The organism is Pseudomonas sp. H9 (assembly GCF_004353925.1).
Taxonomy (GTDB): Bacteria; Pseudomonadota; Gammaproteobacteria; order Pseudomonadales; family Pseudomonadaceae; genus Aquipseudomonas.
Genome location: NZ_SMOK01000015.1, coordinates 1 through 55938, shown reverse-complemented (window position 1 = coordinate 55938; position 55938 = coordinate 1). Strand labels below are relative to the sequence as shown.

General features: G+C 59.3%; 52 protein-coding genes, 1 rRNA gene and 1 pseudogene. 28 read left to right on the top strand and 26 right to left on the bottom strand.

What is annotated here, in order from left to right; translation table 11 throughout:
- The first annotated feature begins 221 nt into the window (after positions 1 to 221).
- Positions 222 to 788 (top strand): dCTP deaminase, encoded by a 567-nt coding sequence (dcd, locus tag E1573_RS13400; protein ID WP_133214396.1) that lies wholly within the window; start codon positions 222 to 224, stop codon positions 786 to 788.
- Between the two features lie 99 nt (positions 789 to 887).
- The gene (locus E1573_RS13395; protein WP_133214395.1) at positions 888 to 1118 is read left to right on the top strand and encodes a hypothetical protein; all 231 of its coding nucleotides are present in this window, start codon (positions 888 to 890) and stop codon (positions 1116 to 1118) included.
- A gap of 10 nt (positions 1119 to 1128) precedes the next feature.
- Here the strand turns inward: E1573_RS13395 and E1573_RS13390 are convergent, their stop codons facing one another.
- From E1573_RS13390 to E1573_RS13360, 7 genes are all read right to left on the bottom strand, one after another.
- Positions 1129 to 2244 carry a succinylglutamate desuccinylase/aspartoacylase family protein gene (locus tag E1573_RS13390; RefSeq protein WP_133214394.1) on the bottom strand — a complete coding sequence of 372 codons (1116 nt, stop codon included), beginning with the start codon at positions 2242 to 2244 and terminating at the stop codon, positions 1129 to 1131.
- Between the two features lie 145 nt (positions 2245 to 2389).
- Positions 2390 to 4438, bottom strand: coding sequence for a c-type cytochrome (locus tag E1573_RS13385; RefSeq protein WP_133214392.1), 2049 nt, complete (start codon positions 4436 to 4438; stop codon positions 2390 to 2392).
- Positions 4439 to 4625: 187 nt separating this feature from the next.
- Complete coding sequence (locus tag E1573_RS13380) at positions 4626 to 7067, bottom strand: penicillin acylase family protein (RefSeq protein WP_133214390.1); 2442 nt, start codon at positions 7065 to 7067, stop codon at positions 4626 to 4628.
- 181 nt (positions 7068 to 7248) lie between these two features.
- Entirely contained in the window at positions 7249 to 7449 is a 201-nt protein-coding gene (locus E1573_RS13375; RefSeq protein WP_133214388.1) for an SEC-C metal-binding domain-containing protein, read from the bottom strand.
- 6 nt (positions 7450 to 7455) lie between these two features.
- Positions 7456 to 7959 carry an LEA type 2 family protein gene (locus tag E1573_RS13370; protein WP_133214386.1) on the bottom strand — a complete coding sequence of 168 codons (504 nt, stop codon included), beginning with the start codon at positions 7957 to 7959 and terminating at the stop codon, positions 7456 to 7458.
- Positions 7932 to 8408, bottom strand: coding sequence for a YchJ family protein (locus E1573_RS13365; protein WP_133214384.1), 477 nt, complete (start codon positions 8406 to 8408; stop codon positions 7932 to 7934). Before E1573_RS13365 ends, E1573_RS13370 begins: the two co-directional genes overlap by 28 nt.
- Before the next feature lie 4 nt (positions 8409 to 8412).
- Entirely contained in the window at positions 8413 to 8907 is a 495-nt protein-coding gene (locus E1573_RS13360) for a DUF6231 family protein (protein WP_133214382.1), read from the bottom strand.
- Positions 8908 to 9067: 160 nt separating this feature from the next.
- Here E1573_RS13360 and E1573_RS13355 point away from each other — a divergent pair, with 160 nt between their 5' ends.
- From E1573_RS13355 to E1573_RS13340, 4 genes are all read left to right on the top strand, one after another.
- Positions 9068 to 9757 carry an OmpA family protein gene (locus tag E1573_RS13355; RefSeq protein WP_133214380.1) on the top strand — a complete coding sequence of 230 codons (690 nt, stop codon included), beginning with the start codon at positions 9068 to 9070 and terminating at the stop codon, positions 9755 to 9757.
- A 92-nt stretch (positions 9758 to 9849) separates the two neighbouring features.
- Positions 9850 to 10560, top strand: a complete 711-nt coding sequence (locus tag E1573_RS13350) for an OmpA family protein (RefSeq protein WP_133214378.1) — start codon at positions 9850 to 9852, stop codon at positions 10558 to 10560.
- A 95-nt stretch (positions 10561 to 10655) separates the two neighbouring features.
- Positions 10656 to 10931, top strand: a complete 276-nt coding sequence (locus E1573_RS13345; protein WP_133214376.1) for a DUF1145 domain-containing protein — start codon at positions 10656 to 10658, stop codon at positions 10929 to 10931.
- Positions 10924 to 11682 carry a collagen-like protein gene (locus tag E1573_RS13340; RefSeq protein WP_133214374.1) on the top strand — a complete coding sequence of 253 codons (759 nt, stop codon included), beginning with the start codon at positions 10924 to 10926 and terminating at the stop codon, positions 11680 to 11682. Before E1573_RS13345 ends, E1573_RS13340 begins: the two co-directional genes overlap by 8 nt.
- A gap of 77 nt (positions 11683 to 11759) precedes the next feature.
- On the opposite strand, the gene E1573_RS13335 is transcribed toward E1573_RS13340, so the two are convergent.
- The gene (locus E1573_RS13335; protein WP_133214372.1) at positions 11760 to 12224 is read right to left on the bottom strand and encodes a CopD family protein; all 465 of its coding nucleotides are present in this window, start codon (positions 12222 to 12224) and stop codon (positions 11760 to 11762) included.
- Between the two features lie 97 nt (positions 12225 to 12321).
- On the opposite strand from E1573_RS13335, the gene dinG reads away from it, so the two are divergent.
- The 5 genes from dinG (at position 12322) to pdxH (ending at position 19814) form a co-directional block, all read left to right on the top strand.
- Positions 12322 to 14466 carry an ATP-dependent DNA helicase DinG gene (gene dinG, locus E1573_RS13330; protein WP_133214370.1) on the top strand — a complete coding sequence of 715 codons (2145 nt, stop codon included), beginning with the start codon at positions 12322 to 12324 and terminating at the stop codon, positions 14464 to 14466.
- A gap of 81 nt (positions 14467 to 14547) precedes the next feature.
- Positions 14548 to 16803, top strand: a complete 2256-nt coding sequence (locus tag E1573_RS13325) for a beta-galactosidase (protein WP_133214368.1) — start codon at positions 14548 to 14550, stop codon at positions 16801 to 16803.
- 128 nt (positions 16804 to 16931) lie between these two features.
- The gene (locus E1573_RS13320; protein WP_133214366.1) at positions 16932 to 18077 is read left to right on the top strand and encodes a serine hydrolase domain-containing protein; all 1146 of its coding nucleotides are present in this window, start codon (positions 16932 to 16934) and stop codon (positions 18075 to 18077) included.
- Between the two features lie 99 nt (positions 18078 to 18176).
- On the top strand, positions 18177 to 19148 hold the full coding sequence (locus E1573_RS13315) for an OmpA family protein (RefSeq protein ID WP_133214364.1): 972 nt from the start codon (positions 18177 to 18179) through the stop codon (positions 19146 to 19148).
- 18 nt (positions 19149 to 19166) lie between these two features.
- Positions 19167 to 19814 (top strand): pyridoxamine 5'-phosphate oxidase, encoded by a 648-nt coding sequence (gene pdxH, locus E1573_RS13310; RefSeq protein ID WP_133214362.1) that lies wholly within the window; start codon positions 19167 to 19169, stop codon positions 19812 to 19814.
- Here pdxH and E1573_RS13305 read toward each other — a convergent pair.
- Positions 19811 to 20047 carry a hypothetical protein gene (locus tag E1573_RS13305; RefSeq protein WP_133214360.1) on the bottom strand — a complete coding sequence of 79 codons (237 nt, stop codon included), beginning with the start codon at positions 20045 to 20047 and terminating at the stop codon, positions 19811 to 19813. The two genes, pdxH and E1573_RS13305, sit on opposite strands and share 4 nt — an antisense overlap.
- 146 nt (positions 20048 to 20193) lie before the next feature.
- Here E1573_RS13305 and E1573_RS13300 point away from each other — a divergent pair, with 146 nt between their 5' ends.
- Complete coding sequence (locus E1573_RS13300; protein ID WP_133214357.1) at positions 20194 to 20658, top strand: glycine zipper 2TM domain-containing protein; 465 nt, start codon at positions 20194 to 20196, stop codon at positions 20656 to 20658.
- Positions 20659 to 20727: 69 nt separating this feature from the next.
- Here E1573_RS13300 and nhaA read toward each other — a convergent pair whose 3' ends face one another.
- Positions 20728 to 21906, bottom strand: a complete 1179-nt coding sequence (gene nhaA, locus E1573_RS13295; RefSeq protein WP_133214355.1) for a Na+/H+ antiporter NhaA — start codon at positions 21904 to 21906, stop codon at positions 20728 to 20730.
- Between the two features lie 220 nt (positions 21907 to 22126).
- On the opposite strand from nhaA, the gene E1573_RS13290 reads away from it, so the two are divergent.
- Positions 22127 to 23221 (top strand): PLP-dependent cysteine synthase family protein, encoded by a 1095-nt coding sequence (locus tag E1573_RS13290; protein WP_133214353.1) that lies wholly within the window; start codon positions 22127 to 22129, stop codon positions 23219 to 23221.
- Between the two features lie 68 nt (positions 23222 to 23289).
- On the opposite strand, the gene E1573_RS13285 is transcribed toward E1573_RS13290, so the two are convergent.
- From E1573_RS13285 to E1573_RS13275, 3 genes are all read right to left on the bottom strand, one after another.
- The gene (locus tag E1573_RS13285) at positions 23290 to 24903 is read right to left on the bottom strand and encodes an NAD(P)/FAD-dependent oxidoreductase (protein ID WP_133214351.1); all 1614 of its coding nucleotides are present in this window, start codon (positions 24901 to 24903) and stop codon (positions 23290 to 23292) included.
- Positions 24904 to 25009: 106 nt separating this feature from the next.
- Positions 25010 to 25684 carry a COG3650 family protein gene (locus tag E1573_RS13280; protein ID WP_133214349.1) on the bottom strand — a complete coding sequence of 225 codons (675 nt, stop codon included), beginning with the start codon at positions 25682 to 25684 and terminating at the stop codon, positions 25010 to 25012.
- Between the two features lie 70 nt (positions 25685 to 25754).
- Positions 25755 to 26354: a short chain dehydrogenase gene (locus E1573_RS13275; protein WP_133214347.1), complete on the bottom strand. Its 600-nt coding sequence runs from the start codon at positions 26352 to 26354 to the stop codon at positions 25755 to 25757.
- Between the two features lie 107 nt (positions 26355 to 26461).
- Between E1573_RS13275 and E1573_RS13270 the strand changes: the two genes are divergently transcribed.
- Positions 26462 to 27355, top strand: coding sequence for a LysR family transcriptional regulator (locus E1573_RS13270; protein WP_133214345.1), 894 nt, complete (start codon positions 26462 to 26464; stop codon positions 27353 to 27355).
- A gap of 144 nt (positions 27356 to 27499) precedes the next feature.
- Here E1573_RS13270 and E1573_RS13265 read toward each other — a convergent pair whose 3' ends face one another.
- The 5 genes from E1573_RS13265 to E1573_RS13245 all read right to left on the bottom strand — a co-directional run bounded on the left by E1573_RS13265 (position 27500) and on the right by E1573_RS13245 (position 32495).
- Positions 27500 to 28201, bottom strand: a complete 702-nt coding sequence (locus E1573_RS13265) for an ABC transporter ATP-binding protein (RefSeq protein WP_133214343.1) — start codon at positions 28199 to 28201, stop codon at positions 27500 to 27502.
- The gene (gene livG, locus E1573_RS13260) at positions 28202 to 28969 is read right to left on the bottom strand and encodes a high-affinity branched-chain amino acid ABC transporter ATP-binding protein LivG (RefSeq protein WP_133214341.1); all 768 of its coding nucleotides are present in this window, start codon (positions 28967 to 28969) and stop codon (positions 28202 to 28204) included.
- Complete coding sequence (locus tag E1573_RS13255) at positions 28966 to 30222, bottom strand: high-affinity branched-chain amino acid ABC transporter permease LivM (protein WP_133214339.1); 1257 nt, start codon at positions 30220 to 30222, stop codon at positions 28966 to 28968. The genes livG and E1573_RS13255 overlap by 4 nt, the downstream gene beginning before the upstream one ends.
- Positions 30219 to 31142 carry a high-affinity branched-chain amino acid ABC transporter permease LivH gene (livH, locus tag E1573_RS13250; protein ID WP_128324136.1) on the bottom strand — a complete coding sequence of 308 codons (924 nt, stop codon included), beginning with the start codon at positions 31140 to 31142 and terminating at the stop codon, positions 30219 to 30221. Before livH ends, E1573_RS13255 begins: the two co-directional genes overlap by 4 nt.
- A gap of 225 nt (positions 31143 to 31367) precedes the next feature.
- Positions 31368 to 32495, bottom strand: coding sequence for a branched-chain amino acid ABC transporter substrate-binding protein (locus tag E1573_RS13245; RefSeq protein ID WP_133214337.1), 1128 nt, complete (start codon positions 32493 to 32495; stop codon positions 31368 to 31370).
- Between the two features lie 320 nt (positions 32496 to 32815).
- On the opposite strand from E1573_RS13245, the gene E1573_RS13240 reads away from it, so the two are divergent.
- Complete coding sequence (locus E1573_RS13240; RefSeq protein ID WP_133214335.1) at positions 32816 to 33121, top strand: DUF2288 domain-containing protein; 306 nt, start codon at positions 32816 to 32818, stop codon at positions 33119 to 33121.
- A 181-nt stretch (positions 33122 to 33302) separates the two neighbouring features.
- On the opposite strand, the gene E1573_RS13235 is transcribed toward E1573_RS13240, so the two are convergent.
- The gene (locus E1573_RS13235; protein ID WP_133214333.1) at positions 33303 to 35486 is read right to left on the bottom strand and encodes a hypothetical protein; all 2184 of its coding nucleotides are present in this window, start codon (positions 35484 to 35486) and stop codon (positions 33303 to 33305) included.
- Between the two features lie 199 nt (positions 35487 to 35685).
- On the opposite strand from E1573_RS13235, the gene E1573_RS13230 reads away from it, so the two are divergent.
- On the top strand, positions 35686 to 36573 hold the full coding sequence (locus tag E1573_RS13230) for an NAD(P)-dependent oxidoreductase (RefSeq protein WP_133214331.1): 888 nt from the start codon (positions 35686 to 35688) through the stop codon (positions 36571 to 36573).
- Here E1573_RS13230 and E1573_RS13225 read toward each other — a convergent pair.
- Positions 36494 to 38749, bottom strand: a pseudogene (locus tag E1573_RS13225) (putative bifunctional diguanylate cyclase/phosphodiesterase); the annotation flags it as partial. The gene E1573_RS13230 and the pseudogene E1573_RS13225 sit on opposite strands and share 80 nt — an antisense overlap.
- Before the next feature lie 231 nt (positions 38750 to 38980).
- Positions 38981 to 41827 (bottom strand): RNA polymerase-associated protein RapA, encoded by a 2847-nt coding sequence (gene rapA / locus E1573_RS13220; RefSeq protein ID WP_133214329.1) that lies wholly within the window; start codon positions 41825 to 41827, stop codon positions 38981 to 38983.
- A 117-nt stretch (positions 41828 to 41944) separates the two neighbouring features.
- Here rapA and E1573_RS13215 point away from each other — a divergent pair, with 117 nt between their 5' ends.
- The 7 genes from E1573_RS13215 to E1573_RS13195 all read left to right on the top strand — a co-directional run bounded on the left by E1573_RS13215 (position 41945) and on the right by E1573_RS13195 (position 46900).
- Positions 41945 to 42631, top strand: a complete 687-nt coding sequence (locus E1573_RS13215) for a M949_RS01915 family surface polysaccharide biosynthesis protein (protein ID WP_133214327.1) — start codon at positions 41945 to 41947, stop codon at positions 42629 to 42631.
- Positions 42632 to 42743: 112 nt separating this feature from the next.
- On the top strand, positions 42744 to 43073 hold the full coding sequence (locus E1573_RS13210; protein WP_133214325.1) for an aspartate-semialdehyde dehydrogenase: 330 nt from the start codon (positions 42744 to 42746) through the stop codon (positions 43071 to 43073).
- Between the two features lie 77 nt (positions 43074 to 43150).
- On the top strand, positions 43151 to 43312 hold the full coding sequence (locus tag E1573_RS26725; RefSeq protein WP_165957326.1) for a hypothetical protein: 162 nt from the start codon (positions 43151 to 43153) through the stop codon (positions 43310 to 43312).
- Between the two features lie 134 nt (positions 43313 to 43446).
- A complete protein-coding gene (gene ccoM / locus E1573_RS27120) occupies positions 43447 to 43563 on the top strand; it encodes a cytochrome c oxidase subunit CcoM (protein WP_305955358.1) in 117 nt (38 codons plus the stop codon).
- Between the two features lie 274 nt (positions 43564 to 43837).
- Complete coding sequence (locus E1573_RS13205; protein ID WP_133214323.1) at positions 43838 to 45826, top strand: FUSC family protein; 1989 nt, start codon at positions 43838 to 43840, stop codon at positions 45824 to 45826.
- On the top strand, positions 45813 to 46019 hold the full coding sequence (locus E1573_RS13200) for a DUF1656 domain-containing protein (RefSeq protein ID WP_133214321.1): 207 nt from the start codon (positions 45813 to 45815) through the stop codon (positions 46017 to 46019). The genes E1573_RS13205 and E1573_RS13200 overlap by 14 nt, the downstream gene beginning before the upstream one ends.
- 11 nt (positions 46020 to 46030) lie before the next feature.
- Positions 46031 to 46900: an HlyD family secretion protein gene (locus tag E1573_RS13195; RefSeq protein ID WP_133214319.1), complete on the top strand. Its 870-nt coding sequence runs from the start codon at positions 46031 to 46033 to the stop codon at positions 46898 to 46900.
- Here the strand turns inward: E1573_RS13195 and E1573_RS13190 are convergent, their stop codons facing one another.
- Positions 46901 to 47626, bottom strand: a complete 726-nt coding sequence (locus tag E1573_RS13190; protein ID WP_133214317.1) for an SDR family oxidoreductase — start codon at positions 47624 to 47626, stop codon at positions 46901 to 46903.
- Between the two features lie 100 nt (positions 47627 to 47726).
- Here E1573_RS13190 and E1573_RS13185 point away from each other — a divergent pair, with 100 nt between their 5' ends.
- Positions 47727 to 48515 carry a LysR family transcriptional regulator gene (locus tag E1573_RS13185; RefSeq protein WP_133214315.1) on the top strand — a complete coding sequence of 263 codons (789 nt, stop codon included), beginning with the start codon at positions 47727 to 47729 and terminating at the stop codon, positions 48513 to 48515.
- On the opposite strand, the gene E1573_RS13180 is transcribed toward E1573_RS13185, so the two are convergent.
- The gene (locus tag E1573_RS13180; RefSeq protein ID WP_133214313.1) at positions 48512 to 49270 is read right to left on the bottom strand and encodes an SDR family NAD(P)-dependent oxidoreductase; all 759 of its coding nucleotides are present in this window, start codon (positions 49268 to 49270) and stop codon (positions 48512 to 48514) included. The two genes, E1573_RS13185 and E1573_RS13180, sit on opposite strands and share 4 nt — an antisense overlap.
- A gap of 117 nt (positions 49271 to 49387) precedes the next feature.
- On the opposite strand from E1573_RS13180, the gene E1573_RS13175 reads away from it, so the two are divergent.
- Positions 49388 to 50305, top strand: a complete 918-nt coding sequence (locus E1573_RS13175) for a LysR family transcriptional regulator (protein WP_133214311.1) — start codon at positions 49388 to 49390, stop codon at positions 50303 to 50305.
- On the opposite strand, the gene E1573_RS13170 is transcribed toward E1573_RS13175, so the two are convergent.
- Complete coding sequence (locus tag E1573_RS13170; RefSeq protein ID WP_133214309.1) at positions 50244 to 51458, bottom strand: HAMP domain-containing sensor histidine kinase; 1215 nt, start codon at positions 51456 to 51458, stop codon at positions 50244 to 50246. The genes E1573_RS13175 and E1573_RS13170 overlap by 62 nt on opposite strands.
- A gap of 213 nt (positions 51459 to 51671) precedes the next feature.
- On the opposite strand from E1573_RS13170, the gene E1573_RS13165 reads away from it, so the two are divergent.
- Entirely contained in the window at positions 51672 to 51995 is a 324-nt protein-coding gene (locus E1573_RS13165) for a DUF2025 family protein (protein ID WP_133214307.1), read from the top strand.
- Between the two features lie 23 nt (positions 51996 to 52018).
- Here the strand turns inward: E1573_RS13165 and E1573_RS13160 are convergent, their stop codons facing one another.
- Positions 52019 to 53095 (bottom strand): diguanylate cyclase, encoded by a 1077-nt coding sequence (locus E1573_RS13160; RefSeq protein ID WP_133214305.1) that lies wholly within the window; start codon positions 53093 to 53095, stop codon positions 52019 to 52021.
- A gap of 126 nt (positions 53096 to 53221) precedes the next feature.
- Here E1573_RS13160 and E1573_RS13155 point away from each other — a divergent pair, with 126 nt between their 5' ends.
- Positions 53222 to 54322 carry an MBL fold metallo-hydrolase gene (locus E1573_RS13155; protein ID WP_133214303.1) on the top strand — a complete coding sequence of 367 codons (1101 nt, stop codon included), beginning with the start codon at positions 53222 to 53224 and terminating at the stop codon, positions 54320 to 54322.
- Between the two features lie 3 nt (positions 54323 to 54325).
- On the opposite strand, the gene E1573_RS13150 is transcribed toward E1573_RS13155, so the two are convergent.
- Complete coding sequence (locus tag E1573_RS13150) at positions 54326 to 55222, bottom strand: formate/nitrite transporter family protein (RefSeq protein ID WP_133214301.1); 897 nt, start codon at positions 55220 to 55222, stop codon at positions 54326 to 54328.
- 638 nt (positions 55223 to 55860) lie between these two features.
- On the opposite strand from E1573_RS13150, the gene E1573_RS13140 reads away from it, so the two are divergent.
- A 16S ribosomal RNA gene (locus E1573_RS13140) occupies positions 55861 to 55938 on the top strand; the annotation flags it as partial.

Here is a 55938-nt window from a genome sequence, read left to right as displayed (position 1 = left end):
ACGTGCAGCACAGTGGCGCCACCATAACCCTTTTTCCAGAACGTGCCAATGGTCTTGTTCAGCTTTCGCGCAAATCATGACTGACGGTGCTGCAAGGCACACTACGGCCCCCGGCGCAGGGGGATTCGACGCCTGACGTTGCATGAAACTTTGAACCGGGCGCCGGGCCCGGTAAGATGCGCCTCAGAATTTCTTCACCTCGTTATTTCAGGACACCCGCCATGAGCATCAAATCGGACAAGTGGATTCGCCGCATGGCGCAGGAACACGGCATGATCGAGCCTTTCGTCGAGCGCCAGGTGCGCGGTGAGAGCGACAACCGGCTGATCTCCTTCGGTGTCTCCAGCTACGGCTACGATGTGCGCTGTGCCGATGAGTTCAAGGTGTTCACCAACATCAACTCGGCGACCGTCGATCCGAAAAATTTCGACGCCGGCAGCTTTGTCGACATCAAAAGCGACGTGTGCATCATCCCGCCGAACTCCTTCGCCTTGGCCCGTACCGTGGAGTATTTCCGTATTCCGCGTAACGTCTTGACCATCTGCCTGGGTAAAAGTACCTACGCGCGCTGCGGCATCATCGTCAACGTCACCCCGTTGGAACCCGAGTGGGAAGGGCACGTGACCCTGGAGTTCTCCAACACCACTACCTTGCCGGCCAAAATCTACGCGAACGAAGGTGTTGCGCAGATGCTCTTCCTGGAGTCTGATGAAGAGTGTGAAGTGTCCTACAAGGACCGTGGCGGTAAATACCAGGGCCAGCGCGGCGTCACCCTGCCACGCACCTGAGCCGACAACGCGAAGGAATTCCTCGCAGTTTGTGCACTCCAATGACCTGAATTGTCCCGCCAGGCGCTACGCCTGGCGGATGTCGTCAAGGAGCCGCTCATGAAACTCGACCCGAGCATCAGCGCCAAGCTGGCTGTGTTACAGCCCAATCACGTCGGAGTGATGGCTTGGTCGCTGCTGGCTCATCCGCATCCTCATACCGCCCACGCAGGCGGCATACCGGGTCAACCTGATCCAGACAACCCTGAGCCTACGCCGGGTGAAAACCAGCCGATGGAGCCTGGGGAGCCTGTTTTACCTGACGAAGCACCCCCTGCACCGGTGGCCTGAGTGTGAGCACTCAAGGCGACAGCAGATAACCGCTGCGATATGCCTGGCGACCTGCGACATGGGCAATGACCATGCCGGCAGTGGCCATGCGCCTTAGCGAACGGGCGTACAGCAAGCCCGGCTGGCTATTGCGTACTGGCGTGACCCGATCACTGAGGGGGTCGATCACTTCGGCGATCAATTGGTCGGCTTCCAGGTACTGGCCAGGTTTTGCATGAAACACCAGCAGCCCGCCCAGTGGTGTTGCCACCGGCTCTACCCCTGCAAGTGGGGTGGCGGGGTAGCTCAAGGGCGGTTGGGTGCCTGCTTCACCTTCAATTGCCCCGTAATGGGTGAGGTATGCCAGGATCGCTGCGCAATCTTTTTCGGCCAGGGGGTGGCTGACATCACCTTGCCCGCGCAACTCGACCGTGACCGAGAAGCTGCCCTGTGGAATAGGGAATTGCTTGCCGAAGCGCTGTTGCAGCTGCCACCACACCAGCGTGAAACATTCATCGAACGATTGCCCGCCCGAGTCGGTGGCCAGCAGGCTCGCCTGGGCGCCGATGTAGCGTGACAGCGGTTCAACCTGCGGCCAGGCCTCGGGAGTGGTGTACAGGTGAGCGACGGCGTCGAAATCGCAGTGCAGGTCCAGTACCATCTCGGCATCGCAGGCCAGCCGTTGCAAGGTTAGGCGTTGCGACTGCAAGGGTGTGTGTGTGGGATGACCGTCCAGGGCGCGGCGCAGACAATCACGAATCAGGGCAACGTTGTGTGCCGGGTCCTGGTTAAGCTGCGCTTCGATCTGGTCACCAATCGAGTCGCTCAGGTCGACGAAATTACGGTTAAAGTTTTCGCCGCTTTGCAGTTCAAAACGCCCCAGAGGGATATCCAGCAGCACTTGCTCCAGCCCGACTGGGTTAGCAATCGGCACCAGCACGATTTCACGGCGCAACAGGCCTTGGGTTTCGAGTTCAGCCAGGCGTTGCTTGAGGTGCCAGGCCACCAGCATGCCGGGTAACTCGTCGGCGTGCAGCGATGCCTGGATGTAGATCTTGCCAGCATCACGGGGGCCGAAGTGAAAACTATGGATCTGGCGGGCAATGCCTGGAACCGGTGCCAGAATGTCGTGGGTCAAGTGATGCATATCAGTCCTAGTGGGTCGATCCTGGAAGGATGATATAAGCATAAACTTGCTTGTCACGCAGGCCTTTGGTGCAGGTCGCTCGCGGGGCAAGCCCGCTCCCACAGCAAGCCCGCTCCCACAGGTAGGAGCGAGCTTGCCCGCCATCTCAATAACGCGCATCCACCGGCTTGCCACCATTGGGCCAATCTTTGACCTTGTCCGGGAAGTCTGGCCGCGGCTGTTGCGAGAACCAGGCGGCGACATCGACTGCTTCCTGATCACTCAGGCCACCTTGACCCAGCGGGAAGCGCTCATGGAAGCCGATCGGCATGTTGCGTTTGACGAACGCCGCTGCGGTATAGGTGCGTGCCATACCCGCGCCGATATTGAAGGACTGCTCGCCCCACAGCGGTGGGAATACCATGCTGCCATCGTCGCGGGCCAGGCCTTCGCCGTTGTTGCCGTGGCACACCGCGCACTGTTTGACGTACACCTGTTGGCCATTGGCAAGGTCGGGCTTGATCGAGGGGTCGATCTTGCCAACGCCTCGGCCTGCTACCTTGTCGCCAGGTTGGGTGTTGTTTTTCATCCACTCGAAGTAAGCCACCATGGCCTGCATATCGGCTGATTGCGGTGGCAGCGGCAGGCCATTCATGGAACGACGGAAACAACCGTTGATACGCTCTTCCAGGGTGATGACCTTGCCAGCGCGCGGTGCATAACCCGGGAAAAACGCCGACACGCCTACAAACGGCGAACCGTCAGCCACGGTGCCTGCGTTGAGGTGACAACTGGTGCAGTTCAGAGCATTGCCGACGTTGTTCGGTAGCAGCGCTTTGGTTTGCAGGTGCAGGCGCATGCCGCGGATAACCTGATCGGCGTTCTCTGCGGCCAGCAGGTTTGCCAGGCGCGGGGTTTCAAAGGCGCTGGAGTCAGTGGTCTGTGGATTGAGCTGGGCGCGCAGCTTCTTCACCTGCTCGGTGCTGATCGCCGAACTGTCATTGCCCCAACGGCTGCGCACAAAGCTGAGAATCTCAGCAATTTCCTGGTCGGAAAGCCGTGCAAATCCGGGCATGGTGTAGACCCGCGAATGGGTGGCGGTTTGTGCGGTTTCCCAACCGGTCAGGGTGATGTGCAACAACGAAGTCGGGTCAGCGGAGGCAATACTCGGGTTACCTGCCAGGGGCGGAAACATGCCGGGAACGCCACCCCCATCGGTGCGGTGGCAGTCGCTGCAGAACTGGGTATAGCCCAGCCCACCGCGGCTGCTGAACAAGTCGGCAGGTGGCGTGGCCGGGGTGAGGGCAACGCTTGGCATCGGCAAGTCGTTTTCACCCGCAGGCAAGGATTTGAGGTAGCTGGCGATGGCCGTCAGGTCTGCATCGCTGAAGTGCTGAGTGCTGTGGTGAATCACATCGGCCATGTTGCCGGAGACCGTGGCAAAGCGGTTTTGCCCGGTTTTCAGCAATTCCACGGTGTCGGGAACGGTCCACAAGTTGCGTAGGCTCAAGGCGCGCCAGTGTTCTACGGTTTCCCCGGCGAGGAAATGTTTGCCATCGCTGCCAGCGTCACTCATGGCCTTTTCCTGGAAGGCAATGCCTCGCGGGGTATGGCACGCCCCGCAGTGGCCCAGGCCCTGAACCAAATAGGCGCCACGGTTGATCAGCGGGTCGCGGTTTGGGTCAGGTTCGAACGGTTGCTTGTCGAGAAAGACCCAGTTCCACAGCGCCAGCCCCCAGCGCATGTTGAACGGCCAGCTCATATCGGCGGCCTGGTTGGATTGGCTGATCGGGGTTACCCCTTGCATCAAGTAGGTGTACAGCGCACGCATGTCCTCTTCGTTCATTTTTGCGTAGGACGGGTAAGGCATGGCCGGATACAGCTGCATGCCGTCGGCGCTCACACCTTCACGCATGGCCTTGTCGAACTGCTCGAAGCTGTAACGGCCAATGCCGGTTTTCGGGTCTGGGGTGATATTGCTGGAGTAGATCGTACCCATGGGGGTTTGCAGCTCCAGGCCCCCGGCCATCAGTGCGCCTTTTGGCGCGGTGTGGCAAGCAATGCAGTCCCCCAGTTGGGCGACATAACGACCACGTTCGATCAGGGCTTGGTCAGCCGTTTCTGCCGCTGCCGTGTCGGGCTCGCTGGCGTGAAGTGTGGGTATCAGGAGCAACGTCGTGACGCATAGCGCCAGGCGTGAAAGAACAGAAGCCATTGCATATTCCTTTAGTCACCTGGCCTGGGTGGTTCCTTCGGCTCAGGTGTGCAATCGTTTTTTATGGTTTATCAGGCAGCACAGAGGTCGAAACTTGCCTCAGTTTCGTTGTAGAGCAATTGCTGGCGGGGGCAGTTGATATGGATCAGCGCAGCCGGCATTGCACCGGCCGCGCGAGGGTAGAACCTTACTTGCCGGGTGTCAGTGTCAGGCGTTTGCTGCCGTAGGCACGATCGAAGTTTTGCGGTTGCAGTGGCAGGCTCGAGTATTGGCCCCTGAACCAGGCATTCAGGCCATCGGCAAAGTGTGGGCTGGCCGGGTTGCCGGACTGCCCGGCGCTGCTTTGCAGTTGCAGAGGTTCAACCTGGCCGAAGTCCACCACCATGCGCAGTGACGGTGGCAGCTGGGCGTTGAAGTCTTTGCCCCAGGCGTAGGGCGTCAAGTTGAGCGTGCTGTGGTCACCCCCGCTGGCTTGTGGGCTGCGGCTGATGGCGTCACCCAGGCCATGGAAGGTCGGCGTCGGCCAGCGGAACATGTGCAGTTTGCCCCATTGCCAGGCACGCCGGTCGTTGCCCAGTTGCGCTTCGCCGGCACTGACTGCGGCCGCCAGGCTACGGGCGAGAATCGCCGGTTTATCTTCTTTCTGTGCAGTGCGCTGGTCATCCCAGAACGGGCTGTCTTCCCGGCCCAGCAAGTGATCTGCCTGTGCCGAATAGGACAGCCGTGCATTGTTGACGAAGGCTTGCCAGGTCGCTGACGACTCTGGGCCCAGTTCGTCAAGGAAGGTCTGCTTGGCACTTTCCTGCAGGAACAGTTCGTACAGGGCAGCGTCGGCCGAGGTGGTGCTCAGGCGACCGTCAAAGGCCATCAGCCGTGTGTAGGCTTCGCGGGCCTTGCTGCGTTGGTCAGCGGGCAGGGCGTCAATCGCCTGTTTCAACGGTTGAGCCATGCCGGGCGCTTCGAACATTTGCTTGAGCTTGGCGGCAAACAGGGTGCTCTGATCGTTTTGCAGCGTGATCAGGCTGCGGCTGTCATGCTTGCCATTGGCAGCCAGTTGCCCGAGGCGTTCGGCGCGCTCCGGGTAGTACCAGCTATTGGACAGTTGCATACCGTAACCTTTAGGCACGCTGCGCTGATTGGCATTGCCCAGCCAACCCTGAAGCGGATCCTGGTCATAGGGGTGAAGCATCGGGTCGGCGTACCCGTCCCAGTCGTAGCGCCCGTCCCAGCCCGGCGAAGGCAGCAAACCCTGACCTTCACGGCGGTTAGGGAAACGCCCACTGACCTGCCAGCCGATATTACTGGCGTCGGCAAAGACGAAATTCAGTGCTGCGGCGCCGATCTCGCGAGTGTTGTCGAATGCGCGCTCGACGTTCTGCGCCCGCGACAGGTTGAAGAAAGCGTCGAGGCTCTGATCGCCCTTCAACTGGGGCAGTTGCAGGGCCAGGCCGAGGCTTGCGTTCTGCACCTGACCGAGCAGGGTGCCGTGGCGGGTGTCGTACAGCGTTTCACGCTGTGGGCGCTGGCCTTTGATGAAGAAGGTCTCGTTGCGCGCCTGGGCCGGTAGCCACTTGCCGTCGGCCTGATACATCAGGCGGCTGCCTTCACGTTTCAGCCGCTCCACAAACAGGTCCTGGTTATCGGCCATGACCGCGCTGGCACTCCAGGCCAGTTTGCCGTTGTAGCCGGATAGCAGCAGTGGCAGGCCTGCAATGGAGACACCTGCCGCGTGATATTTGGGCGCACGGATCTGGATGGGGCTCATTGCCCAGGCACCCAGGGTGTCACTGGCCAGCAGGCTCTTACCGCTGCGGCTGCGTTGCGGGGCAATCGCCAGGTTGCTGGAGCCGGCGCTGCCCAACAGGTTGAGGGCGGCCAGTTGTTCGCTGGCGGCACTCAGGGGGGCTAGTCCGGCCAGAGCACTCCCCAGGTTCAAGCCTTTGAGCTTGTCGGCTTCGGCTGTTGGCAGGGGTTCGTCGGGGTAGCTGGGCAGCAGCCACGGCAGTGTATCGCTGCCGACTTTCTGCGCCAGGGTCAGGGCGGCGAGTTCTTCCTGCAGGTTTACCGACTGGCTGAAGTTGTACAGGCTGAAGATCAATGCCGAGTCTTCAGGCTTCCAGTATTCCGGGCGATAGCCCGTTTGTGCCAGCGGTGCCGGCAGGCGGTCGCGGTAGCGGAACAGGTAGGCGTTGACGCCACGGGCATAGACTTCGAAGAAACGCTTGAGTCGTGGCGAGGCGTCAGCGTACTGCTGATTGGCCGTTTGTTTCAGGTTGGCAGCGCGCATCAAGCGGTCGACTTCCAGCACCTCTGGGCCCGCTATTTCTGCCAGACGACCCTGAGCCAACAAGCGCATGCCGACCATCTGCCCGATGCGGTCACCAGCATGTACATAGCCCAGAGCGAACAACGCATCGTGGAAGTTGTTGCTTTCGATCAACGGCATGCCCATGGCATTGCGTCGTACAGACACGTTCTGCGCCAGACCTTTGAGTGGCTGCACGCCGGTGGTCGGCGGAACGCTGTCGCGATAACCGCCCATCTGGCAGCCGGTCAGGGACAGTAAACCCAGCATTGCTGCGGCTACGCCGAACCGGGGAAGGAATGGAGGGAAGGCTGGCGCGGCCATGGTTGGGCTCCTGCAGGGCGTGGCGTCTAAAAGGCGCTACGTTAGTGAGCCCGACCACGCCATGCAAGCGGGTGCAGCCTTTATTTTCGCCAATAAAAGAACAGTGACACGGTGGGAGCTGGCTTGCCTTGCGATAGCGATTTATCAGACACATCGCATCGCGGGGCAAGCCCGCTCCCACTTAGGCCCCGTGGCACTTCTTGAATTTCTTGCTGCTGCCGCAGGGGCAAGGATCGTTGCGGCCTACATCTTTGAGGGCGTTACGCACTGGCTCCTGGTGGCCGTGGTTGCAGTGTGGGCCATGCACGTGGCCATGATCGTGGTCGTGATGATCGTGACCGTGGTTGCAGTCAGGGCCATGAACATGAGGTTGCTGGGTCATTGCGGGTTACTCCGGTAAAAGATCGCCGGGAATTATCTCACCACTGCGCGACAAGTGCAGGTCGCGGGCGAAGAATAATCCGCTGTTGAGTTCGCCATCGAGGCGGTAACGCAACGGGCCCTCGGTATTTTTGAGTATTTTGGCCAGGGGTTTGACCTGCTGCCAGAGATTGGTACGCACAGGAATCTTGAAGGTGCGCTGTGCATGCCCGCCAACGCTGCGCCAAAGGCTGGTTTCCCCCTTGGTCAGCAACAGATCGTTCAGGTGCACGGCGTAGCTCAGGTAGCGGATGAACAAGCGACTGTCGTTGGGGTTGTCGACGCGCACATGGAGGATGAATTCTTGCTCAAGCAAGCGCATCTTGACCGCCTCGACCTTGACCAGGCGCACCTCCGGATCGCGGTAGTCGCCGTTAAACCAACTCGCGCAACCCGTCAGTTGCAGTATCAGTAAGCTGAGCAGCAACAGGCGGGTCATAGGTGTCAGCTCCCCAGGTAACTGGCGCAGCATTTCTTGAATTTCTGCCCGCTGGCACATGGGCAGGCGTCGTTGCGTCCGGCCTTGAGGCCAACGGTTGGATCGATGAAATACCAGCGGCCGGCGTTTTGTACGAAGGCTGAGCGTTCACGGTGGCTGTGTTCACCGTCGAGGTCGTGCCAGCGAGCAGTGAAGGTGACGAAGGCGTGTTCAGGCTGGCCGCCAAAGACTTCAGCACTTTCTACTTCAAGGCCCAGCCAGGTGCTTTGAGAGCTCCAGGCAGCCATTGCGTCACGGTCAAGGCCGGCCTGCTGCACAGGCAGAGTGGTGGCCACCAGGTAGTCAATCAGCCCCAGCACGTAAGCGCTGTAACGCGAACGCATCAGGGTTTGCGCATCAGGGGCCGGGTGCCCGGCGTGATAATGCCCGCAACAGGTATCGAGCAAGTTGCCGCTGCCGCAGGGACAAACCGAAACACTCATTGTTTCACCACCAGTACTTGCCAAAATTTTGCGGGTTGGCCCAGAACTTGGCATTCAACCAGTCCGGGACCTGTTTGTATTCACGTAGATCATAGGTGAACAGGCTCAGCACCTGCTCATCACGCTGAAACTTTTCATTGGCCTGCAAGGCCAGGGCGAAGAAATCGGTGTCTTGCCAACCGCAGGCGTTGAGGTCGGCCAGTACCGCCACACGGCTGGCATTGAGGTTGCGGATGCCGCCAAGCAGTTCCAGGCCTTTACGTTTGGGCAGATGCTCCAGACAGTCGACCAGCAACGCCAGGTCAAAGCGCTGAGCTGCCAAGGGGCCGGGCAGGTCGCCGGGCTCGGCCTGGGCAATCTCAACCTGTGGGTGTGCCTGGGCAAAAGCTTCCAGCGCAGGAAAACGCGTACCTACTAATAGCAGGCGTTGCGGTGCATGACGCTCCAGCAGGGCGGCCAGGGCCTGTTGTGGCGTTCGTTGGGAAAAACCGTCGATCATCGGGAGTCCTCGGTCAGATACGGCAAGACTAACGACCTCTGGCCGTCAGGCATAGTGGCTGACAGCCGCATCATGGCTTATTGCTGGCGGAGTTGGTTTGCGCGGTCTTTACTCCCAAGGCATCGGTTTAGAACCGATTCCCCCTAGGAGACGCAACAAAATGAGCATAGTACGCACAGCAATACCTTTGGTTCTGCTAACCAGTGTGTTGACTGGTTGCGCAGGTTTACAGAAAACCGATTGGCCGATGTGTGCTGCCGTCGGGGGTGTAGGCGGCGCAGCCTTGGGCGCCATTGAAAGTTCGAGTTGGGCAGGTTGGGGTGCGCTGTTGGGTGGTGGCCTGGCTGCTGGCTATTGCTGGGCCCATGGCGACGGCGACGAAGATGGTGACGGCGTGCCGGACAGTCGTGACAAGTGCCCTGGTACCCCGCGTGGTGTACAGGTAGATGCCAACGGCTGCCCACCGGAACCTGCGGTGGTTGAAGAAGTTGTGGTGGTCAAGGAAGAGGTCATCGTGATTCGCGATGTGCACTTTGAATTCGACTCCGCCAGGCTGACCGCAGCCGACAAGGAGCGTTTGAACACCATCGCAACCCGCCTGAAAAATGAGGCACCTAGCGCCAGATTGAGCGTGACCGGGCACACTGACAGTGTCGGTCGCGATGCCTATAACCAGAAATTGTCGGAGCAACGTGCCCAGTCCGTCACCGATTACCTGGTTGACAGCGGTGTACCGCGCGCCAGCTTCGTTTCGGTGGAGGGTGCCGGTGAGTCGCGTCCGGAAGCCGACAATGCGACTGCCGAAGGCCGGGCCATGAACCGCCGGGTGGAGATTCGCATCCAGCGTTGAAGCGCCACCGGCCTGCTGCTTGAGAAGTGCGGCAGGCCGGTCTTTACTCCTGTGTGACCGGTGGTAATGCCGGTGACACAGGAGCAATGCCCATGAGTGTTTTCTCCAAGGCCGCAGTGCCAGTGCTGGTGACTGCAAGCCTGCTCTCCGGTTGCGCCACCCACAGTGATGGCAGCGCACCACTCAATCAAAGGACCTGGCCTGTTTGCAGCCTGCTCGGCGGATTGGTCGGCGGCGGACTGGGGGCGATTGAAAGTTCAGCCTGGGCTGCCGGTTTAGGCGCCGCCGGGGCTATTGCTGGCGGTTTGATCTGCTATGCCCAGGATGGTGACGAAGATGAGGATGGCGTGTTCGACCGTCGCGATCGTTGCCCGGAAACACCCGCCAACACACCGGTCAGCCACAACGGTTGTCCGCTACCGCAATACCCGGCGGTCGAAAAGGCGGCAGTCGAGCCTGAAGTCATCACCCTCAATGATCAGGGCGCGGTGATGTTCGCCTTTGACTCGGCTGAGCTGACCAGCAGTGCTCACAGTCAGTTGCAAGCGCTGATGAGCAAGCTCAATGCACCCAGCGTGGTTAACGTCAAAGTCATTGGCTTTACCGACAGCCAGGGCGCTGATGACTACAACCAGGCACTCTCCGAGCGGCGTGCCAGCAGCGTGGCCGAATACTTGATCAGCCAGGGGCTGGCGCCGTCGAAGGTAACCAGCCAGGGCCGTGGCGAACGTGAGCCGATTGCCGACAACGAGACCGAGAGCGGACGCGCCCAAAACCGAAGGGTAGAGCTGCACCTCAATTGAAACGGACGCTGGTGTACGATCGTGCCAACCGTTACTGTTGACGGCGATGCCGGGACGTCGGGCATCGCCTATAAAAATAACAGCAGGTAGGGCATATGAAGGTTTTTCTGGGGCTGGGCAAAGCCTTGACGGTGGTGTTCTGGTGGGTGGTGCTGGTGAATCTGCTGATTCCCCAGGAATTTCCCTTCAATCGTTTGATCAGCCTTGCAGGCGCCACTTTGCTCGGTCTGCACCTGCTTGAAGTGCTGTTCTTCAATGGTTGCTTGCGCGAGCGCAGCCATCGTTGGTTTGACCGCTTGCAAATCCTGCTGGTCGGTATCTTTCATGTGCTTTCGATTCCGGCGCCACGCCAGGAGGCTTCCCATGCGTAAGTTGGTGTTGTTGGCTGCGTTGTTCAGCCCATTGGCGTTGGCCGAATCGATCAGTGTCGCCCCTCACTCGGTGCTGCGTTTGCCGAACAAGTCCAGTGTTGTGCACGTGCAGCGCTTGCAGGTGGCCGATGCCGCTACCTTGCTACTGCCGGCCAGCCTGGTCGAGCTGAAAGTGGATGAACTGCAACTGGGCCGGGAAGCGCGCATAGCGATTGCCCCGGCAGATGGCACCCTGCGGATCGAAGTGGCGCGGGCGCAGCTGGCTGAAGGCAGCCAGATTGCAGCGCGTGGTGCCCCGGGGACATTCGAGCGTGCAGCCAAAGCCGGGCGCAATCTTGATTTGCAGTTGCATGCCGTACAGGCGCCGTTGCTGGCGATCGACGCTCGCGGCGGGGCTGGCGCACCGGGGTATGCCGGGCTGGATGGCGGTAATGGCAAGGCGGGTGGCTGCACGTGGGGCCAGGCAAGCCGTGGCGCCAACGGTGACAACGGTGGCGATGGTCATGACGGTGCCGCTGGTGGTCGGGTGCAACTGGCACTACCGGCGAATTTCCCCGCCGAGCGGATCAAGGTACAGCTTGATGGCGGAGCGCCAGGTGTTGCCGGTGCGGCTGGCAAGGCCGGTGCGGGCGGCGCAAGCAAGGGCTGCCTAGTCTACCGTACCGCAGCCGGTGCACCCGGCAAGCCCGGCGTAGAAGGTCAGCCAGGTCTGGCAGGCACTCCAGGCGAGCTGATCCTGCAACGCCTGTAGGAGCGGGCTTGCCCCGCGATGCGGTTTGACAGTTAGATCGCAATCGCGGGGGCAAGCCTGGTCCCACAGAGTCAATTTCAGGTCAACAGGCGCGTAGTCGCGACCAGCACGACGGCAATACCCAGCAGCAGATTAATACCCACCAGGCGGCGAATCTTGCCCAGCACCGCTGCGCCGGACGGCCAGTCCTGCGCCTCAACTGCCTTGCGCAATTCAGGCAGCAACAACGACCGGACACGAATAAACAGCGCGATCATCGCGATGCCTCCGCCGATCATCACCTGCACATACCGTGGCGCTCCGTCCAAGCCGCCAAAGCGCTGGTGCAACATGCCTACACCGCTGATCGCCAGAACGGCAATGGCGACCCAGACCCACCAGAAAAAACGCTGAAACACTTCTACCCACAGGCGCAGGCGATCCGGCCCGGCAAGGGCTGCAACCGCCGCAGGCCGCAGGATCAGCCAGGCGAAGAACATCCCACCGACCCACACCAGGGCGGCCAGAACGTGCAGGCTATAAGGAAGGGCAAAGGCAGTCATCGGGATCTCCATTCGGCGCAAAGGGCAATAGCGGGGTATGATAGCGACCCGATCGAAACACTGAAAATTTATCCAGCCCGCCGGGCGCCCCGACACCATGATCAGCACCGAACTCAAAACCACGATTCAGGGCGCCTATTCGCGTTTTCTCGAAGCCAAAAGCCTCAAGCCTCGCTACGGCCAGCGCCTGATGATCGCCGAAGTCGCCAAAGTCCTCGGCGCTATCGACTGTGACGATGAAGGCCGCCGGGCCGGTGACCCTGCGGTGGTCGCGGTTGAGGCGGGTACCGGTACCGGCAAGACCGTTGCCTACAGCCTGGCTTCGATTCCTGCCGCCAAGGCGGCTGGTAAGCGCTTGGTAATCGCCACCGCCACGGTGGCCCTGCAAGAGCAGATCGTCTTCAAAGACCTGCCCGACCTGATGCGCAACAGTGGTCTGAACTTCAGTTTCGCCCTGGCCAAGGGACGGGGGCGCTATTTGTGCCTGTCCAAGCTTGATCTGCTGCTGCAGGAGGGCCATGCACAGTCGGCCACTGCCCAGTTGTTCGAGGAAGAAGGCTTCAAGATCGAAGTCGATGAGGCCAGCCAGAAGCTCTACACCAGCATGATCGAAAAGTTGGCCGGCAACCGTTGGGACGGCGACCGCGACAGCTGGCCGCAAGCCCTGGAAGACCAGGACTGGGCGCGTCTGACCACCGATCACAGCCAGTGCACTGGCCGTCATTGCCCCAACTTTGGCCAATGCACCTTCTATAAGGCCCGTGAGGGTATGGGCAAGGTCGATGTCATCGTCACCAACCACGATATGGTGCTGGCTGACCTGGCCCTGGGTGGCGGTGCGGTGCTGCCGGATCCGCGCGACACCATCTACGTCTTCGACGAAGGCCATCACCTGCCAGACAAGGCCATCGGCCATTTTGCCCACTACACCCGCCTGCGCTCGACTGCCGACTGGCTTGAGCAAACCGCCAAGAACCTGACCAAGCTGCTGGCCCAGCACCCGTTGCCGGGTGATCTGGGCAAGTTCATCGAGCAGGTCCCGGAACTGGCACGCGAGATCAAGAGCCATCAACAGTTCATGTTCAGTGCCTGTGAGCAGGTGGCTGATTTTCGGCCCGGCGAAGACATGGAAGGCCGCGAGCGGCCACGTCACCGTTTTGAAGGCGGTGTAGTGCCTGAGCACATGCGCGAAATGGGTATCGAACTGAAAAAGGGCTTTTCGCGCCTCACCGACTTGTTTACCCGCCTGACAGACCTGCTCAAAGAAGGGATGGATGCCGAAGTGAACATCGGTATCGCCAGCCATCAGGCCGAAGAATGGTACCCGCTGTTCGGCAGCCTGCTGATGCGCGCCCAGGGCAACTGGGAGCTGTGGACTGCCTTCACCGCTGAAGACCCTGAAGACAGTCCGCCCATGGCCCGCTGGCTGACGCTGGCCGAAAGCGGGGCGCTGTTCGACATCGAGGTCAACGCCAGCCCGATCCTGGCGGCTGAAATGTTGCGGCGTAACTTGTGGAATGTTGCCCACGGCGCGCTGGTGACCTCGGCCACCTTGACTGCGCTGGGCAAATTCGACCGTTTCCGCATGCGTGCCGGTCTGCCCAAAGATGCCGTTACCTGTGTCGTGCCCAGCCCGTTCCATCATGTTGATGCGGGTGTGCTGCGCGTACCTGACTTGCGTGCCGATCCCCGCGATGCGGTCGCACACACGGCGGCAATCATTCGTGACCTGCCCGACCTGGTCGAAGGCTCGCGGGGTTCGCTGGTGCTGTTCTCTTCACGCAAGCAAATGCAGGACGTGTTCGACGGCCTGGATCGCGACTGGCGCAAGCAGGTGTTCATTCAAGGCAACCTGTCCAAGCAGGAAACCCTGAACAAGCATAAAGCGCGCGTTGATGGTGGCGACTCCAGCGTGCTGTTCGGCCTGGCCAGTTTTGCCGAAGGGGTCGATTTGCCTGGGGCTTACTGTGAGCACGTGGTCATCGCCAAGATTCCCTTTGCGGTACCTGATGACCCGGTCGAAGCGGCGCTGGCGGAGTGGATCGAGGCGCGCGGTGGTAATCCATTCATGGAAATCGCCGTGCCAGACGCCTCGTTGCGCCTGATCCAGGCCTGTGGCCGGTTGCTGCGGACCGAAGAAGACCGCGGCATCATCACCTTGCTGGATCGACGCGTGGTCACCCAGCGCTACGGCAAAGCTATTCTCAATGCTTTGCCACCGTTTCGACGGGAAATTTCCTGACCCCCGGGGATCTAAACGCCGGGGTGCTGTCTATGTCTCAGTTCAAGGCCCGCAAGGGCCCTCAAGGAGAGTTCCAGCCCTATGATTCGCCGTACCTTGCCTGCTGTAGTCGCACTGTTGTTCAGCACACCGCTGCTGGCTGGGCAACAGACGCTGTTCAGCTTCGTGCGCCCGGCTTCCGTGGTCAATGTGGTGACCGAAGACGCCAGTTTGCCGCAATACAATGCAGAGCAAACGGCAGAAGGCGAGGTATTGCGTCGTGTGGTGTTCAACCCGGTGCAGCGGCCTAACCTGCGCTTGAGCCCACAAAACGGTGCGTGGGATTGGTCTGCGGCAACGGCCATGACCTTGCGCCTGCAAAGTGGCATGGACTGGCCGCTGACCGTGGATGTCACGGTGTTGAGCAGCGATGGCAAAACCCTCACCAGTCGAATTGACTTGCCCGCCGGCCCTGCGCAAACGGTGGTGGTGCCGCTGACAGCCAGCTCGCCGCTGAGCCAGGGTATGCGTGCCGGTCCTCCCATGCCGTGGGTGCATGAAGGCCAGCGCTGGCTTTTAACCAGCAGCAGCGGTGCGGTCGATTTGAAGCAAGTGGTGTCGGTGAGCTTGTCGATGAACAAGCCCAACGTCGCCCAGAGCCTGATGATTGAGCGTGTCGGTATCCAGGATGACGACCAACTGCAAAAGGCGGTGTATACCGGCTTGATCGATACCTATGGTCAGTCCACTCGTGGACGCTGGCCGGAGAAAATCGTCAGCGATGACCAGCTCAAGGCCGCCGCGACCCGTGAGCAGCAACAGCTCAAGGGTTGGCTGGCCGAGCGCAGCCAACTGCCGCGCGACAAGTTCGGCGGGATCACCGGCGGGCCGAGCTTTGACGCCAAGGGCTTCTTCCGTACCGAGAAGCGTGAGGGGCGCTGGTACCTGGTCAGCCCTGAGGGCCATCCGTTTTACTCGTTGGGCGTAAACACGGTGGCACCTGACGGCGGGCGAACCTACGTCGCCGGGCGTGAATCCATGTTTACAGCATTGCCGCAAGCCGGTGAGCCTTTGGCCCAATTCTATGGTGAAGGTAATAACAACGATGGAAATGGCTCGTCCAGCGGGCGCAGTTTCAATCAGGGGCGCTGGTTCGACTTCTATGCCGCCAACCTTGAGCGCAGCTACGGCAAACCCTGCACACCGGTTGCCGCCACCAGCACCACTGCAGCTGTGGAATGCCCAGCCGCAGTGCCGGACCTCCAGCGTTGGCAAGGGCACACCCTAGACCGCCTGCAGGCGTGGGGCTTCAATACCTTGGGCAACTGGAGCGAGCCCGCACTGGGCCAGGCCGACCGTATGCCGTACACCTTGCCATTGTCGATCGTAGGCGACTACACCAGCATCAGTACCGGGATGGACTGGTGGGGGCGTATGCCCGATCCGTTCGACCCACGTTTCGCCATGGCCACCGAACGGGCCGTGGCCATCGCTGCCCGTGACCACCGCGACGATCCGTGGCTGATCGGCTATTTCGCCGATAACGAACTGGCCTGGGCCGCCCCGGGTGATGACCCCAAGGCGCGTTACGCCCTGGCCTATGGCACGCTGCGCCTGACCACAGACGTGCCAGCCAAGCGGGCCTTCCTCAAGCAGTTGCGTGATAAGTACCGTAACCAGGCGGGGCTGTCCAAAGCCTGGGGAATTGAGCTGACTGCCTGGGAGTTGATGGAAGATCCAGGTTTCGAGCCGCCACTGCCGAGCCCGGAATATCCCGAGATCGAGGCCGACTTCAAGCACTTCCAGAAGGTTTTCGCCGAAACCTACTTCAAAACCATCGCCGACTCGCTCAAGTGGCATGCGCCCAATCACTTGCTGTTGGGGGGACGCTACGCGGTCAGCACGCCAGAAGCAGTGGCAGCCTGTGCCGAGTTCTGTGATGTTTTGAGTTTCAACTTCTACACGCCCAAGCCCCAGGACGGTTACGACTTCACGCAACTCAATGCCCTCGACAAGCCGGTATTGGTCTCGGAGTTCCAGTTCGGCTCGCGCGACCGCGGCCCATTCTGGCCCGGGCCGATGGAAGTGGCCAAGGAAGAGGGGCGCGGCCCGGCTTATGACGCGTTCCTCAAAGCCGCGCTGGCTGAGCCGTCGATTGTCGGTGTGCACTGGTTCCAGTACCTCGACCAGCCCGCCAGTGGTCGCTTGCTGGACGGCGAAAATGGTCACTTCGGGTTGGTAGGCATTACCGACGTGCCATTTCAGGGCTTTGTTGGCAGTGTGCGCAAAAGCAACCTGCAGGCGCAGGCCCTCATCGGCAAAGCGCTTGCCAGTGAAAAGGCTGAAAAAGCGCCGTAGCACTGGCTTGGCAGCCCGAGGCGCGGTAGTCGCTGAGGGCTGCTCTGATCGTTGTCTGTTCCCAAAAACATCGCGGGCTGAAACAATGCACGCCATTTTCCATAGCAGTGTGCGTGAGGAGCGGCCGGGTGCAGATTCAGGGTCATTACGAGCTTAAGTTCGAAGCCGTACGCGAAGCCTTTGCCGCGTTGTTCGACGACCCTCAGGAGCGGGGTGCGGCACTGTGCATTCAGGTGGGCGGCGAGACCGTCGTTGACCTGTGGTCCGGAACCGCCGACAAAGACGGCGCCGAGGCCTGGCAAAGCGACACCATCGCCAACCTGTTCTCCTGCACCAAGATGTTCACCGCCGTGACCGCGCTGCAGTTGGTGGGTGAGGGCAAGCTCGACCTCGATGTACCAGTTGCCCGCTATTGGCCCGAGTTTGCTCAGGCAGACAAGCAAGCCATCACCCTGCGGCAGTTGCTCAGCCACCGCGCCGGTGTGCCAGCGCTGCGTGAGCTTATGCCTGCTGAAGCCTTTTACGACTGGCAAACGATGGTTCATGCATTGGCCGCCGAAGCGCCTTGGTGGACGCCAGGCACAGCCCATGGCTATGCCGCGATCACTTACGGTTGGCTGATCGGCGAGTTGATCCGTCGTGCCGACGGTCGTAGCCCGGGTGAGTCGATCGTTGCCCGTACCGCCCGCCCGCTGGGATTGGATTTTCATATCGGCTTGGCCGATGAGGAGTTCCACCGGGTTGCGCATATCGCGCGTGGTAAGGGCAACATGGGCGACGAAGCCGCCCAGCGGCTGCTGCAGGTCACTATGCGAGAGCCACAGGCGTTGTCCACCCGTGCGTTTACCAACCCCCCTGGCATGCTCACCAGCACCAACAAGCCCGAATGGCGGCGGATGCAACAGCCTGCGGCCAACGGCCATGGCAATGCCCGCAGCCTGGCGGGTTTTTATGCCGGTGTACTCGATGGCAGCCTGCTGGAGTCGGAGCTGCTGGGTGAGTTGACGCGCGAGCACAGCCTGGGCGAAGACAAAACCCTGTTGACCCAGACCCGTTTCGGACTGGGATGCATGCTCGATCAGCCAACCGTGGCCAATGCCACCTTTGGTCTGGGCAGCAAGGCCTTTGGTCACCCCGGTGCCGGAGGGTCTGTTGGTTTTGCCGATCCGGAGTACGATGTTGCCTTTGGTTTTGTCACCAATACCCTGGGCCCTTATGTGTTGATGGACCCGCGCGCGCAGAAGCTGGTGCGGGTGCTGGCAGGCTGCCTTTGATCGGTTAACCCCCGTGCAGCCTGAACCCTTTGTCTATCCTGAATTCCAATGCCCAGCGCTATTGGGCCGTTTTTCTTTCATTTTCATGGTGTATCTCTGATGTCTTCACACAAAACCTTAGCTATCGCCCTGTGCCTGGCCATGACCGGTTGCGCACAGCACTCTCAGAAAGGCACGGCTGACAGCGGGACTGACTGGTGGCCTTTTGGTTCGGACAAGGTCGCCAACCAGGAAGTGAAAGAGGTGGTTGTCGAGAAGGTCGCCAAGGCCGATGCCAAGTCCGAAAGCGGTAGCCGCTGGTGGTGGCCGTTCGGTGACAGCGACAAGGCCAAAGTCGCTGCCGCGCCGAAAATCGACCATAAAGCCACCCAGGCTTGGCTGGACAGTTACGAACCACGCCTGCGCGAAGCAATCAAAGACAGCAAGTTCGAACTGGAACGCCGTGAAGACGTGCTGGTTGTCACCGTGCCGGTAGACAGCTCCTACAACCCGGACCGTCCAGCCATGCTGCTGCCTGTCACCCTCGGCCCGATCACCCGTGTGGCCAAAGCCATCGAAACCGACAAGCAAACCGCCGTGCTGGTATTGGGCCATGCCGACACCAGCGGCGCTGCCGCCGGCAACCAGAAGCTCAGCCAGGAGCGTGCCCAGTCGGTGGCGGCCATCTTCCGCCTCAGCGGCCTGGAGCGTGATCGCCTGATGCTGCGTGGCATGGGCTCGGAAATGCCGCGTGCGGCCAACGACAGCCTGCAAGGCCGTGCACTGAACCGCCGTGTGGAATTGGTCCTGACCCCGCAGAACACCATGGTCGCCTTGCTGGCCAAGTACAAGCAGCCAACGCCGAGCCCGGCAGAGCTGGTTGCCGTGCAAGATGCCAAGGCGCCGGTCAAGGCAGCGGTTGCCCCGGCGACCAAGGCTCCGGCTAAAAAGGTCAGCACCAGCAAGAAAGCCGCTCCGGCGAAAGCCACCACGGCCAAAAAGAAAGCCCCTGCAGCCAAGCCCGCCGCTAAAAAGCCTGCGCCTGCTGCCAAGAAAGTGGCTACCAACACAAGCCCTGCGAAGACCAACTAATCGTCAAGGAACGCAGTAATGACCCAAACCCTGGCCGATATGCGCCGCGATTACACCCGTGATGGCCTGGCTGAAGCCCAGGCTCCTGCGGAGCCTTTCGCGTTGTTTCGCCAATGGTTCGCTGATGCGGTGAAAACCGAGCAGCCGCCCGTTGAAGCCAACGCCATGACCGTGGCAACGGTCGATGCGGACGGTCGCCCACATTGCCGGATCCTGTTGCTCAAAGGCCTGGATGAACAAGGTTTCACCTTCTTCACCAACTACGACAGTGCCAAGGGCCAGCAGCTACAGGCGAACCCATACGCGGCCATGACCTTCTTCTGGCCTGCGCTGGAACGTCAGGTGCGAATCGAGGGCAAGGTGGTCAAGGTTACGCCGCAGGAGTCAGATGAGTATTACCAGGTGCGCCCATTGGGTAGCCGTCTGGGCGCTTGGGCGTCGCCTCAGAGCCAGGTAATTGCTGATCGCGCAGAACTCGAAGGCCTGGTCAAGGCCACCGAGCAGCGCTTCAGTGACAGCCAGCCGCACTGCCCTGAGCATTGGGGCGGGTACCGCTTGCTGCCAGAGCGCATCGAGTTCTGGCAAGGGCGGGCCAGCCGACTGCACGACCGCCTCAATTACCGCTTGCAACAAGGTGGCTGGTTGCGCGAGCGTCTGGCGCCTTAACCGGCCTGGTAACCGGCGGCCTCGCGTTCCAGCCAGGCCGCCAGCTCGGCGCGTTTGACTTTTTGTGCCCGGGCGTTGTCCAGACATTTAAGCATGTAGGCTTTCTTGCCTTCGTCTGCTCCGGCCATTGAAAGCGCCAGGTCGCGGTCCATCCAGCGACGAATGCGCACATACAACCACCAGTGAAAATACAGGCCAGCCAGTGTCGTGATGACGACGATGAAGTAATCCATGTCTATCCTTGCGCTAAACGTTTTTCAGGCTGCATCGATGACACAGGCTGTATGGAAGCTGAATGGAATCAATTTTACCCCGCATCCGTCGTGACAGTCGTCAACGTGCGGAGTCTAATGAACACCTGACTTATGGAGATCATCCTATGCGTAAATCTGTTTTGCTGGTTGCCTGCTTCACCACTATGTCGCTGCTGCTCACAGGTTGTGCTTCCAGCCTGACCGGTGACTCCTATTCGCGTGACGAAGCTCGCCGTGTGCAAACCGTCCGCATGGGCACTATCGAGTCGCTGCGTCCGGTGAAAATCGAGGGCACCAAAACGCCTATCGGTGGTGGCGCGGGTGCCATTGTCGGTGGTGTAGCCGGTAGTGCCATTGGTGGTGGTCGTGGCAGCATCGTTGCAGCGGTCATTGGTGCAGTCGCCGGTGGTCTGGCGGGCTCTGCCGCTGAAGAAGGCCTGACTCGTACCCAAGGCGTTGAAATCACCGTACGTGAAGACGACGGCAGCATGCGTGCCTATGTGCAGGCCGTGCAGGAAAACGAGATTTTCCGTGTGGGCGAGCGTGTTCGTATCATGACTGTTGACGGTACCAGCCGCGTCACGCACTGATACCTGAGCGTCAGGCAATAAAAACCCCGACCGGCACTGCCGAGTCGGGGTTTTTTGTTGCTGGGTGAATCAGGCAACCTGGGCCTTGCGGCTGGCCAGCGCGGTAACGCCGTAACCGATCAGGGCCGCCAATATGGACCCGGTGAGGATGCCCATGCGGTCCATGCCGGCGTATTCACTGCTACCTGGCACAAAGGCCAGCGAGCCGACGAACAGGCTCATGGTGAAGCCAATGCCGCAGAGAATCGCCACGCCCAATACCTGCCCCCAGTTCGCGCCAGTGGGCAGGGCCGCCATCCCCAGCTTGACGATGAGCCAGGTGAGGCCGAACACGCCCACGGTCTTGCCTACCAGCAAGCCGATGGCAATGCCCATGGGAACGTGATGGGTGAAGCTTTCCAGGGTTACCCCGGCCAGCGACACGCCAGCGTTGGCAAACGCGAACAGTGGCAGGATGCCGTAGGCCACCCAAGGATGCAGGGCATGCTCAAGCGTCAGCAGCGGTGAGGTTTCGGCATTGCGGGTGCGCAACGGGATGCACAGGGCCAGGGTCACACCGGCGAGGGTGGCATGTACGCCGCTCTTGAGTACGCAGACCCAGAGAATCAAACCAACCACCATGTATGGGCCAAGCTTGACAACGCCCAGGCGGTTCATCGCGATCAAGGCTACCAGGCAGGCACCGGCCAGCATGAGCGACAGGCTCGACAGTTCACCGGAGTAGAACAGCGCAATAACGATGATGGCGCCCAGGTCATCGATGATCGCCAGGGTCATCAGGAACAGCTTGAGCGATACTGGCACGCGCTTGCCCAGCAACGCCAGCACGCCCAGGGCGAAGGCAATGTCGGTAGCCATAGGGATCGCCCAGCCTGCGATGGCAGCCGGGTTGTCCTTGTTGAGAAACCAGTAGATCAAGGCAGGTACGACCATACCGCCGATGGCCGCCGTTCCCGGCAGCACGATCTGCGAAGGCTTGGACAAATGGCCTTCAATGATCTCGCGTTTGACCTCAAGGCCGATCAACAGGAAGAACAGGGCCATCAGGCCGTCGTTGATCCACAGCAGCAGGGGTTTGGCGATTTTCAAGGCGCCGATCTGGGCGACCACAGGCACATCCAACAAGCCGTTGTAGAGGTACGACAACGGCGAGTTGTTGATGATCAGGGCCAGGGCGGCTGCAGCAATCAGCAATAGACCGCTGGCAGCTTCCAACTGAAAGAAACGTGTGAAAGTGCTACGCAGCAAGGGCGCTCTCCATCCTGAGGGTTCTGATAGGGGCACACCCTACCCTGTGAGGATATGCTTTCAAACAAAAACTATATTCTTTTTTGTTATAAGCTGTGACTTAACCGCCCAGGGCAGCCTAGCAGTTAAGCGGGATTATTTTGCCTGGCTGTACCTGTCGTGGCTGTAGGGACTTTCTTAACATGATCCCTTGTACATCGATCTTTTTCGGGACTGGACCATGAACGATCACCGCCAGTGGGCACGTGAAGCTATCCGCATCATCGAAGCCGACTTCCAACGCAGTGCCGATACGCACCTGATCCCGCTACCGATGCCGGGTTTTCCCGACGTTGAGCTGTATTTCAAAGACGAATCCAGCCACCCCACCGGGAGTCTGAAGCACCGGTTGGCTCGTTCGTTGTTCCTCTATGCCTTGTGTAATGGCTGGCTGCACCCCGGCGCGCCGGTGATCGAGGCATCCAGCGGTTCAACAGCGATCTCTGAAGCGTACTTTGCACGCTTGCTGGGGCTGCCCTTCATTGCCGTGGTACCGGCCAGTACGTCGCAGGAAAAGATCGCCCAGATTGCTTTCTATGGCGGCCGGAGTCATCTGGTGGATGACCCGACCCAGTTGTATGCAGAGTCGGAACGCCTGGCGCGAGAAACCGGCGGCCACTTCATGGACCAGTTCACCTATGCCGAGCGCGCCACTGACTGGCGAGCCAATAACAACATTGCCGAATCGATCTTTACCCAGATGCGTTTCGAGCGGCATCCAGAACCCGCTTGGCTGATCTCCAGTCCAGGCACTGGGGGCACCACCGCGACCTTGGGGCGCTATGTTCGCTACCGCCAGCACGTCACCCGGGTGCTGTGTGCCGATGCTGAGCGTTCGGTGTTTTTTGACAGCTACACTAGTGGTGACCGCTCATTGCTACTGGATTGCGGCTCACGGATTGAAGGTATTGGCCGGCCACGGGTCGAAGCGTCATTCCTGCCACAGGTGATCGACGCCATGATCAAAGTGCCGGATGCGCTTTCGTTGGCGGCCATGCATTACCTGGCCGAGCGCCTGGGGCGTCGGGTGGGTGGTTCGAGCGGTACCAATCTAATTGGTGCCCTGATGGCTGCACAGCAGATGAAAGCTGCCGGAGAGGCAGGGTCGATGGTGGCCATTCTCTGTGATGGTGGCGATCGCTACGCGACCACCTATTACGACCAGAAGTGGCTGGCCGGGCAGGGCTACCAGTTGCCGGAACTAATAGCGGCTGTGCGCGCCTGTGTGGAGCAGGGGCAGGCCTTGCCTGAGACAGTGCTGCGCGCGGGGATCTGAAGCGCATCGCGGGGCAAGCCCGCTCCCACCGAGCCCTGTGGGAGCGGGCTTGCCCCGCGAAGGTATTGTCAGGCCTGGATGCCCAAGATGCTGCGCGCCACGGCCTCGGCAATCCGAATGCCGTCAACACCCGCTGACAGGATGCCACCAGCATAACCGGCACCTTCACCCGCCGGGAACAGCCCCTTGAGGTTCAGGCTCTGCATGCTCGCATCACGAGTAATTCGCAGAGGTGAAGAGGTGCGAGTCTCGATCCCGGTCAGTACTGCGTCATGCAGGTTGTAGCCTTTGATCTGGCGATCGAAAGCCGGCAAGGCCTCGCGAATGGCCTCGATAGCAAAGTCAGGCAGGCTCGGGGCCAGGTCGCCGAGATTGACGCCGGGCTTGTACGACGGCTCGACACTGCCCAGGGCGGTGGAGGGCCTGCCGGCAACAAAGTCGCCTACGAGCTGCGCTGGCGCCTGGTAGTTGCTGCCGCCCAGCACGTAGGCGTGGGCTTCGAGTTTCTCTTGCAGCTCGATACCGGCCAGCGGGCCACCCGGGTAATCCTGCTCGGGGGTGATGCCAACGACGATGCCGGAGTTGGCATTACGCTCGTTACGCGAATACTGGCTCATGCCGTTGGTAACGACTCGCCCCGGCTCGCTGGTGGCCGCCACCACCGTGCCGCCTGGGCACATGCAGAAGCTGTAGACCGAGCGGCCGTTTTTGGCGTGGTGCACCAGTTTGTAGTCTGCCGCGCCCAGCTTCGGGTGCCCGGCGTATTTGCCCAGGCGGGCCTGATCGATCAGCGACTGCGGGTGCTCGATACGGAAGCCGATCGAGAACGGTTTGGCCTCCATGAACACACCGCGGGCGTGCAGCATACGGAAGGTGTCGCGGGCGCTGTGACCCAACGCCAGCACCACATGCCGGGAAAGCAGCTGTTCACCGCTGGCCAATACCACGCCATTGAGTTGGCCGTCGTCCATCAACAGGTCGGTGACTTTCTCTTCGAAACGCACCTCGCCACCCAGGGCGTGGATTTCGTGACGCATGTTTTCGACCATGCCGGTCAGGCGGAAGGTGCCGATGTGCGGCTTGCTGACGTACAGGATTTCTTCCGGTGCGCCTGCTTTGACGAACTCGTGCAGTACCTTGCGGCCATGGTGGTGTGGGTCTTTGATCTGGCTGTAGAGCTTGCCGTCGGAGAAGGTACCGGCGCCACCTTCACCGAACTGTACGTTCGATTCCGGGTTAAGCACGCTCTTGCGCCACAGGCCCCAGGTGTCTTTGGTGCGCTGGCGCACTTCCTTGCCACGCTCGAGGATGATCGGCTTGAAGCCCATTTGCGCCAACAGCAGGCCGGCAAAAATCCCGCACGGTCCAAAGCCGACGACAATCGGGCGCTCTTGCAGGTCGGCAGGCGCATGGCCAACTACTTTGTAGCTGACATCCGGGGCGACGTTGACGTTATGGTCGTTGGCGAACTTGCGCAACAGCTCTTCTTCGTTGCTGGCGCTCAGGTCGATGGTGTAGATGAACAGCATTTCGCTGTTCTTCTTGCGGGCATCATAGCTGCGCTTGAACAGGGTGAAGTCCAGCAACTGCTCGTCGCTGATGCCCAGGCGTTGCAGGATGGCCTCGCGCAGGGCTTCATCCGGATGATCCAGCGGCAGCTTCAGTTCGGTGATTCGTAACATGGCAGGGTCCAGTATCCCGGCCATGAACGGCCGGCGGCTTTACACAAACCGCTAAGTATAAGCTGTTCGCCGCCTTTGCAGGCAGGATTAACGCGGGCGGCGATGATCAGTCGCTACGCGAGCCACCGTAGTAGGCACAACCGCGCATCGTTTGCCCGTCAACACGCAGCTCAGCGCTCAAGTGGCTGACAGCGCCGCTCATGCTGTCGACGCAGCGTTGCGGCGCAACCCAGAGGTCTACGCGCTGGCCATTGGCTTCAGTGCTGAGGTTGTAACGCCCGTCAGGCAACTGTTCTTCCAGGAACGGTACCGCCAGCTCTGGCACGCCTGGGCGGGTCAGTACCATGCCCTTGCCACTGGCTTTGAGATCCCAGTCTGGCTCATTGCCGTGCGCGCGCAGGGTCAGGCGCTTGAAGTTGGGGTCGCTACAGGCACTGTTGGAATGCTCTACCCGGTACAACCGCTGCACGTTCAACTGCCCATCGTTGCCAGCGATCTGGCTGGTGGAAAGATTGCCGCCGACGTCGGCGAACAAGGTGCCAGGTTCGTTGGCCAGGGCCGAAGCTTCCTGCAGCAGGCCGGTGTTACCACTGTCGACAACGGCAAAGTAGCGGCTTTCCGAACAGGGTTTGAACAGCAACTGGCCACCCTTGGCGCTGAGTTCACCTTGCATGCGAGTCATGCCGGCCGTTGTTTCGGTTTGCGGTTTTTCGGCCAGCAATTGGCAACCGGCAAACAGCGGCAGCAGGGCAACAAGCAATAACGAAGGGGCGGCACGCATCGAGCAAACTCCAGGGTCTCTACCGAAAGGTGCCGCCACGTTACGCAGGCTGGACGCCGATCACAAGGCCTCAGCCGACATGATAGGTTTGGCCGGTCTGCAAGCCCTCGACGCTCTTGGCATACGCCAGTGCCACCTCAGCTGCGGGTACGGGTTTGAAACCGCGAAAATACGGGGCGTAGGCCGGCATGGCTTCGACCAGCACGTTGGGGCTGATCGAATTGACCCGCAAGCCACGCGGTAGCTCGATGGCCGCCGCCTTGACGAAGGCATCGATGGCGCCGTTGACCAGGCTGGCCGAGGCACCGGTGCGGATCGGGTCGTGGCTGGTAATGCCGGTGGTGAACGTGAAGGAACCACCGTCATTGATGAACTCGCGACCGATCAGCAGCAAATTGACCTGGCCCATCAGTTTGTCGTTCAGGCCCAAGGCGAAATGCGCTTCGGTCATTTCACCTAATGGCGCGAAGGTGACATTGCCCGCGGCGCAGACCAAGGCATCAAAACGTCCGGTTTGTTCGAACAGGCGGCGAATCGAAGCGCTGTCGCTGATATCGACCTGGTAGTCGCCACTGCTGCGGCCGATGCGCAGTACCTCGTGACGCTGTTCCAGTTCTTTGGCTACTGCAGAGCCTATGGTGCCGTTGGCGCCGATCAACAAGATTTTCATTAAACCGTTCCTTGCAGGTGGTGGGGACAAGGCTCAAGTCTAGGGTGGATTTTTCGGCGGATAAGCGTGCTAATAAGCAACCTTTGGTTTTCATCTGGAAACAATCCATGAGCGAGCTGGATGACCTGGCAGCCTTTGCCGTGTTGATGGACGCCGGCAGTTTTACCTTGGCCGCGCAACAGTTGGGTTGGAGCAAGGGGCAGTTGTCCAAACGCATCAGTGCATTGGAAACCAGCCATTCGGTAAAGCTGCTGCATCGCACCACCCGGCGCCTGAGCCTGACGGCGGCTGGCGCCATGTTGCTGCCCCAGGCCCAGGCGCTGGTACGGCAAATGGACGGTGCACGCCAGACGCTGGCCATGCTCAAGGATGAATTGGCCGGGCCGGTGCGGATAACGGTGCCGGTGTCCTTGGGCGAGACGATTTTCGAAGGTTTGCTGCTGGAATTTAACCAGCGTTACCCAGACCTGCAGTTGGAATTGGAGTTGAACAACGGTTACCGCGATCTACTGGCTGACGGCTTCGACCTGGCGATCCGCACTGAGGTTGACGATGATGCGCGGCTGGTTGCGCGCCCAGTGTTGGCCATGCAGGAATTGACCTGCGCTAGCCCGATGTATCTGGAGCAGCACGGAGTACCTGATTCACCCTCGCAATTGAGTGCTCATCAATGCCTGCTCAATAGCCATTACACCGGGCGTGAGGAGTGGTTGTATCACCAGCAACATGAACTGTTGCGGGTGCAGGTCAGTGGCAGCTTTGCCAGCAACCATTACAGCCTGCTGAAGAAGGCTGCATTGCTCGGGGCTGGGATTGCTCGCTTACCGTCCTACATGCTGCACGCAGAGTTAGCTGACGGGCGCTTGCAATGGTTGTTGCGTGATTATCAGACACGCAGTGTGCCGCTGTTTCTGGTTCACCCTTATCAAGGCCGGATGCCCAAGCGGGTTCAGGTGCTGGCCGACTACTTGATGCACTGGTTCAAGGGGCTGAATTTATAAGCCGGTAGGAGCGGGCTTGCCCCGCGATACGATGTTGCTGACACACCGCAATCGCGGGGTAAGCCCGCTCCTACCGGAGGTTGGATTTAGTGGCAGTTAAAAATGAAAAAAGGCCCGGAGGCCTTTTTTCATGGGGTGTTGCAATCAGCCGCCCAGGTAGGCGTCGCGAACCTTTGGATCGGTCAGCAATGCTTCACCAGTGCCTTGCATCACCACCCGGCCGTTTTCCAGCACGTAGGCACGGTCGGCGACTTTCAGCGCCTGGTTGGCGTTCTGCTCGACCAGGAACACCGTTACGCCATCACGACGCAGTTGCTCGATGATGTCGAAAATCTGCTGAATGATGATCGGTGCCAGGCCCAACGAGGGTTCGTCCAGCAACAGCAACTTGGGTTTGCTCATCAGCGCCCGGCCAATGGCGAGCATTTGCTGCTCACCACCGGACATGGTGCCTCCACGCTGGTTGAAGCGTTCTTTCAGGCGTGGGAACAGCTGCAGGACTTTGTCCATTTGCTCCTGATAGTCGCCCTTGTCGGTAAAGAAGCCGCCCATGGCCAGGTTCTCTTCCACGGTCAGACGGGCGAATACCCGACGACCTTCCGGCACCACGGCAATACTCTTGCGCATGATGTGTGAGGAGGGCTGGCCGACCAGCTCTTCACCCAGGTACTTGATGCTGCCACTGTGGGCCTGAGGCGAACCGCAGAGGGTCATCAGCAGGGTCGACTTACCGGCACCGTTGGCGCCGATCAGGGTGACGATCTCACCCTGATTGATCTCGACGTTGACGCTGTGCAGGGCCTGGATCTTGCCGTAGAACGTGGAAACGTTTTCAAACTGCAGCATTTACGCTTCCCCCAGATAGGCTTTGATTACATCAGGGTTGTCGCGGATCTGATCCGGTGTGCCATCGGCCAGCGGAGTACCCTGGTTGATCACGACGATATGGTCGGAAATGCTCATGACCAATTTCATGTCGTGTTCGATCAGCAGCACGGTAACGTTGTGCTCCTGACGCAGGTAGGCGATCAGCGCCTTGAGGTCTTCGGTTTCCTTCGGGTTCAGGCCTGCTGCAGGTTCGTCAAGCATGATGATCCGCGGGCGGGTCATCATGCAGCGGGCGATTTCCAGGCGGCGTTGCTGGCCGTAGGCCAAGGTCCCGGCGGGACGGTTGGCGAATTCGACCAGGTTGACCTTTTCCAGCCAGTACTGCGCATATTCCTTCGCTTCATGCTCGCTGCGGCGGAAGCTTGGGGTCTTGAGCAGGCCAGCCAGGAAATTGGTATTCAGGTGGCGGTGCTGGGCGATCAGCAGGTTTTCCAGGGCGGTCATCTCTTTGAACAGACGCACGTTCTGGAAGGTCCGTACCACACCCTTGCGAGCGATCTCGTGACCGGCCAGGCCCTGAATCGGCTGGCCGTCGAGCAAGATGGTACCGGCACTGGGTTTGTAAAAGCCGGTCAGGCAGTTGAACACCGTGGTCTTGCCGGCACCGTTAGGGCCGATCAAGGCTACAACCTGTTTTTCCTTGACGGTCAGGGCCACGCCGTTGACCGCCAACAAGCCGCCGAAGCGCATGCTCAGGCCGCTGACTTGCAGAATTTCGCGGCTCATCGACGCAGCTCCATATGGGGGCGTTGCATAGGCAGCAGGCCTTGCGGACGCCAGATCATCATCAACACCATCAGCGCACCGAACATCAACATCCGGTATTCGCTGAATTCACGCATCAGTTCAGGCAGCAGGATCATCACAATGGCCGCGAGAATCACGCCCAGTTGCGAGCCCATACCGCCCAACACCACGATGGCAAGGATGATGGCCGACTCGATGAAGGTGAACGACTCCGGTGTCACCAGGCCCTGACGGGCGGCGAAGAAGCTACCGGCGAAACCGGCGAAGCAGGCACCCAGGGTGAAGGCCGACAGCTTGATCACCGTCGGGTTCAGGCCCAGGGCACGGCAAGCGATTTCGTCTTCACGCAGCGCTTCCCAGGCACGGCCGATCGGCATGCGCAGCAGGCGGTTGATCACAAACAAAGCCAGCAGGGCCAGCAGCAGGGCGACCAGGTACAGGAAGATCACTTTGTTGATCGAGTTGTACTGTAGGCCGAAGAACTCGTGGAAGGTCTGCATGCCTTCGGCGGCCTTGCGTTCAAAGGTCAGGCCGAAGAAGGTTGGCTTCTCGATGTTACTGATCCCGTTCGGACCACCCGTCAACCCGGTGAGGTTACGCAGGAACAGACGGATGATCTCACCGAAACCCAAGGTCACGATGGCCAGGTAGTCGCCGCGCAAACGCAGTACTGGGAAACCGAGCAGGAAGCCGAAGGTCGCCGCCATCAGGCCAGCGATTGGCAGGCAGATCCAGAAGCTCAGGCCGAAGTAGTGCGACAGCAGGGCGTAGCTGTAGGCGCCGACGGCGTAGAAGCCGACATAACCCAGGTCGAGCAGGCCTGCCAGACCGACCACGATGTTCAAGCCCAGCCCGAGCAGCACGTAGATCAGGATCAGGGTGGCGATGTCGACCGCGCCGCGCGAGCCGAAGAACGGCCAGACCAGCGCAACCACGATCAGGCCCATGATCACCCAGCGTTGGGTTTTCGGCAGGGTCAGGAAGTTGCTCATGGCCGGCGAGATCAGCTTGCGGTCTGAGCGGCGGCTCATGACCGCGCTCCACTGCTTGTCGAACAGCACACGCAGGAACATCAGTACCGAGCACACGGCGATGACCGTGATGGTGAACGGCCCCTGGCTATGGACGATCAGGTTGATGCCGTCGATGCTGAGTTTCAGACCCAGAACCGGGAAGGCCACGGCCCAGACCAGCAAAGCGCTGAAGAACGCTTGTTTGAGATTTCTGTTCATACTTTTTCAACCTCCGGACGGCCGAGAATGCCGGTCGGACGGAACAACAGCACCAGAACCAAAAGACCAAAGGCCACCACGTCCTTGTACTGGTCGCCGAAGATGTCGGCGCCAAAAGCTTCAGCCACTCCCAGTACCAGCCCGCCGAGCATCGCGCCCGGGATACTGCCGATACCGCCCAAAACCGCCGCAGTGAAGGCCTTCAGGCCCACCAGGAAGCCGGCGTTGGGGTTGATCACGCCGTACTGCATGCTCAGCAGTACCGCCGCCACGGCTGCCAGGGCAGCACCGATGACGAAGGTCAGGGCGATGATGTTGTTGGTGTTGATGCCCAACAGGTTGGCCATCTTGATGTCTTCGGCGCAGGCGCGGCAGGCGCGGCCCAGACGAGAGCGGGAGATGAACAGGGTCAGGCCGGTCATCGCCACCAGCGTGACGACGAACACCAGGATCTGCATGTAGGAGATCAGCACTTCCTCTGCGCCGCCCGGGCCGAAGGAGATACTCCCAGGGATCAGGTTGGGGATGGACTTGTCCTTGGAGTCCTGGGAGAGCAATACGGTGTTTTGCAGGAAAATCGACATACCGATGGCAGAAATCAGCGGGATCAACCGGTTGCTGTTACGCAAGGGGCGGTAGGCGACCCGTTCGATACTGTAGCCATAGGCACTGGTAACGAAGATCGTGGCGACAAAGGCGACGGTCATCAATATCGGCAGCGAGTGAATCCCCATCATGGCCAGCCCGGCAAGGGCAATGAAGGCCACGTAGGAACCAATCATGTAAACCTCGCCATGGGCGAAGTTGATCATTCCAATGATGCCGTAAACCATTGTGTAGCCAATGGCTATCAAGGCATAGGTGCTGCCAATGGTCAGACCATTAACCAGCTGTTGGAAGAAGTGATAGATCTCAGGCATTACAGCGCTCCTAAAAACCCGATACGCATTTCGCTGGTGGGGCGACCCCGGCCGGTTTTGTGGTCTTGAGCCACTTCAACACAGGCACTGCCAGAGAACCGCTGGTGACGGTTTTAAGATTTTCAGGTGAACCTGCTCCCGGATCGCGGGAATCAGGCCCATGAACCTCGTAAAACAAAGCCCACTGCTCGCACAGTGGGCTTCTAGTCATGTAGTCAAACGGGATTACTGTGGGGAAACTTCGGTTTTAGGTTTGCCGAAATGCCATTCGTAGACCACGAATTTGAAGTCTTTCAGGTCGCCGTTCTTGTCATACGACAGATCGCCAGTCGGGGTCTTGAAGGTGCCGGCGTGGATCGCTTCGGCGACCTTGTCGGTGTCTTCGGACTTGGCAGCCTTGATGCCTTGAGCGATCAGCTCGACAGCCGAGTAGGCCGGGAACACGAACGGGCCGCTTGGGTCTTTGCCGTCAGCCTTGATGGCATCGGAGATTTTTTTGTTCGCTGGATCAGCGTCGAACGACTTCGGCAGGGTCACCAGCAGGCCTTCGGAAGCGTTCTGGGCGATCTGCGAGATGGAGTCGTTGCCGACACCTTCTGGGCCCATGAACTTGGCTTTCAGGCCTTTTTCCTGAGCTTGACGCAGGATCAGGCCCAGCTCTGGGTGGTAGCCACCGTAGTAGACGAAGTCGACGTTGGCTTGCTTGAGCTTCTGGATGATCGAGGAGAAGTCTTTGTCGCCGGCGTTCAGGCCTTCGAAGACGGCAACCTTGGTGCCTTTGCCTTCCAGCGTGGTTTTCACTGCGGTGGCGATGCCTTCACCGTATTGCTGCTTGTCGTGCAGTACGGCAACCACTTTCGGTTTGACGTGGTCGGCGATGTAGTTACCCGCGGCTGGGCCCTGGGCGCTGTCCAGGCCGATGGTACGGAAGATCAGCTTGTAGCCACGGGAGGTGATTTCCGGGCTGGTGGCCGCCGGGGTGATCATGATCACGCCTTCGTCTTCGTAGATGTCCGAAGCAGGCTGGGTGGAGCTGGAGCACAGGTGGCCGATTACGTATTTAACGCCATCGTTGACCACTTTGTTGGCAACGGCTACGGCCTGTTTAGGGTCGCACGCGTCGTCGTATTCCTTGGCTTCAAGCATCTTGCCGTCAACGCCGCCAGCAGCGTTGATGTCTTTGATGGCTTGTTTTGCACCGATGAACTGCATGTCGCCGTACTGAGTGACCGGGCCGGTTTTCGGGCCGGCAATGCCGATCAGGATGGTATCGGCTGCAAACGACTGGCTGGCAACCCCGGCCAGAACCATTGCGGCAAACAGCTTGGAAATCTGCTTAGTAGCCTTACTCATAGTGCTCCACTCATTCTGTTGTAATTTTTATAGTCCTGCGGCCAGAGCTGAGGACCGGATTGCACCGAATTCGCCCTGGCAACTGTACCGGTACAGTGTAGAGCGCTGCTTTGTCGCTTGAAAAGCAGGCCAGCTGAGGCAAATTCGGCGCGTGTCGCTTAATTGACAGAAACTTACAGGAAAGCGGCTTGGTCTCACCCCGATTCTTGTGACAAACCTTTGCTTTCAAGCCCTTTTCGATCAATTACTTATTTGCAACCGGGATTTTCTGCAAAAATACCGACCTCTTACCGTAGTCGAATTATTTCTGGCAGGAACCCATGACTGATCAACCAAGCACCCTCTATGCCAAACTGCTCGGCGAGACCGCAGTAATCGAGTGGAAAGCCCTGGAACGTTTTTGGGCCAAGGGTGACCTGATTTGGGTCGACCCGAATCTGGACTTGATCGAAGTGGCGCAGGCAATGGCCGAAAACCGCAGTGAAACCTTCGCTACATGGCGTAATGCTGGCACTGTCGGCCCAGTCACTGCCGAGCAGGCGCTAGACCTTCAGAGCCGCGATCCAGAGATCTGGGCGGTGGTGGTTTCGCCGTTCATTGTGATTCAGGAAAAGAAAACCGCTTGAGTGCGCCCCAGATTGGTGCGTGAAAACAAGCAGCAAGGAGATTTTGGTGCGCAGGACTGTTCAGCGAAGGTGGCTGTTGGTAACAGTTGAGTGTGCTTAACGTTAACGGTAACAAGTCGCGGGGCAAGCCCGCTCCTACAGGTTATGTGTAGGAGCGGGCTTGCCCCGCGATACTTCCAACTCAGTAATCCACCTTCCCGGTGTGACTATTCAGCGAAATCACGCGGGTCTTGCCAATGCGATGACGGAAGATTTCGCGCAGGTATTTCACCGCTTTCTTCACGCATTCGCGCGACAGGCGTATGTCATTGATCGACACGAACTTGCTCTTGTCGTTGATCAGCTCACGGTATTTCTTCTCGTACATCGGCTTGATCGCATACCAGTTGGTATCGAGGATCTTCGCCGGGTTCTCGAATTCGTTGAGCAGATCATCGATGCGGTCTTCATCAAAGGTCTCGCTGGTGATGAACTCAAGGATCGCGTTGTCCAGCGTGTCATCGAAACGGTACGGGTTGCGTGCAAAGCAGCGCTTGATGAAGGCCACGATCAGCGTCAGGAAATCGTCTGACAGGCATGGGCTCTTGGCGATCAACGTGGTCAGCGACAGGTTGGCTGAGGCACCGATCACCAGGGCATAGCGCTTGAGCGTGGTGTTGGGGAACAGGCTGTTGAGGTGGGTTTTGAGACGATTCAGGTCCATATAGGACAGTTTGTAGTCTTTGGGCAGCGAGACGATCGACACCACCGATGAACAGTTCTTGAAAAAGTGCAGGTCGTGCAGAGCTGCTGCGTCATAGCCGGAGGCCTTGTACTGCTCCAGCGCGGCGCGATAGCGCTTGGACTCGATTGGCAGCAGGCTGATGCCTTCGATGGCCTGAGTCACCTTGTTGAAGTGCGGCAGGTCGATGGAGCGGAAGAACAGGTCGTCGATGTTCAGACGCGGCTGGTCTTTCTCGAACACTTTGAACTTATCCGAGGTTGGAGACGGCTGTTCCGGTACCACAGATTCGGCATAGGCGATGGCCACCGGGCCGGCCAGGCTCATGAACAGGTCGTTGGCATCGAGGCGAATGGTTTCGCCGATATCGATGCCTGCACGCCGGAAGTAGTTCTGGTCGTAGTCGGTGGTAACGGCCTGGGCAGTGAGAATGTTGAAGATCTGCTGGGAGATGTACTGGTTGGCGTGCTTCTCCATGGCATTGACGTCAATGTTCTGGATGTTGCCGTCATCATTCTCTTCGGCGTAGCGCATGATGTCGTTGGAAATTAGCATCATCGCGTTCCATGGGCGGATACGGCCCATGACACTGGCTTCGCTACTGTCTTCATTGTCGAAGTTATAGGAGAAGTCCCATTCTTCAGACAGGTATTTGCAGAGCAAGCGCCCGGCGTTGATGTGCAGGGCTTCGGACATTTCGCTGCGGTGATCGGAAATATTCGGCAGTACACAGATGCCACTGGTGAAAATCGGCTCGAAGACGAACGAGTGCCCGCTCTTGCCGTCGTTCTCGTCGGCCGGCTTGGTGTCGAAGGTCTTGTTCATGTACGAGTACTGCTGGGCCAGACCAAACTCCGAAGCCATCCCCGAACCGGTACCGCCACCGGCACTGAAGATGTAGAAGTACAGGCGTGACTGGTTGGCCTTGATCCCGCAAGAGTCGATCAGGTAGGAGTGAATCAGTTTCCAGTCAGCGCTGGAGAAACGATGGGTCTCCTTGTTGAGGATGATCTTTGCCAGGTACTGGCCAAGAATCGGGGCGTTACCGGCGCCACCGGCATGGACTTCCGAGAGGTCCATGATTTTCATTTTGCTGTAGTCGCGGATGAAACCGCTTTTTTCGCCTTTGCGCGAGAAGCGGATGCGACCGGCAATGTCTTTGTCCAGGTCACCCAGCATGACCAGGGGTTCAACCAGAAACACCGGCTTGCTGTTTTTGTTCTGCACCAGGCGCAGGTTGTTGCGAATCCAACGGGCCGGGCTGTAGTTCGGCTCGTTGCCAGCACGATCTTCGTTATTGAATTCGTTGAGGTAGAAGGTGCGGGCGTTGTATACAAGTTCGGCAACATCCAAGGCGATGTTCGAGCCGCAGCGGCCCAAGCCGATCAGGCAAACCGACGGAAACTGTTGATCCAGGCGCAGCTGGCTTTCGTCTTCGACGTGGATGCTGGGCGGAAATACCAGATCGCGCAAACCGTCGAGGTTGTCGAGGATGCGCTGAATATCGGATTCGGTGAAGTACAGGTACTGCTGCGGGTTAAGCGCTCGCGGGCTGTAGAATTCTTTCGAGCCTGAAGCGCTGAACGCGGGAGTGGGTGAAGTCAGCTCGGAAACCGCGTTGGCAGAAGTAGTCTTGGAGGTCATTTTGCGCCATTTGCCTGGGGGTGGGTGGCTGTTCTAATGGATGTCATAGAGCCATCACGGGATAAGTTTCGCGACTGTATCAGTGCGCATTTGGCGTGAGCGATAGGGGTTTGCCCTAGTCATTTAGGAGTTTTCCTTGTCACGCCTGCAAACTGAATCGTCCAATTGTTCAACTTCTTTAATCTGCCTGGAGCTGTACATGAGCACTGCACGTCCTTCACTGGGGTTCGCCGGAATTGGTTTGATGGGGTTGCCGATGTGTCGGCGCTTGTTGGCGGCGGGGTACCCGTTGACGGTCTGGAATCGTTCGCCTGACAAATGTGCTGTGCTGGTCAGCGCTGGCGCTCGGGTGGTGTCGACCCCGGCAGAGCTGTGCCAGGCGGCTGATGTGGTGCTCCTGTGCCTGGCTGATACCACTGTGGTACGGGAGGTGGTCTTCGGCCCCGAAGGCATTGCCAAAGGCGCCAAAGCCGGGCAGTTACTCGTGGACTTTTCCAGCCTGGAACCGACGGCCACCCGTGAAATGGCAGCCGAGCTGGCGGCGCTCAGTGGCATGAGCTGGCTTGATACACCGGTTTCCGGAGGGACGCCTGGTGCCGAGGCCGGCACGCTGGCAATCATGGTCGGTGGCGATGCGGCAGACCTTGAGCGCGTGCGTCCGGTGCTGTTGACTCTGGGCCAACGGGTCACGCACATGGGGCCGGTGGGGGCAGGGCAGGTGACCAAAGCCTGCAATCAGATGATTGTTGCCTGTAACGCCTTGGTCATCGCCGAAGTGGTAGCACTAGCTGAGCAATCCGGCGTGGATGCCAGCCTGATCGCCGAAGCCCTGGCCGGTGGCTTTGCCGACTCCAAACCGTTGCAGATCCTGGCCCCACAGATGGCGCAGAGTTGCTTCGAGCCGGTCAAATGGCATGTGCGCACGTTGCTTAAAGACTTGGATACCGCGGTGAAGTTCTCGCGCGAGCAAGGCTCGGCGACGCCATTGAGCGGTCTGGCAGCACAGCTGATGCGCCTACATGGTAGTCAGGGCTATTTGCAAAAAGATCCGGCGACATTGATTGAATTGTACCGGCGTAAGGATTGAAGCGAGCGAGCGTTGGCGCGTGGCGTTGGTCAAGTTGATCCAGAATCGAACGCAGTTCACCCAAGGGCACGGGGCGGCTGAGCAGGTAACCCTGAACGAAGTCGCAACCCTGCTGGGCGAGGAATTGGTACTGCTCGACGAACTCCACACCTTCGCTGATCACCTGCAGGTGCAGGGTGTGGGCCATGACGATGATTGCCTGCACGATTTCCATGTCTTGCGGGCAATGCGGTACATCCTGAATGAATGAGCGGTCGATCTTCAAGGTGTCCAGCGGCAGGCGCTTGAGATAGGCCAGTGATGAATAGCCGGTGCCAAAATCATCGATCGACAGCGAAACGCCGAGTGCACGAATGTCTTTGAGCATGGCAATGGTGTTGTGAATATTGCCCATCAGTGCATTTTCGGTAATTTCCAGCTCCAGGTGAGCGGCTGACAGCCCAGCGTGTAGCAGGGCACTTTCAACCTCGTGGGGTAATTCTTCGCGCCCTAAGGTCAAAGCCGAGCAATTGACGGTAACTTTCAGGCCGCTGTAGCCATGACGGTTGAGTTGCGCCAGGTCTTCACAGGCATGGCGCAACACCCACAAGTCGAGGTCGGTGATCAAGCCGTTGGCTTCGGCAATGCCGATGAAGCGGTCCGGGCTGAGTAAGCCATGCTGTGGATGTTGCCAGCGAACCAAGGCTTCAAGCTTGGCCACTTGCCCAGTGTGCAGGTCGAAAATCGGCTGATAGTGAATGCGCAAACCGTGTGCTTCAAACAATGCGGTGCGTAATTCTTCTTCCAGTTGCAGCTCGAGGGTGGCGCGGGTCTTGAGGCTGCTGTTGAAGAAGTTCAGGGCGTTACGGCCGTTGCCCTTGGATTGGTACAGCGCAAGGTCGGCGTTCTTCAACAGTTCTTCAGCGCTGCAGCCGTCGTCAGGGAAAATGCTGATACCAATACTGGTGGTCATGACCATACGCCGTCCGGCCAGGTCGATCGGCTCTTTCATCTTCATCATGATGCGTTGGGCAAGATTGCGGGCTTCTTCGCGGTTGCTCAGGGAAATGAGAATGCAGAATTCATCACCGCCGAAGCGTGCAACCACATCCTGACTACGGGTCGCCGCCTTGATGTAGCCAGCAATAACCTTGAGCAGTTGATCGCCAGCATCGTGGCCGAGGCTGTCGTTGATGCGTTTGAAATGGTCGATGTCGAGGAACATCACCGCCAGCATGCCTTCGTTGGTAGCCTGCTCGATCAGGCGCTCAGCAAAGACCTGGTTGAAGCCGCGACGGTTGATCAGGTTGGTCAGGGCATCGTAATGAGCTGCTTGCTGTAACGACACCCGGGCCTGGTCCAGTTGGCTGAGCAGGACATTGACGCGGCGCAGGTCGTGCTCCTTGCTCTGTAGCTTTTGATCAGACATGGCCGCACTGATACTGCTGGCGCTGATCAATAAGGTGATGAAGGCGATGGTCAGGCTCAGTTGCAAGTTATTGTCAGCGCCTGGCAGCTCCACCGTCGCACCGGTCGGGATGACCAGGGTCATGCCCCACATGCCGGTGAAGTGAGTCGCGAAAATGCCGCCGGCCATCAACAGGCTGGCAGCGTACTTGAGCAACTGATGGAGCGTGCCGCTGCCATAACGGAAGTAGCGGGTCAGCAATACGGCCAGCAGGCTGGTGCCGATGGCGATGGTAATCGAAGCGGCAAACATGTCTGCGCGGTAGAACTGTTCGGCGTTGGAGCGCATGGCGCTCATGCCGATGTAATGCATGGTGGCGATGCCCACGCCGATGCAGAGTGCGCTCTGCATGTAGTGGCGGGCCTGTAGGTCTCGACGGCTGAGAGTATTCATGGCCAACCAGCCGGCCAACAACATCACCACCAAGGAAAGCCCGGTGAGTGAGAAGTCGTATTGCACTTCAATGGGAACTTGAAAGGCCAGCATGCTGATGAAATGCAGAGCCCAGACCCCACCAGCCAGGCAACAGGCACCGAGCAGTCGCCATTGGCGCTGAGCGGCAGGTTGCTCCACATGGCTCAGGCGTTCAGCCATGCTCAGGGTGGCAAAGCTGCCAGCACCGGCAACCAGCAACGCCAGGGCTACCAGGTAAGGGTTGTATTTGCAGTCCAGAATGATCTGTCCGGTTGCCGGAAGATCGGCGAGCATCTGTAGTCCCACCCACTCCATAGCCTGCCTCTTTGTCGAGTTTTCACTCGTCCCCCAAAGACCGTCTGGAGACTGTTGGACAGGAGTATAGAAACAGAGCATTAACCCATCCGGATTAATGGCACTTTGATTGCTACGATTTGGGCATTGGCTTAATAGCGAGGGGTTCTAAAGCATCGCGGGGCAAGCCCGCTCCCACAGATTCAATAGAACCTGTGGGAGCGGGCTTGCCCCGCGATAAGGTCAGTGGCTTCAACCAGCAACCAGTACTCGGATCGCCTCCAGACGCAGTGCGGCTTTTTCCAGCATGGCCAGGCCTTGCTCACGTTGCTTGCGCAACGCCTCGATCTCGCTGTCACGCACGCTTGGGTTGACCGCTTGCAGGGCAGTCAGGCGCGCCAGCTCTTCATCGGTTTCCGCTGCCAGGCGCCGCTGTGCTTCAGCAACACGCTCGGCGTGGCGTGGCATGACCTTGGCCTCACCGCTGTTGATCCGTGGCGTCAGCACATCGCGCTGAGCCTGGATGAACTTGTTGGCACTAGCCTTTGGCACGCTCTCAAGTTGGTCGTTGAGCGTCTCGAAGGACACCCGCGAGGCCAGGTCGTTGCCGTTGCTGTCGAGCAGGCAGCGCAACGCGGCCGGTGGCAGGTAACGACCCAGTTGCAGGGCACGGGGCGCTACCACTTCACTCACATACAACAGTTCGATCAGGACGGTGCCGGGCTTGAGTGCCTTGTTCTTGAGCAGGGCCACTGCGGTGTTGCCCATCGAACCGGACAACACCAGGTCCATGCCACCCTGAACCATCGGGTGCTCCCAGGTGATGAACTGCATGTCTTCACGAGACAGCGCCTGGTTGCGGTCGTAGGTGATGGTGACACCTTCGTCGTCGCCCAGCGGGAAGCTGGCGTCGAGCATTTTTTCGCTCGGCTTGAGGATCAGTGCGTTTTCCGAGTGGTCTTCGCTGTCGATGCCAAACGCATCGAACAGGGTTTCCATGTAAATCGGCAGGGTGAATTGATCGTCTTGCTCAAGGATCGCTTCCACCAACGCTTGACCTTCGCCTGCACCACCGGAGTTCAGCTCCAGCAGGCGGTCGCGGCCGCTGTGCAGTTCGGTTTCAAGGCGCTCACGCTCGGCGCGGGCTTCGTCAACCAGCGCTTGCCACTCATCATCATCACCACTTTCGAGCAACGGCAGCAGGCGCGGGCCGAACTGATGCTGCAAGGCGTTGCCGGTCGGGCAAGTGGCGAGGAAAGCATTCAAGGCCTGGTCATACCACTGGAACAGGCGCTCTTGCGGGCTGTTCTGCAGGTGCGGTACATGCAGTTCGATGGTGTGCTTCTGGCCGATACGGTCCAGGCGCCCGATACGCTGTTCGAGCAGGTCTGGGTGGGATGGCAGGTCGAACAGCACCAGGTGGTGGGCGAACTGGAAGTTGCGTCCTTCACTGCCGATTTCCGAGCAGATCAATACCTGAGCGCCGAATTCTTCGTCGGCAAAATAGGCCGCCGCACGGTCGCGTTCGAGAATGCTCATGCCTTCATGGAACACCGTGGCGGGGATACCGGAGCGCACACGCAGGGCGTCTTCCAGATCCATGGCGGTTTCGGCGTGGGCGCAAATCACTAGCACCTTGACGCGCTTGAGCATCTTCAAGGTATCGATCAGCCAGTCAACCCGTGGATCGAAGCGCCACCAGCGTTCTTCTTCGTCGCTGTCGCTCTGGGACTGGAATGCGACCTCCGGGTACAGCTCGGCATGCTCACCAACCGGCAGCTCCAGATACTGATCAGGGCTTGGTAGTGGGTAAGGGTGCAGGTTGCGCTCAGGGAAGCCCTGAACCGCGGCACGGGTGTTGCGGAACAGCACGCGGCCGGTACCGTGGCGATCGAGCAGTTCACGAATCAGGCGTGCGCTTGCCTGTGTGTCGCCGTCGTTGACCGCGGCCAACAGCGCTTCGCCTTCGGCACCGAGGAAACCTTCGATGGTGGCGTGTGCCTTGGCCGACAGACGGCCTTCGTCCAGCAGTTCCTGCACGGCTTCGGCCACTGGCCGGTAGTGCTCGCTCTCAGTGCGGAAGGCGGCCAGGTCGTGGAAACGGTTCGGGTCCAGCAGGCGCAGACGTGCGAAGTGGCTGTCCTGGCCCAGTTGTTCTGGGGTCGCGGTGAGCAGTAGCACGCCGGGAATGACCTGCGCCAGTTGCTCGACCAGTGCATATTCAGGGCTGGCCTGCTCTTCATGCCAGACCAGGTGATGCGCCTCGTCGACCACCATCAAGTCCCAACCGGCAGCGAACAGTGCGTCTTGGGCTTTTTCGTCTTCGGTCAGCCATTCCAGCGCAACCAGCGCCAGTTGGGCATCTTCGAACGGGTTGCTGGCGTCGCTTTCAATGAAGCGCTCGGCGTCGAACAGGGCCACCTGCAGGTTGAAGCGACGGCGCATTTCTACCAGCCACTGGTGCTGCAGGTTTTCTGGAACCAGGATCAACACACGGCTGGCGCGGCCGGACAGCAACTGGCGGTGAATCACCAGGCCTGCCTCGATGGTCTTGCCCAGGCCGACTTCGTCGGCCAGCAGTACCCGTGGGGCAATACGGTCGGCGACTTCACGGGCGATGTGCAACTGGTGGGCGATCGGCTGGGCGCGCGTGCCGCCCAGGCCCCACAAGGCGGACTGCAGCTGGCGGCTGGTGTGTTCCAGGGTGTTGTAGCGCAGCGAGAACCACGACAGCGGGTCGATCTGCCCGGCGAACAGACGGTCGCTGGCCAGACGGAACTGAATGAAGTTCGACAGCTGGGTTTCCGGCAGGGTGCAGGCTTGGTTCTGCCCGTCGAGGCCGTGATAAACCAGCAGGCCGTCGACATCTTCAACTTCGCGGACGGTCAGTTTCCAGCCTTCGAAATGGGTGATCTGATCGCCCGGCGAGAAGCGCACCCGGGTCAGCGGCGCATTGCGCAGGGAATACTGGCGAGTGTCGCCAGTGGCCGGGTAGAGCACGGTCAATAAGCGGCCGTCCTGTGCCAGAACGGTCCCCAGACCTAGCTCGGCTTCGCTGTCACTGATCCAGCGTTGCCCCGGTTGATACTGCTGCGCCATACTGCCTGACTCCCGCCTTGAAAAGCCGACTATCTTAACGGATAGGACTCTGCAGACCAAAGAGTCTAGCAATTTCAGCGATAAAAGCCGCTGTTGCCAGTGAGGGCCAGAACGTCTATGCGTCTACAGTCGTTGTGTTTATCCCGTTTTCTGCTCCTTGCAAGCGTTTCACTGGTGGCGGCCTGCGACGCTCCCAAATTTGAAGTGCTGGCGCCGCTCCCGGCCGCGCAACTGAGTGCGCTGGGGATCGAATCCCCGGTGCAGGCGGTGCACTTTCATGATCGCGAGGGCGAAGGCCTGTTGATCCTCAGTCGCGGTGACGACCAGGCGCAAGACGAAGAAACCGGTGAAGATCTCGACCAGGTGGTTCTGACGGCCACGCTGTATGGGCGCCCCAAGGAAACCGACACCTTTAAAGTGCGCTGGAAGATCGAAAATGAAACTGATTGCGCCGGGCTGGACCTGGATGTCGGCTTTTACACCGATGTCAGCGGTGCCACTGATCTGAACAACGACGGTGTTGCTGAACTGACCGTGGCCAGCCATGCGTTTTGCGGGGGAGGCATCGACCCACACGACTTGCGTGTCGAACTGCGAGAAGGCGAGCAAAGCTACGCCATCGTCGGCCAGTCGTTGATCACTCCACCGGGTGAAGCTCCCTATGGTGGTGAGCGTGAAGACAGCCCATCGCTGCAGGCGGCCCCGGCAGTGTTGCGCAAGCATCTGGACGAGGTGTGGAACAAGGTGCTCGCCCGGCCCTGGAATGAAATTGCGCCAATGCCGGAAGACAGCGACGAGCCCTGACAGGGCTGGCGCTATACTGGGTCGCAACGAGTGGTGTGAGCACCACTTGATTGCCGATTATTGACTCAAGGCCGTGATCGGCTGGCCGACACAATGGCGACAGGAGACCCCTATGCTGCCGCCCATCATTCCGCTCAGTGCTGCCCCCGTGACATCGCAACTGGACCCGGTCAAGCCGACCCCGGACATCAAACCCGTGGTGCCAGCGCAGCCCACCTCCAGTGAAGGTGCTATTGACCTTAAGCATCGCGACCCGGAACAGTCGGCATTGTTGCTGCGTGAAGAACAACGGCGCCAGCAGGGCAGGGGCCGGTCGGGCAGAGATGAGCCACACTATCAGCCTGTGCCGGGTGACGACGTCAACGCCGACAACACGGTACCGGTCTCACCGTTGATGGATGAAGCGCCGCGCCAGGGCTTGCTGGTAGACATCGAAGTGTGAAGGCAGCCCGCGCACTGGTCAGCAGCGGCAACAGCCTTCATTATTGCCAGATCGCAGCCTGCTTTTTGAGCCAGACCATGAGCCAAGATGACAACTTGATCGACCTCGGCGCCGAGCGCGCCCGGCGCGTCCACGACCTCAATGAAAAACGCCTGAACGAAGTGCGCCAGGCATTTGAACAGGCCATGCCCCTGGGCAAGGTCAAGAAGAAGCCCAAGGGCAAACCCAAGAAGCGTTGAAAACTTGATGCAGGTCAAGCCTGCACCCGCCTCCCGCGCCCGGTTCCGGGCGCTATTGACCTCGGTCAATTTCTTCTCTCAGCCCATTCGATACCTTGAGCCCATCAGACAGGTACAGGCGAATGGAGGCCGACATGTTCTTCGATAATGTGGTAATCGCTGGAGTGATTACGGTCGGCCTGATGTTGCTGTTCTTTGTCGGATTCGGAATTTTCATCTGGAAGGATTCGAACAAGCGCAACCAGCGCTGATCCTTTCAGTACACGAGCACGCAAGGCATTTAGGGCGACTTCGGTCGCCCATTTTTTTTGGGCGATTGTTTTTGGTCACCTCTGCGGTAGGAGCGGGTTTGCCCGGCGATTGCGGTTTGTCAGTTTAATCACATCGCGGGGCAAGCCCGCTCCCACAGTAAGCTCGCTCACAGCGCGCGCTGGACTTTTGATAGTTAGCTAGCTAATAATTCATCTCAAATGATTTAGCTCCATTCTGTCTATCGTTACAACACTGTCAGCCAAGGTTCGACCCGTGCCCATCACTTTGCAGGCCCTGTTGGCGCCGAACAAACTCGCCGTGCAATTTGCCATCAAGACGTTGCTTGGCGGTGGCCTGGCGCTGTGGCTGGCACTGCGTTGGGGCCTTGAACAGCCGGCCTGGGCGTTGATGACCGCCTTTATCGTGGCTCAGCCGCTGTCCGGGATGGTGCTGCAAAAAGGCCTGGCGCGACTGCTCGGCACCCTGGTCGGCACCGTCATGTCCGTTGTGTTCATGGGCCTGTTCGCGCAGACACCCTGGTTGTTTCTGTTGGCCCTGGCGCTATGGCTGGCCTTGTGCACTGCGGGCTCGACCATGCTGCGCAGCGCTTGGGCCTATTCGTTTGTGCTGGCGGGGTACACCGTCGCCATCATTGCCTTGCCCGCAGTCAATCACCCGCTGGCGGTGTTTGACCAGGCGGTGGCGCGTTGTACCGAGATCAGCCTGGGCATTGTCTGTGCCACCCTGACCAGCGCCTTGCTCTGGCCGATGCGCGTCGAACAGCAGTTGAGCGGCCAGGCACGACAGGCCTGGGTCAGTGGTCTGCAGGCAGCCAGTGCCACCCTGACCGGAGAGGCACAGGCGCGCAAAGGGCTGCTGGAGATTCTCGGGCGCATTGTTGCGGTCGACGCACAGCGTGAACATGCCTGGTTCGAAGGGCGTCTTGGCCGGGAACGTGCCGGGGCCATTCGTGGTTTGAGCCAGAAACTGCTGATTCTGCTACGCATTGCCCGTTCGGTGCGACGGCAATGGCAGCAACTGGATGAAACCCAGACGCAGCATTTGCAGCCGTGGCTGGACACCGTGCATGACGCCTTGGCAGCACCCGACCAGTCAGGGCTACAAAACCTGCGTCAACGGCTGTGGGACGCAGCTCATGATGAACGTATCAGCTCGGCTGAGCACTACTGCCTGGCGCGCCTGACCCTGCTGCTGGATAGCGCCATTGCAGCAACTCAAGCACTGCGCGCAGTAGAGGAGGGCAAGGCGCCCGCAGATGTCCCTGAAAGCCTTGCCGTGCATCGCGATTTGCCGCTGGCTCTGCTGTTCGGTTCACGCAGTGCACTGGCGTTTTTGGCGATGGCAAGCTTCTGGCTGGCCACCGCCTGGAATGCAGCACCTGGCGGGCTGGTGCTGACATGTGTGGTCTGTAGCCTGTTCGCCAGCCGTGAGAACGGCGCCCAGATCGGGATGAGTTTTTTGCGCGGGATTCTCCTGGCCATGCCGGTGGCATTTGTGGTCGGGCAGATCCTGCTACCACAATGGAGTGGTTTTCCCATGTTGTGCATGGCGATGGGAGTGCCGTTGTTTTTTGGCGCATTGGGCATGGCCAATCCGCAGATCGGCGCTACGGCGACGTCTTACTGCTTGCACTTCATCGTCTTGGTCGCACCGCTCAATGCCATGAGTTTTGAGGTGGCGGCCTTTCTTAACAGTGCTCAGGCCATGCTGATCGGCGTGGGCGCAGCAGTACTGGCGTTCAAACTACTGGTGCTGCGCAACCCCGCCTGGCACGGTCGGCGCCTGCGCGCCGCGACTCAGAACGACTTGGTACGTTTAACCCGGCGCGAGCTGCGCGGCGCCGATACCTGGTTCGGTGGGCGAATGGCAGACCGCTTGCTGCAACTGGCGCGGCACTATGCAGCATTGACCGAGCAGGAGCGCGAGCGCTGGGATGACGGTGTTCATGGGTTGGATATAGGCGATGAACTATTGCACCTGCGCCACTGCCTGGCGGTAGCACGGGCACCGCTGGACAACGCCGAGCGCGAGTACTTGCGACAGTTGCAAGACGTACTGTCGAGCGGCCCTGCGCCGGGCCGGGAGCAGCGCTTGGATGCGGCCAGTGAGGCATTTATCGACGCCCTGCAGCGCCAGCCACCCAGTGACCCGCTGCGTCTGGCGGTAGGGGCGGTGCTGCAGTTGCAGCGCAGTTGGGGTAAATGGTGCCGTCGACAGGAGGAAATCCATGGGCTTGCGTGAGTGGTCGCTGGGCGGTGTGCTGCTCAGCCCGTTTTTGATCTATGTGGCGCTGGCCTTGGTTCTGACCGCTGTGGTGCGTTTGATGTTGCGTCTGACGCCTGTGGGGCGTTGGATCTGGCATGAGGCGTTGTTCGACTGTGCGTTGTTCATGTGTGTCTTGACCCTGGTAACACTTGGGCTGGGGCCACGGTAAGGAGAGTGTTGATGCGAGCATTACTGCGTATCGCAGTAACCCTGGGCCTGGCGGCAGTGGCGGTATTTGCAGGCTGGAAGCTGTGGCAGTACTACATGCTGACCCCCTGGACCCGCGATGCGAAAATCCGTGCCGATGTGGTGATCATTGCCCCTGATGTATCAGGTTGGGTACGTGAACTGAAGGTGCATGACAACCAGCAGGTCAAGGCGGGCGAGCTGCTCATGTCGATTGATCGCGACCGCTTCGAGGCGGCCTTGGACAAAGCCAATGCCGTGGCCGAAACCCGCCAGCAGCAGTTGCGCCTGCGCGAGCATGAGGCGTCACGGCGCGCTGCGCTTGGTCCGCAGGCGATCAGTGCCGAGCTGCGTGAAAACGCCCAGATCAACGCTGCTGTGGCCCGCGGCGAATTGCATCAGGCCCAGGCCGACGTCAAAGCAGCAGCCATCAACCTGGCACGTAGCCAGGTCAAAGCCCCGCGGGACGGCCATATCACCAATTTGCGCCTGGCCGAGGGCAACTATGTCAATGCCGGGCAGCCGGTCATGGCCTTGATTGATGATTCGACGTTTTATGTTCAAGCCTACTTTGAAGAAACCAAGTTACCTCGCATTCGTGTCGGCGACCCGGTCAGGGTCTGGCTGATGAGTGCTGGTGAACCGATGCAGGGGCATGTTGAGAGCATCAGCCGTGGCATCACAGACCGCAATGCCAACCCGGACAGCCAGTTGCTGGCCGAAGTCGAGCCAACCTTCAACTGGGTACGCCTGGCCCAGCGCATCCCGGTGCGGATCAAACTGGACCAGGTGCCTGACGGCGTAACCCTCAGTGCCGGCATGACCGCCAGTGTGCAGGTACACGAAGGCCAGGCGCAGCGCTGATCAAGGCTGTTGGCGAGTCGCGGCCAGGACGATCTCGCGAATGCACACATGTTGCGGTTGCTGGTAGGCGTAGGCGATGGCGCTGGCCACGTCATTGGCACTGAGTACCTGGCCACCCATCTCAGCTTTCCAGGCCTGGTAGCCGTCTTTGATGCTTTCGTCGGTGGTATGGCTCAGCAGTTCGGTTTCCACTGCGCCGGGAGCGATGGTGACCACCCGCACATTGTGCGCCGCGACTTCTTCGCGCAGGTTTTCGGAAATACCGTGCACCGCGAATTTGGTACCGACGTACGCCACATGGTTGGGGAAGGTCTTGCGCCCGGCCACCGAGCTGACGTTGATGATGGTGCCGTGGCGTCGCTCGATCATGCCGCCGATCAGCGCATGGATACCATTGAGCAGCCCTTTGACGTTGACGTCGAGCATCTGGTCCCACTGGCTTGGGTCCTGTTCGTGCATTTGCCCCAACAGCATGACCCCGGCATTGTTGATCAGCGCGTCAGCCGGGCCAAACTGGGCTTCAGCTTGTTTCACGGCGTTGACGAAACCTTCGCGGTCGCAGACATCCACGGTAAGGCACAGGCAGTTTGGCAGTTTCAGTGCTTGCAGACGCTCCAGGCGCCGGGCCAGCAACAGCAGCGGGTGGCCTGCCTGCGACAACAGACGTGCAGTGGCTTCGCCAATCCCTGAACTGGCACCGGTGATGATGATCAATGGCTTGCTCATGGTAACCTCCGAGACATAATTGATTTGAATGGCTCAAGTGTATTGGCTTGAGCTAACCCTGAAAAACTGCTTGTTTCTCTGGCTGGCATCGGAATTAGCTATGGATATTCGCCATTTGAAGGCGTTTCTTGCGGTGTTCGAAGAGCGCAACATCACCTCGGCCGCCCAGCGGCTTTGTGTGGCACAACCCACCTTGTCTGTGACCATTCGCCAACTTGAAGAAGAGTTGGGCGTGGCCTTGTTCGTGCGTCAGGCCCGAGGCGTTGAAGTCAGTGAGCAGGCCCGCCAGTTGTACCCCCAAGCTCAGCGTATGGTGGCCCAGGCGCAGGCACTGAGCCGCAGCTTTCGCGACACCCAGGCCCGCCAGGCACTGCAATTGGGTATAGAAGCAGATATCGCCGTTGGCCAGGTTGAGGCGTTTGTCCGCTTGGCCACGCATGCCGTCCCCAACCTGCAACTGACCTTGCTCGACGGCTGTATCGGCGATGCACGGCTTGGTGTAGAAGCGCTGTGTTGTGAAGACGAACTGTTCCTGGCGCTGTGGGAGGAGCCATTTGTGTTTGCCATGGCCACGGGCAGCAACCCGGTTAACCAGTGGGTTACCTGCCCGCAGCATGTTTCCCATCAGCGCTTGCTTGGTTTCTACGGCAATGGCGAGCAAGTCGGCCATGCCGGTTCATTGCAACAGGTGGTGCCCATGGTGGCCGCCGGCTTAGGCGCCGCGTTGTTGCCGCAATCGCTGGTCGAGCGTCACCCCGGCCTGCAGTGGCGTCCTTGCCAAGGCTCGGCACTGACGCGCCGGGTAGGCTTGTGCTTTGCCGCTCAGGCGCTGCAACTGCCGGTGCTTGAGCAGCTGTATCAAGCCTTGGGAGGCGTGCAAGTCGACTAGAGAAACATACCGCCTGAGGCTTCCAGGCGCTGACCATTGATCCAGCCACCACCTTCGCCAAGCAACAGGGCAATCGCTGCGCCGATATCGTCCGGCAAGCCGACCCGGCCCAAGGCGGTGTTACTGGCAATAAAGCCGTTGACGTCGGCATTGTCGCGCACCACGCCGCCGCCAAAGTCGGTTTCGATGGCACCCGGCGCAAGGATGTTGACGCGAATGCCGCGAGCGCCCAGTTCTTTGGCCTGGTAGCGGGTCAGCACTTCCATGGCGCCTTTCATTGCTGCATAAGCGGCGTAGCCGGGCAGGGCGAAGCGCGTCAGCCCCGTGGAAATATTGACGATGCTACCGTTATCGGCAATCAGTGGCAGCAAGCGCTGGGTCAGAAAAAACGGGCCTTTGAGCTGAATGTTGCAGAGTTGGTCGAATTGCGCCTCAGTGGTTTCGCTGAACGGCGCATTGATGCCAATGCCGGCATTGTTCACCAGAAAATCCAGCTGTTCGCGGCCAAATACTGACTTGAGGGTGTGTTGCAGCTGGAAGGTGAAATCTTCGAAACCTGCACTGTTGCTGACATCCAGTTGCAGCATGGCGGCACGCACACCCTGTTGCTCCAGGGCCTGGACCAACGCCTGGGCCTCCTGTGCTTTGCTGTGGTAAGTGCCGATGATGTCGATGCCTTGGGCGGCCAGGTGTTGCGCGGTGTTTTTACCCAGGCCGCGGCTGGCGCCAGTGATCAATGCGATTTTCCGGTTCATGCGCTGTACCTCTGAAGGCAGGGAAGTCGAGGAAAGTCTATTGGTCGGTTTGCTGCTGATAAATCCAAGAAATTCGGAAATACTGATCGGTACTTGCGAACAATCAGGCCTCTCCTCATGAACAAGCTGGAGTTACTGCGGACCTTTGTCCGGGTCAGCGAATTGTCGAGTTTCACCCTGGCCGGCGAGCAATTGGGGTTACCACGATCAACAGTGTCGGAACAGATCCGGGCTCTGGAAGAACTGCTCGGAACCCGTTTGCTCAACCGCACCACGCGGCGGGTTCAAGCCACGCAAGATGGTTTGCAACTGTACGAGCGTAGCAAAGAGCTGTTGGCGCGCATGGATGAAATCGAAGGCCTGTTCCACAGTGATAAGGCGGCGCTGACCGGCCGTTTGCGGGTTGATCTGCCAACCTTGATGGCACGGCGGATCATCCTGCCCAACCTGCCGTCGTTCGTTGATTGCCATCCGGGCGTCGAGCTGGAGATCAGTTGCACAGATCGTCAGGTCGACCTGTTGCGAGAGGGCTTTGACTGCGTGTTGCGCATTGGCACCTTGAGTGACCTTGACCTGATCGCCCGCCCACTGGGGCAGTTGGTGCAAATCAATTGCGCCAGCCCTGAATATCTACAGCGCTTTGGCGCGCCCCAGAGCCTGGCGGACTTGCATCATCACCGACTGATTCACTATGTGAAGAACCTGGGCAGCCGAAGCCCGGGGTTCGAATACCTGCAATCCGGCACTTTGCAGGTTCAGCCTATGGCTGGCGCCATTACGGTCAACAGTACCGAAGCCTATGAAAGTGCCTGCCTTGCCGGCCTGGGGCTGATTCAAGCGCCTGCGGCCGGCCTGGAAAACTACCTGCAGCGCGGCGAGTTGGTGCCGTTGCTACCGGATTTCGTCCCGCCACCGATGCCTGTGTCGTTGCTGTATGCCAGACAGCAGCACCTGCCACCGCGCTTGCGTGCATTCATGGATTGGCTGGCAGCGTTGCTTGAGCCTCGCCTCGATCCAGTGGCATATGGAAACTGAACAACGTCCCGGCCTCTTGGCTGGAGATCACCTCCAGCCGCCCACCGTGCGCCAGGGCGATCTGGTTGGCGATATACAAGCCCAGGCCCAGCCCGGGCTGGACTGTATCGTTTGGTGGATGGGAGAAGGGTTGGAACAATTGAGCCAGTACTGGTGAGGGTATCGGCTCGCCAAAGTTGTGAACCCCAAGCACGAAAGCCTGGTCACGAATCTGGGCACTGACTTTCACGGGTTGGTCCTGAGCACCATGGGTGAGCGCATTGGCAATCAGGTTGGACAGTAACTGGGTAACCCGCTCGCGATCGCAATTGACCCCCCTCAAATCGCCGATGTTCAGGTCGATCTGCCGTTGGGGGTGAATACGCTGCAGTTCTGAAGCAACATGCCGGATGGCATCGCTCAGGTCCGGGCAGGGCTGGATGTTGACAGTTATGCCATTGCCCAGGCGTCCGCGGGCAAAGTCGAGGATATCGCGCACCAATTGTGTGGCGCGCCGGCCACAGGTAAGGATGTGCATGGCGATGGTGCGGCTTTTTTCTTCCTGCAGGCGTTGGGTCAGCAGCTCAGCCCCGGCGGTGATCGCAAACAGCGGGTTACGAAGGTCATGGCCCAATACGGCAATGAACTGTTCGCGTAGCTCAGCCATGGCGCGCTCTTTATACAACGCCGCTTCGGTTTCCTGAGCGCTTTCCTCGCTCTCGATCTGGATCGCGAGCAAGCGTGCGAACGACTCCATCATCGGTTGAATGGCGCTGCCTTTGAGGGCGGCGGGTAACGGGTCGAAGGCACAGATGGTGCCGAAGAAACTACCGTCGGAACGAAATACCGGCACCGAGATGAAACTCTCGAATTTGTACAGGCGGGGGGTGTGATGGTTGGCGTACAGCAAGTCGTCGCTGGCTTTATCGATCACGATGGTCTGGTGGCTACCGCGGATCTCATGGCACAGGGTGGTTTTCAGGTCTAGTTCTTCACCTGCCTTCAAACCGAACCCAAGCTGGTCGAGTACTGCACACGCCGTCCAGCTATCGTCGGTGACCCGAGCCACAGCGGCAAAGCGCAGGCCGGTGGATTCGCAAATCACCTGCAAGATCGCCGGTACTACGTTGATCCGGGCAATCGTGGCTATATCAGAGGAAATTGCGTTGCTCATGAAGCATCCACAGTAACGGCCGAAGTGAACAGCAAGTGTGGCTTAAGTCTAGCGAGCAGGTTTGAATCGGGTGAAAAATCCGTAACGGCTGGTCAGTATTTTCCATTAACCTTGGGGCCAGAGCCGCTCCGTCAGAGAACGGCCAGCATTGCCCAGCGTGCCAATCCCTTTCCCCTGCACCTTTTATATATAGGTGCTTCAGTGAGGTTTGACATGCATATCACATCACAGGATATCTGTGCCGCCGCCGACCAGCTCAAAGGTTTTGTCGGATTTCATCGCAAGCTTGGCAAGCATATCGTGCGCTTTAGCGAAGACTCCTTCGGCATGGACGTCGCCGATGACAGCATTACCCCCAGCAGCGAATTTGTCTGGAAGGAAGGCGAAGGCGAGGTCATGACCTTGAGTCGGGCACTGCTCGAAATTCTTTTGGCGCAAAATGTCGATGAGCGGCTCAATGTCAGTGAGCCCTTGCGGGTTTACCTGCGCCGCCGCGACTTACCAGAGATCGCCGCGCAACGGCGATTGCGCGCGTAAGGGCGGGGCCAGCGGGCGCGGTCTCAGTCGGGATAGGCCAGGTTCAGCGTGCTGAGCTCTGATTGAGCGAAGTTGACCTGGTTGCGCCCGCTTTTCTTGGCCGTATACAAGGCCCGATCGGCTTCATTGAGCCAGGCTTCGGCGTCGCCCAAGCCCTCGCGGCAACGGGCCAGGCCAATGCTCAAGCTGATTCGCAGTTCTGGAAGCTGTGGGTTGCGATAGCTGCCGACCCGCTCGCGTAACCGCTCCATGGCCGCCTTGGCCTTTTCCAGGCTGGTATTGGGCAGAATCAGACAGAACTCGTCACCGCCATAGCGGCCAGCCAGATCGTCTTCCCGCAGGCTACGCTTGAGTTCGCTGCTGAGCTGGCTGAGCACGCAGTCACCTACGACATGGCCGTAAGTGTCGTTAATGCTTTTGAAGTGATCAATGTCGATGATTGCGATGACCGCCTCACAGTGTTGCTGCTGGCAGATCTGGAACTTGAGCTGCAGCATGTCCTTCCACGAGCCGTGGTTAAGCAGGCCGGTAAGGCTGTCGGTACGACTCAGGGCGCTGAGGCGGCGTTTATGTTCAGCGAGCTTCATCGCCAGCGTGTAGCACACCCAGCCAACGGCCATCGGATACAGCGTGAGCATCGGAAGGCAGGCATACACTTGCAGGGGTGTTGCCTGCAGTTGCAGGTGAGCGCCAAACAGGGCCATCGATAACCCCGCACCCAAGCCTTGAGCCAATAGACCCTTGAAAAAAAGACGCTGGCCGCCGGCAGCGAAGTTGTTCATCGCCATCATTGCCAGAATGGTCACGCTGGGCAGCGGGTTGAACTGCAGGGCAGCCGTCCAGAACCCGCCCATCAATGAGTCGAGCAGCAAGTTACGGTATTCGGCGTTGTACGGGACGCTGGCACATCGAGCCAGTTGAAACGCCAGGTGTGGCCAGATCAAGCCGTTGAACAGCAGTAGCCCCCATACCCACTCAGGCATCGCCAGGGTCGAAATACCGGCCATGACACTGAGCATGCCGATACCCAGGCCAATAATCCGCGGCGGGTATATTCTCCTGACAAATGAAAGTCCCTTGCCGCTTCTATTATCCATCATGGTTGCTGGCCTACTCCGGGGCGCCGTTTATCGCATAAAACGTGTGAACATTGTTGGACAATCGCAGGCCATTGAAAAATGGCCTTACAAGCCATTTCACGGTTGATGCAGCCACGCTGGGGTAACATGAAACTCGCCCTTATCCTTGGAGTGCTTCTAATGATGGCCCCCTTGATGCCCAAGGCCGGTGATCCGGCGCCGTTTCAGGACGGGCGATATCACAACCAACGCCAGTTGCCGCAAGACAGCGTGTTCAAAAAACTGCGCATCGGCTTCAAGTTCCTGTTCATGGGCAAGCCACCCGGAACCCGACCCGACGTAGAAATTGCCGTTCAATCCTTGAGCCGCCAGCAACTGCTCGATGCGCCAGATCGCAGCCTATGGCGTCTGGGGCACTCCACCGTATTGCTGAAGCTGCATGAGCGCTTCTTTATTACCGACCCGGTGTTTGCTGAGCGCGCCTCGCCTGTGCAATGGGCAGGGCCGCAGCGCTTTCATCAGCCACCGCTGAAGCTGGATGACTTGCCGCCACTGACCGCAGTCATTCTTTCCCACGACCACTATGACCACCTTGATGAACAGGCGATACGGCAGTTGGCCGATCAGGCGGAGTACTTTCTTGCGCCGAAGGGAGTAGGGGACCTGTTGATTGAGTGGGGAGTGGAGGAGGCCAAGGTGAGGCAGTTGGATTGGTGGCAGCAGACCGAAGTGGCCGGCATACGATTCATCGCCACCCCGGCACAGCATTTTTCCGGACGAGGCCTGTTCGACAGCAACAGCACGTTGTGGGCGTCCTGGGTAATCCTGGATGAGAACCTGCGTGTGTTCTTCAGTGGCGACACGGGCTATTTCGACGGCTTCAAGCAGATTGGTGAACAGTACGGCCCGTTCGATGTAACCCTGATTGAAACCGGCGCCTACAACCTCGAATGGCCCAATGTGCACATGCAGCCTGAGCAAAGCCTGCAGGCACATCTGGATTTGCGCGGGCGCTGGCTGCTGCCCGTGCATAACGGTACGTTCGATCTTTCTGTGCACACTTGGTACGAACCGTTCGATCGTATTCTGGCCTTGGCCAATGCCGCCCAAGTGCCCCTCAGTACACCGCAGATGGGCGAGCGGGTCAGCCTGGATCAGCCGCACAGCGGCCCGGCCTGGTGGTTGCCCAAGCCGCTGCGTAACCCGCAAGAGGGCAGCGACCGGGCAATGGCGATGAGACAGTGGTAAGCACTACGGGCTAGGCTTTGAACTATCGCGCGCTGTCTTGGTGCCCCGCGCAGGTCGCTGAGGCGCGGGTTTGCCACTATCGCTGCGTACCTGGGCATGGCTGATGAGAGCAAAGATAAAGCTACCGCCGATAATGTTGCCCACTAGCGTAGGGGCGGCGAAGTCGCGCCAGAATACCGGCCAACCGATCTCGCCGGCCCACACCAGATAAGAGACTTCCACCGAGCCGACGACGATGTGGGTGAAGTCCCCCAGCGCCATTAAGTAGGTGATCATCAGGATGATCCAGATCTTGGCGTGCTCCATGGACGGGATCATCCACACCATGGTGGCAATCATCCAGCCAGAGATAATGCCTTTGGCGAACATCTGACTCAGGTCGTTCTCCAACACCTTGCGGCCAATATCGAGGAAGGCTTCATCGGCCTTGGTATCGAAAATCGGCAGGTTCAACATGACGTAGGACACCAGCACGGTGCCTGCGAGATTGCCGAGCAGTACAACCGACCACAACCGCAGCAAGCGGCCGAAGTTGCTCAATGTTGGTGTGGTCATCACTGGCAACACGGCGGTGAGGGTGTTTTCGGTGAACAGTTGCTGGCGCGCCAGAATTACCGCCAGAAACCCTGCGGAGTAGCCAAGGCTGGCAACCACCTGGCTGCTGTCACTTTCTGGCAGCCGTGCGTAGAACAAACCCATGGCCATCATTGATAGTCCCATACTCAGCCCGGCAGCCAATGCCGACCACCACAGGGCAGCGATGGTGCGCTCCAGTTCCTGATCACCCTGGAAGCGAATGATCTCGTGCAGCACTGCTGCGCGTGGCGGTTGGTTCTGACTGACTTCCTGCTCTTCATCCGCCGACAGGCCTGGAGTTTTGCTGCTTTCTGTTTTGCTCATGGCAGTGAGCTCGTGTGGGAGGCATTTACAGATTAGCCGCAAGTTTCAAGCCGCAAGCTGCAAGGAGGTGTACGCCCGCTTTTACTTGCAGCTTGAAGCTTGCTGCTTATAGCCAAAACGCCCCCGCCGAAACAAAATTGAAATAAGTGCTTGACGCCCCCTCAGATCTCTCTATAATTCGCCCCACTTCCGGCGCAGTCGGAACGGAAAACTCCTTGAGATTCAACGAGTTAGATGTTCCAGGTAGTACCGGAAGGGCTTCGATCGAAAGATCGGCAGCGGTGAAAAAGGTGGTTGACAGCGAATTGAAACGCTGTAGAATTCGCCTCCCGCTGACGAGAGATTGCAGCGAGTTAAGCGGTTGAAGTTGAAAGAGAAATTCTGAAAAACTTCAAAATAAACGCTTGACACACTCTGAGGAAAGCGTAGAATGCGCGCCTCGGTTGAAGCGAAAGGCTTCAGCCAAACGCTCTTTAACAATCGAATCAAGCAATTCGTGTGGGTGCTTGTGACTCAGGCTGATAGTCAAAAAGATTATCAGCATCACAAGTGACTACACGGAAATCGAAAGATTTCAAATTTAGTCATTTGAGATTGCTGAGCCAAGTTTAGGGTTTTCTCAAAACCCAAGCAGTATTGAACTGAAGAGTTTGATCATGGCTCAGATTGAACGCTGGCGGCAGGCCTAACACATGCAAGTCGAGCGGATGAGAAGA

What these genes read in the sequence shown, in the direction of transcription:
- dcd (WP_133214396.1), top strand. Translation starts at nt 222, where the DNA reads ATGAGCATCAAATCGGACAAGTGGATTCGCCGCATGGCGCAGGAACAC.
- E1573_RS13395 (WP_133214395.1), top strand. Translation starts at nt 888, where the DNA reads ATGAAACTCGACCCGAGCATCAGCGCCAAGCTGGCTGTGTTACAGCCC.
- E1573_RS13390 (WP_133214394.1), bottom strand. Translation starts at nt 2,244, where the DNA reads ATGCATCACTTGACCCACGACATTCTGGCACCGGTTCCAGGCATTGCC.
- E1573_RS13385 (WP_133214392.1), bottom strand. Translation starts at nt 4,438, where the DNA reads ATGGCTTCTGTTCTTTCACGCCTGGCGCTATGCGTCACGACGTTGCTC.
- E1573_RS13380 (WP_133214390.1), bottom strand. Translation starts at nt 7,067, where the DNA reads ATGGCCGCGCCAGCCTTCCCTCCATTCCTTCCCCGGTTCGGCGTAGCC.
- E1573_RS13375 (WP_133214388.1), bottom strand. Translation starts at nt 7,449, where the DNA reads ATGACCCAGCAACCTCATGTTCATGGCCCTGACTGCAACCACGGTCAC.
- E1573_RS13370 (WP_133214386.1), bottom strand. Translation starts at nt 7,959, where the DNA reads ATGCTGCGCCAGTTACCTGGGGAGCTGACACCTATGACCCGCCTGTTG.
- E1573_RS13365 (WP_133214384.1), bottom strand. Translation starts at nt 8,408, where the DNA reads ATGAGTGTTTCGGTTTGTCCCTGCGGCAGCGGCAACTTGCTCGATACC.
- E1573_RS13360 (WP_133214382.1), bottom strand. Translation starts at nt 8,907, where the DNA reads ATGATCGACGGTTTTTCCCAACGAACGCCACAACAGGCCCTGGCCGCC.
- E1573_RS13355 (WP_133214380.1), top strand. Translation starts at nt 9,068, where the DNA reads ATGAGCATAGTACGCACAGCAATACCTTTGGTTCTGCTAACCAGTGTG.
- E1573_RS13350 (WP_133214378.1), top strand. Translation starts at nt 9,850, where the DNA reads ATGAGTGTTTTCTCCAAGGCCGCAGTGCCAGTGCTGGTGACTGCAAGC.
- E1573_RS13345 (WP_133214376.1), top strand. Translation starts at nt 10,656, where the DNA reads ATGAAGGTTTTTCTGGGGCTGGGCAAAGCCTTGACGGTGGTGTTCTGG.
- E1573_RS13340 (WP_133214374.1), top strand. Translation starts at nt 10,924, where the DNA reads ATGCGTAAGTTGGTGTTGTTGGCTGCGTTGTTCAGCCCATTGGCGTTG.
- E1573_RS13335 (WP_133214372.1), bottom strand. Translation starts at nt 12,224, where the DNA reads ATGACTGCCTTTGCCCTTCCTTATAGCCTGCACGTTCTGGCCGCCCTG.
- dinG (WP_133214370.1), top strand. Translation starts at nt 12,322, where the DNA reads ATGATCAGCACCGAACTCAAAACCACGATTCAGGGCGCCTATTCGCGT.
- E1573_RS13325 (WP_133214368.1), top strand. Translation starts at nt 14,548, where the DNA reads ATGATTCGCCGTACCTTGCCTGCTGTAGTCGCACTGTTGTTCAGCACA.
- E1573_RS13315 (WP_133214364.1), top strand. Translation starts at nt 18,177, where the DNA reads ATGTCTTCACACAAAACCTTAGCTATCGCCCTGTGCCTGGCCATGACC.
- pdxH (WP_133214362.1), top strand. Translation starts at nt 19,167, where the DNA reads ATGACCCAAACCCTGGCCGATATGCGCCGCGATTACACCCGTGATGGC.
- E1573_RS13305 (WP_133214360.1), bottom strand. Translation starts at nt 20,047, where the DNA reads ATGGATTACTTCATCGTCGTCATCACGACACTGGCTGGCCTGTATTTT.
- E1573_RS13300 (WP_133214357.1), top strand. Translation starts at nt 20,194, where the DNA reads ATGCGTAAATCTGTTTTGCTGGTTGCCTGCTTCACCACTATGTCGCTG.
- E1573_RS13290 (WP_133214353.1), top strand. Translation starts at nt 22,127, where the DNA reads ATGAACGATCACCGCCAGTGGGCACGTGAAGCTATCCGCATCATCGAA.
- E1573_RS13285 (WP_133214351.1), bottom strand. Translation starts at nt 24,903, where the DNA reads ATGTTACGAATCACCGAACTGAAGCTGCCGCTGGATCATCCGGATGAA.
- E1573_RS13280 (WP_133214349.1), bottom strand. Translation starts at nt 25,684, where the DNA reads ATGCGTGCCGCCCCTTCGTTATTGCTTGTTGCCCTGCTGCCGCTGTTT.
- E1573_RS13275 (WP_133214347.1), bottom strand. Translation starts at nt 26,354, where the DNA reads ATGAAAATCTTGTTGATCGGCGCCAACGGCACCATAGGCTCTGCAGTA.
- E1573_RS13270 (WP_133214345.1), top strand. Translation starts at nt 26,462, where the DNA reads ATGAGCGAGCTGGATGACCTGGCAGCCTTTGCCGTGTTGATGGACGCC.
- E1573_RS13265 (WP_133214343.1), bottom strand. Translation starts at nt 28,201, where the DNA reads ATGCTGCAGTTTGAAAACGTTTCCACGTTCTACGGCAAGATCCAGGCC.
- livG (WP_133214341.1), bottom strand. Translation starts at nt 28,969, where the DNA reads ATGAGCCGCGAAATTCTGCAAGTCAGCGGCCTGAGCATGCGCTTCGGC.
- E1573_RS13255 (WP_133214339.1), bottom strand. Translation starts at nt 30,222, where the DNA reads ATGAACAGAAATCTCAAACAAGCGTTCTTCAGCGCTTTGCTGGTCTGG.
- livH (WP_128324136.1), bottom strand. Translation starts at nt 31,142, where the DNA reads ATGCCTGAGATCTATCACTTCTTCCAACAGCTGGTTAATGGTCTGACC.
- E1573_RS13245 (WP_133214337.1), bottom strand. Translation starts at nt 32,495, where the DNA reads ATGAGTAAGGCTACTAAGCAGATTTCCAAGCTGTTTGCCGCAATGGTT.
- E1573_RS13240 (WP_133214335.1), top strand. Translation starts at nt 32,816, where the DNA reads ATGACTGATCAACCAAGCACCCTCTATGCCAAACTGCTCGGCGAGACC.
- E1573_RS13235 (WP_133214333.1), bottom strand. Translation starts at nt 35,486, where the DNA reads ATGACCTCCAAGACTACTTCTGCCAACGCGGTTTCCGAGCTGACTTCA.
- E1573_RS13230 (WP_133214331.1), top strand. Translation starts at nt 35,686, where the DNA reads ATGAGCACTGCACGTCCTTCACTGGGGTTCGCCGGAATTGGTTTGATG.
- rapA (WP_133214329.1), bottom strand. Translation starts at nt 41,827, where the DNA reads ATGGCGCAGCAGTATCAACCGGGGCAACGCTGGATCAGTGACAGCGAA.
- E1573_RS13215 (WP_133214327.1), top strand. Translation starts at nt 41,945, where the DNA reads ATGCGTCTACAGTCGTTGTGTTTATCCCGTTTTCTGCTCCTTGCAAGC.
- E1573_RS13210 (WP_133214325.1), top strand. Translation starts at nt 42,744, where the DNA reads ATGCTGCCGCCCATCATTCCGCTCAGTGCTGCCCCCGTGACATCGCAA.
- E1573_RS26725 (WP_165957326.1), top strand. Translation starts at nt 43,151, where the DNA reads ATGAGCCAAGATGACAACTTGATCGACCTCGGCGCCGAGCGCGCCCGG.
- ccoM (WP_305955358.1), top strand. Translation starts at nt 43,447, where the DNA reads ATGTTCTTCGATAATGTGGTAATCGCTGGAGTGATTACGGTCGGCCTG.
- E1573_RS13200 (WP_133214321.1), top strand. Translation starts at nt 45,813, where the DNA reads ATGGGCTTGCGTGAGTGGTCGCTGGGCGGTGTGCTGCTCAGCCCGTTT.
- E1573_RS13195 (WP_133214319.1), top strand. Translation starts at nt 46,031, where the DNA reads ATGCGAGCATTACTGCGTATCGCAGTAACCCTGGGCCTGGCGGCAGTG.
- E1573_RS13190 (WP_133214317.1), bottom strand. Translation starts at nt 47,626, where the DNA reads ATGAGCAAGCCATTGATCATCATCACCGGTGCCAGTTCAGGGATTGGC.
- E1573_RS13185 (WP_133214315.1), top strand. Translation starts at nt 47,727, where the DNA reads ATGGATATTCGCCATTTGAAGGCGTTTCTTGCGGTGTTCGAAGAGCGC.
- E1573_RS13180 (WP_133214313.1), bottom strand. Translation starts at nt 49,270, where the DNA reads ATGAACCGGAAAATCGCATTGATCACTGGCGCCAGCCGCGGCCTGGGT.
- E1573_RS13175 (WP_133214311.1), top strand. Translation starts at nt 49,388, where the DNA reads ATGAACAAGCTGGAGTTACTGCGGACCTTTGTCCGGGTCAGCGAATTG.
- E1573_RS13170 (WP_133214309.1), bottom strand. Translation starts at nt 51,458, where the DNA reads ATGAGCAACGCAATTTCCTCTGATATAGCCACGATTGCCCGGATCAAC.
- E1573_RS13165 (WP_133214307.1), top strand. Translation starts at nt 51,672, where the DNA reads ATGCATATCACATCACAGGATATCTGTGCCGCCGCCGACCAGCTCAAA.
- E1573_RS13160 (WP_133214305.1), bottom strand. Translation starts at nt 53,095, where the DNA reads ATGATGGATAATAGAAGCGGCAAGGGACTTTCATTTGTCAGGAGAATA.
- E1573_RS13155 (WP_133214303.1), top strand. Translation starts at nt 53,222, where the DNA reads ATGAAACTCGCCCTTATCCTTGGAGTGCTTCTAATGATGGCCCCCTTG.
- E1573_RS13150 (WP_133214301.1), bottom strand. Translation starts at nt 55,222, where the DNA reads ATGAGCAAAACAGAAAGCAGCAAAACTCCAGGCCTGTCGGCGGATGAA.